Genomic DNA, 57,225 nt, shown 5'->3' with positions numbered 1-57,225 from the left:
GCCGCCCCCGCGTCGGTGATGGTCACCCACCACGTCGAGGAGGTCCCGGTGGGCACCACGCACGCGCTGCTGCTGCGCGGCGGCGGTGTGGTCGCCGCCGGCCCGCTGGAGGAGGTCCTCACCGCCGGCCGGCTGGGCGAGACGTTCGGGCTGGCGCTGCGCCTGGAGCGCCGCGACGGCCGCTTCAGCGCCCGCGCGGCCTGAGGCCCCCGCGGCCCCCGCGGCCCCCGCGGCCCGCGCGGTGCCGGGCGCTCACGGCCACAGGCGCGTCTGCCGGTGCCCGCCGTCCTCGTCCCGGTCGTAGCGCACCCGCAGGTGCTGGCCGTCGGGGGAGGCCTGCCAGAACTCCAGCCGGCTGGCGTCCACGCCCCACAGCCGCCACGTGGGCGCCACCACGTGCGGCTCCACCCGCAGCAGGTCGGTGGCGTCGCCCAGCTCGTCGGCCAGCTCCCCCTCGTGGCGCAGCGCCTCGCTCTGGCGGGCCACCAGCGCGTCGGCGCGCACCTGCGCGGGCCGGCCGAGGAAGTCCGCGGCCGTGCGCTCGGGGTCGGCCAGCCGCACCCCGCCGCGCACCCGCACCTGCCGGCCGCGCTGGGGCCAGTGGAAGACCAGCGCCGCCACCGGCACCCGGTCCAGCTGCCGGCCCTTGGGGCTGACCGCCGAGGAGGCCACCCACAGCGCGGACTCGTCGACGTCGCGCAGCACCACCACGCGCGCGTCCGGGCGCCCGGCCGGGTCCACCGTGGCCAGCGTCAGCGCGTGCGGGTCGGGCACGCCCGCGGCCACCGCGTCGCCCAGCCACGCCAGGAACAGCTCCAGCGGGTCGGCGGGGACGTCCTCGGGGTCGAACGGCGGCGGGTCCGCGCGCAGCAGCGGCAGGCCCTCCAGCCAGTCGCGCACCGAGCCTCCCGGCCCGTCCACCCCGGGCGCGGGCGGGTGCGGCTGCGGGCGCGAGGTCGTGCTGGACACGAGCCGACGGTACTGCCGCCCCGCGGCCCCCGCCGCCCGCACCGCGGGCCGCCCGCTCAGGGGCCGACGTCCCACAGGGCGCGGTAGAACGCGGTGCGCGCCGCCCGCGCGGGGTCGGCCGGGTCGACGCCGTAGGAGGTCAGCAGCAGGTCCTCCCAGCCGGGCCCGTAGTTCCACGTCGTCGCCAGGGTGGCCACGGCCAGGTCGGCCCAGCGGTCGGCCACGCCCAGCGCGCCGAGGTCCACGTGCCCGGCGACCAGGGCACCGCCCCGGCCGTCGTCGCGCAGCAGCGTGTTCGGCGAGCAGGCGTCGCCGTGGCAGACGACCAGCCGGTCCACCGGCGGCTCGGGCGGCAGGGAGCCCACGTCGCCCACCGCGGCGGCCCGCCGCCGCGCCACCGACCAGTCGAAGGGGCAGGAGGCCACCGGCAGGGCCTCGTGCAGCGCCCGCAGCCCGCGCCCCAGCGCCGCCACGGCCGCCGCCGGGCGCGCCCGCCAGCGCGGGACCACGGCGCTCTCGCCGTCCAGCGCCCGCGTCACCAGCCACGCCTCCCCGGCGGCGGTGCGGCCCGCGTCCAGCACCCGCGGCACCGGCGTCCAGCGCACCGCCCACGCCAGCCTGCGCGCCTCCGCCAGCAGGTCCAGCGGCGCCCCGGGCGGGGCGTGCTTGACGTAGCGCGCGGGCGCGCCGCCCGTCGCGGCGACGCGGAAGGTCGTCCCGCCCACCTCGTTGCGCCACACCGGCTCCACCGCGGCCCCGCCGGCCAGGCGGCGCACCACGGCCGGGACCGCCAGACCGTCCACGCGCAGGCCCGCCACGTCCACCGGACCCGCGGGAGCGGGGGTGCCGGGTGCGCGCGCGCCGTCGTCGGTCACCGGGCGAGGGTAGTCAGCCCGTGGAGCCGGCGGCCGCGCTCGTCGCGTCCAGCTCGTCGGCCAGGCGCTGCACCATGTCCACGTACCACCCGGCGCGGTTGTAGCGGTACAGCGCGCGCCGCTCGCCCTCGCGGCCCTGCCCGCCGCCGTTGGCGCACAGGTAGTTGGCGGCCGAGCGCACCGCGTCCGCCGGCGACCACACGTCCACGACGCCGTCGCCGTCGCCGTCCACGCCGTAGGCGGCGAACGTCGCGGGCATGAACTGCATGGGGCCCTGCGCCCCGGCCGAGGAGGGACCGTTGTTCCGCCCGTGCCCGCTCTCCACCTGCCCGACCGCGGTCAGCAGCGCCGTCCGCATCCCCGGGCAGGTGGCCGCGCCCGCGGCGTAGAGCGCGCCCCAGTCCGCCGGGGCGGGGCGGGCGTGCACGGCCGCGGCCCCGGCGCTGGCCCGGGCCGCCAGCTCCGCGGCCGCGGCCCGCGCCCGCTCCAGCTCCCGGGCGGCGTCCTCGGCGGCCTGCAGGCGGCCCGCCTCCTCGTCCAGCGCCGCGACCTGCTGCTGCGCGCGGGCCAGGGCGTCGGCCATCCGCACCGACTCCTCGGCGACGTCCCGCAGGCCCGCCACGGCGGCCAGCGCGTCGGCGTCGGCCTCGTCGGCGGCGGTGCCGCCGGTGACCGCGACCTGCTCGGCGGCCCGCTGCTCGCGCAGTCCGCGCCGGCCGGCGGCCTGGACCGCGAGGTCGCGCCCGCGCACGGCGGCGACGGGGTCACCGCCCTCGGCCAGCGAGCGCAGCGCCGTCCAGGCGCGCGAGCGCGTCACCGGGGCGCCGCCGGCCATGTAGAGGGAGCGGACGCGGCGGGTCGCGGCCCCGGCGGCCTCGTCGGCCTCGGCGGCGGCCCGGGAGGCGGCGACCTCGGCGCGGATCCCGGCCGAGACGGCGTCGGTGACCGCCTGCCGCTGGCGCTCCAGGGCCGCGCGCACGTCCTCCACGCGGGCGGTGGCCTCGCGCGCGGCGTCCCGGGCGCGAGCGGCCTCCGCGCGCGCCTGCGCCGCGGTGCGGGCCGAGCCCGACGAGCCCGACGAGCCCGCGGTGGGCGAGGCGTCCGCCGGAGCGCACAGCACGACGGCACCGGTCAGGACGGCGGTCACCGCGGTCAGCGCCCTCGCGGTGACGCTGCTCCGGGACGTCCGGCGACGGGTGCGGGCCACGCCGGGGCATCGACGCCCGCGCCGCCGGCCTTGAGCCCGCCGACCGTTCCGGCGCCACCCGCCCGGCGGGGCGATGTCACGCAACGTGCTCAGCTGGCTGCACAGGTGGACGTGGGCGGACTATGCTCACCGGACCGCCGGGAGGACCGGCGGCGCTCCGCACCACCCGGCAGCACGCCCGCACCACCACGACCCGCGGCGTCGCAGGCCCGTGCGCACCCGCTGCGGCGGGACCGGACCCGTCGCCCGGCACCGCAGCAGGAGGAGCCACCCGTGAGCGACCCCCGGCTCCGCCACCGGCGCGCACCCGCGGCCCGGCCGGGCCTCGCCGTCGCGGACCTCCCCGCCGACGCCGCCCGCGCCGCCGACAGCGCCGACGCGGACCTCCCCGCCGACGCCGCCCGCGCCGCCGACAGCGCCGACGCGGCGGGCTGGTCGCAGCGCCTGGACGCCCTGCGGGCCGCGCCGGAGGCGCTGCGGCTGGTGCTGCACCCCCTCGTCGACCTGGCCGCCGCGCGGGTGGCCGGGCACGAGGTGCTCTCCCGCGTCGACCTGCCCGCCCCGGTGCCGCCCGGCGCCGGGCCGCACGACGTGCCGGCCCCGGCCGGTCCCGAGCGCTGGTTCGACGCCGCGCGGGCGCTGGGCCGCGCCGCCGAGCTGGACGCGCTGGTCCTGCGCCGCGCGCTGGGCCTGCGGGCCCGCACCCCCCACGGGCAGTTCCTCACCGTCAACGCCAGCCCCACCTCGCTGCTCGACGGCCGCGTCCTGGACGTCCTGCTCGGCGCCGGGGACCTGGCCGGCGTCGTGCTGGAGGTCACCGAGCACGCCGACTGCGCCCCGGAGGCGCTGCTGGAACCGCTGCGCGCGCTGCGGGCCCGCGGGGCTGTCGTCGCGCTGGACGACGTGGGCACCGCCCACTCCGGGCTGCTGCGGATGGCGGTCCTGCGCCCGGAGGTCGTCAAGGTCGACCTGCAGCTGGTGCGCGGCCTGGGGGGCGACGTCGTGCGGCGCACCCTCGTGCAGCTGCTGGGCGAGTGCGCCGGCCGCCTGGACGCCTGGGTGGTCGCCGAGGGCGTGGAGACCCCGGCCGAGCTGGACGTGCTGCGCGGCATGGGCGTGCCGCTCGTCCAGGGGCACCTGCTGGCCCGCCCGGAGCCGCGCTTCCAGTCCCTGTCCGCGCGGGCGCTGGAGCACCTGCGCCGCGGCGCCGTCCCGGGCCGGCGCGGCGGTCCCGGGGCCCCCGGCGAGCGCCGGGCCGGGGACCTGGCGCGGCGCACCAAGACGAGCCGCTCGCTGCCCGAGGCGGCCGGGGTGGCCGGCACCGAGCGCACCACCGTGGTCGTCGTGGACGTGCGCGACGTGCCCGTGGCGCTCGTCGTGCCCGACGAGCGCGCCCCCTCGGGGGTGCGCTCGCTGCCCGTGGACGTGACCTTCGCGCCGGAGGACACTGTCCACGACGTCGCCGTGCGCGCCGTCGCCCGCGCCGCCGCGGCCCGCTTCGACCCGCTGGTGTGCACCGACGCCACCGGCCGGTTCGTCGGGGTCCTGGGCGTGGAGGACGTCGTGCTCGACCTGGCGTCGGACAGCCGCTCCAGCACCGGGGCGGTCAGCCGCAGCGCCGCCCGGTGGCAGCCGGGCGCCGCTGCCCGAGCGCGAGGAGGTGCCCGGTGAAGGCGTTCCGCTGCGGGGACGTGCTGCCCGGCTGCCACGAGGAGTTCGTCGGCGCCGACCGCGACAGCGTCGTGGCGCAGGTGGCCCGCCACGCCCGCGAGGTCCACGGCCTGGACGCCGTGCCGCCGGCGGTGCTGGCGCAGGTCGACGCCCAGCTGCGCGACGTCGGGCCCGCGCCCCGCGCCTGAGGGAGCGCGTGCGGCCCGGGCTCAGCCGGCCAGGTGCGCGGGGAAGCCGCCCGTGGCCACCGGGCCCCAGCGCTGCGGGGTGATGCGCAGCAGGCACTTGCCCTGCGCCCGCATCGCCTCGCGGTACTCGTCCCAGTCCGGGTGCTCGCCGGAGATGGACCGGAAGTACTCCACCAGCGGCTCCAGCGCCTCCGGCAGGTCCAGCACCTCCGCCGTGCCGTCCACCTGCACCCACGCGTCGCCGAAGTCGTCGGACAGCGTGAGCAGGCTCACGCGCGGGTCGCGGCGCGCGTTGACCACCTTCGCGCGCGCGGGGTAGGTGGAGACGACGACGCGGCCGGCGGCGTCGACGCCCGCGGTGACGGGCGACAGCTGCGGCGAGCCGTCGGCGCGGTGGGTGAGGAGGACGACGTGGTGGCGGGGACGCAGGAACTCCAGCAGGCCCTCGCGGTCGACGCGGGTGGTGGTGGCGATGGTCCGGGGCACGGTCGGGCACGCTACCGGTGCCCGGCGCGCGCGTGAGCGGCGCGCGGGTGAGCGGTCCCGGGGCGGGCGCCGCCGGAGCGCGGCGGGTCGGCGTGGAGGAGGAGTTCCTGCTCGTCGACCCGGCCACCGGGGCGGCCAGCCCCAGCGCCCCCGGGCTCGTGGCCGCCGCGCCCGGCGCCCTGGAGCCGGAGCTGCAGCGCGAGCAGGTGGAGACCGGCAGCGCCCCGCACCGCGACGCCGACGCGCTGCTCGCCGACCTGCGCGCCCGTCGCCGGCGCGCCGCCGCCGCGGCCGCCCGGGCGGGCGCGCAGCTGGTCGCCCTGGGCACCCACCCGCAGCGGGTGCGGCCGCGGACGACGCCGGGGGAGCGCTACGAGCGCATCGTGGAGCGCTTCGGCGCCCTGGCCGCCGAGCAGCTGACCTGCGGCTGCCACGTCCACGTCGAGATCGGCGACCGGGAGGAGGGCGTGGGCGTCCTGGACCGGATCGGCCCGTGGCTGCCGGTGCTGCTGGCGCTGAGCGCCAACTCGCCGTTCTGGCGCGGCGAGGACACCGGCTACGCCAGCTGGCGCTCGCAGGTGTGGGGCCGCTGGCCCAGCGCCGGGCCCGCCGGCCCCGTCGGCACCGCGGCCCGCCACGACGAGCTGCGCGCGCGCCTGCTGGCCACCGGCGTCCTGCTGGACGAGGGGATGGTCTACGCCGACGCGCGCCTGTCGGCCGCCCACCCGACGGTGGAGGTGCGGGTGGCCGACGTGTGCCTGCGCGCCGAGGACGCCGCGCTGCTGGCCCGCCTGGTGCGCGCCCTGGTCGAGCGCGCCGCCGCCGACGCCCGCGCCGGCCTGCCCGTGCCCGACGACCCGCCGCAGCTGCTGCGGCTGACGTCCTGGCGCGCCGCCCGCGACGGCGTGGACGGGCAGCTGGTCTCCCCGGCCACCGGGCGCCCGGCCCCGGCCGCCGCCGTGGTCGCCGAGCTCGTGGAGCACGTGCGCGGCCCGCTGGCCGGCGCCGGGGACCTGGACGCCGTCCGCGCGGGCACGGCCGCCGTCCTGGCCCGCGGCTCCGGCGCCCGCTGGCAGCGCCAGACCGCCCGCGGGGCGGGGCTGGCGGGCCTGGTGCGGGCGGCCGCGGAGGTGACCCTGGCCTGAGCCCGGGGAGGGGGTGAGCGCGCCCGGACCCGCACCGCGGGTCCGGGCGGGTCCGGGCGGGTCCACGCGGGTCCGGCGCGCGCCCGCGCACCGGCGCGCGCACCCTGGTGCCGTGAGCGCACCCGCCCGCGAGTCCGTCTGGGACTACCCCCGCCCCCCGCGCCTGGAGACGGCCGCCCGCCGCGTGCGGGTCCTCGTCGACGGCGTCCCCCTGGCCGACGCCCCCGCCGGTTCCGGTCTGGCGCTCCGGGTCCTGGAGACCTCCCACCCGCCGACGTACTACGTCGCCGCGGCGGCGCTGGACGCCCGGCTGCTGCGCCCGGCGGCGGGCAGCAGCTGGTGCGAGTGGAAGGGCCGCGCCTCCTACCTGGACGTCCTGGACGCCGACGGTGCCGTGGTCGCCGCCGGCGCCGCGTGGACGTACCCGGACCCCGTGCCCGCCTACCGCGCGCTGGCGGGGGCGGTCGCCGTGCCCGCCGGCTGCGCGCCGGGGCGGGTGGTGTGCCTGCTGGACGAGGAGGAGGTGCGCCCGCAGCCCGGCGGCTTCTACGGCGGGTGGGTCAGCGACGAGCTCGACGGCCCCTTCAAGGGCGGGCCCGGCACCGCTGGCTGGTGAGCGCCCGCCGGTGAGCGCGGGCCGGTCGTCGCGGGCCGCGGCATAGCCGCCGCGCGCGCGGTGTTGGCCCCGGCGTGAGCATGGAGAGCGTCGCGTGGTCGGCCGTGTGGCGCAGCAGCGTCCAGCAGCAGGGCCGGGCGTTCTCCCGCGACACGGTGCGCCGAGTCCTGGCGCTGGCCCGCGAGCGCTCCGGGCGCCTGGGCGTCTTCGTCGCCGGCAGCGTCCTGGCCGCCGTCCTGGCGGTGGCCACCCCGGTCCTGGCCGGGCGGGCCGTGGACGCCGTCACCGCCGGCGACGGCGACCTCGTCGTGCGCCTGGCGCTGCTCATCGCGGCGGTGGCGCTGGCCGAGGCCGCGCTCGGGCTGGGCGTGCGCTGGCTGTCCGCGACGCTGGGCGAGGACCTCATCCTCGACCTGCGCCGGCGCGTGTTCGACCACGTGCAGCGCATGCCGGTGGCCTTCTTCACCCGCACCCGCACCGGCGCCCTCGTCAGCCGCCTCAACAGCGACGTCCTGGGCGCCCAGCGCGCCTTCAGCGGCACCCTGTCCGGGATCGTCAGCAACGTCGTCGCGGTCGCCCTGACCGCCGCCGTCATGGTCGGCATCTCCTGGCAGGTCACCGCCCTGGCGCTGGTGCTGCTGCCGGTGTTCGTGCTGCCGGTGCGCCGCGTCGGCCGGCGCCTGGCCGCCCTCTCCCGCGACGCCGCGCAGCTGAACGCGGCCATGACCAACCAGAGCACCGAGCGCTTCTCCGCCCCCGGCGCCACCCTCGTGAAGCTGTTCGGGCGCCCGGAGGAGGAGTCGCGCGCCTTCGCCGCGGCGGCCCGCCGGGTGCGCGACATCGGTGTGCGCACCGCGATGCTGCAGACGGTGTTCGTCACGGCGCTGACGCTGGTCTCGGCGTTGGCGCTGGCGCTGGTCTACGGCGTGGGCGGCCTGGCCGCCGTCGCGGGGCAGCTGGACGCCGGCAGCATCGTCACCCTGGCGCTGCTGCTGACCCGCCTGTACGCGCCGCTGACAGCGCTGGCCAGCGCCCGCACCGACCTGTCCAGCGCGATGGTCAGCTTCGAGCGCGTCTTCGAGGTCCTCGACCTGGAGCCGGCCGTCAAGGAGCGCCCGGGCGCGGTGCCGGCCCCGGCCGGGCCGCTGTCGGTGGAGTTCGACGGCGTGAGCTTCGCCTACCCCTCGGCGACGGAGGTGTCCCTGGCCTCGCTGGAGGACGTCGCCGTCCTGGACCCGCGCGGCGGCGCGACCGTCCTGCACGACGTGTCCTTCCGCGTCGAGCCCGGCCAGGTGGTGGCGCTGGTCGGCTCCTCCGGCGCCGGCAAGTCGACCCTGGCCTCGCTGGTGGCCCGCCTGTACGACGTCGGCTCCGGCGCGGTGCGCCTGGGCGGGGTGGACGTGCGCGACCTGACCGCGGAGTCGGTGCGGCGCAGCGTCGGTGTCGTCACCCAGGACGGGCACCTGTTCCACGAGTCGCTGCGCGCCAACCTGCGCCTGGCCGCCCCGGACGCCACCGACGCCGAGATCCACGAGGCGCTGCGCCGCGCCCGCCTCGGCGAGCTGGTCGCCGCCCTGCCCGACGGCCTGGACACCGTCGTCGGCGAGCGCGGCTACCGCTTCTCCGGCGGCGAGCGCCAGCGGCTGACCATCGCCCGGCTGCTGCTGGCCCACCCGCGCGTCGTCGTCCTCGACGAGGCCACGGCCTCCCTGGACTCCGACTCCGAGGCGCGCGTGCAGGAGGCGCTGGACGAGGCGCTGGAGGGGCGCACCGCGATCGTCATCGCCCACCGGCTGTCCACCGTCCGCGGCGCCGACCAGATCTTCGTGGTGGAGGGCGGGCGGATCGTCGAGCGCGGCACCCACGCCGAGCTGCTGGCCCTGGGCGGGCGCTACGCCGAGCTGCACGCCACCCAGTTCGCCACCGCCTGACGCGTCCCCGTCCCCGTCCTCGCGGGCGGTCGTCGGGCGCGCGGGCGCTCCTCAGGCGGTGCGGGCGACCCGGATGATCCGGCGGCGCAGCCACACCTTGCGGGCACCGCCCAGGTACAGGCGCACGCGGGCCAGCTCCCAGCGGCCGTACTCGGCCTCCTCGGTGAGCAGGCGGCGCGCGTCGGCCCGGGAGGTCTCGCGGGGGATGGTGAGGACCCGGTACTCGTACTGCTCGTCGGCGGCGCGGTCGCGGGTGCGCGTGGTGTGAGGAGCCATCGCTGCCATTGTGCGCCTGCTCCGCTACGGTCGTGGTCATGACGACGGATCCGCGTGCCGCGCTCGCGCGACTGGTCTCCGCCCTCGAGCGGCACCTCGAGGTGGCCTCCAGCCGTCGCAGCGAGGCGGACCCGGCCGTCGCCGGCGCCTACCAGCAGCTGGCCGAGGCGTTCGAGGTCTACGACGACGCCCTGTACTCCGCCTACGACGAGGTCACGCCCTTCGTCCTCTACGACGACGTGGAGGACGAGCGCGAGGACGACGAGGACGACGAGGACGACGAGGACTCCGACGAGGACGACGACCTCGACGACGAGGACGACGACGACTCGGACGACGACTCGGACGACGACTCGGATGACGACGACGAGGACGACGACGAGCTCGAGGACGACCTCGACGAGGACGCCGACGAGCCGGCCGGCGGGACGCCCCGGCGCTGACGACGGCCGCCCGGGCGGCGCGCGCCCGAGCGGTGCGTGAACATCCGGTGATCGTGCGCCGGGGCTGGCGTGCGCTCGTCCCGTCGGCACCCGGCCGGAGGGCGCCCACCCGTTAGGGTCCCGAGCGTGCTCACCGATCGCTCCCGGCTGACGACCCTGCGCATCGACGCGGGGGGTGCCCGCGCGTGCTGACGGACACCGCCGCCGGGACCGTGACGGGCGTCATGTCCTGGTGGGAGGCCGTCGTCCTGGGCCTGGTCCAGGGGTTGACGGAGTTCATCCCGGTCTCCTCCAGCGGGCACCTGGCGGTCGTCGGCACCCTCCTCGGGGCGCAGGACCCGGGCGCGGGCTTCACCGCCATCACCCAGCTGGGCACCGAGCTGGCCGTCCTCATCTACTTCCGCAGGGACATCGGGCGCATCATCGCCCGCTGGTGCCAGGCGCTGGCCGGGCGGGTGCCGCGCGACGACCCGGACGCGCGGATGGGCTGGCTGGTCATCCTCGGCAGCGTGCCGATCGTCGTGCTCGGCCTGCTGTTCCAGGACCAGATCGAGAACACGCTGCGCGGGTTCGTCGTCATCGGCACCACGCTGTGGGTGTTCGCGCTGCTGCTGGGCCTGGCCGACCGCTTCGGCAGGCACGAGCGCACCCTGGACCGGCTGACGTGGAAGCACGGCCTGCTCTTCGGCCTGGCGCAGGCCGCCGCCCTCGTGCCGGGCGTCTCCCGCTCGGGCGGCACCATCACCATGGGCCTGCTGCTGGGGTACACCCGCGAGGCGGCCGCCCGGTACTCCTTCCTGCTGGCCGTGCCCGCCGTCGTCGGCTCCGGCTTCTTCCAGCTGTTCGACGAGCTGCGCGGCGGGGCCGTCGTCCCGTGGGGGGCCACGGCCCTGGCCACCGTCGTCGCGTTCTTCGTGGGCTACGCCGTCATCGCCTGGCTCATGCGGTTCATCACCACGCACAGCTACACGGTCTTCGTCGTCTACCGGCTCGTGGCGGCGCTGGCGGTGTACGCGCTCGTCCTGGCCGGCCTGCTGCCGGCCTTCAACGACGGCTACCCCGGCTGAGCCGCCCGGGCGCCGGTGCCGCACCGGCGCCCGGGGGCGTCAGACCCACCCGGAGCGCTTGAACGCCCGGTACAGGACCAGGCAGGTGCCGGCCATGAGCGCCAGCGCCATCGGGTAGCCGAACGTCCAGTGCAGTTCGGGCATCCGCTCGAAGTTCATCCCGTACACGCCGGCGATGAGCGTGGGCACCGCGAACATCGCCGCCCACGCGGAGATCTTGCGCGCGTCGTCGTTCTGCTGCACCGACACCCGCGCCAGGTGGGCGTTGAGGACGTCGGTGAGCAGCCGCTCGTGGCCCTCGACCTGCTCCACGGTGCGCTGCAGCACGTCCAGGACGTCGCGCAGCAGGAACTGCGCGTGGTCCGACAGGTCCGACCAGTCGCGGTCCTCGCGCTCGACCAGCGCGCGCAGCGGCAACAGCAGCGGCGCGGCCGCGCGCCGCACCTCCAACACCTCCCGCTTGAGGGAGTAGATGCGCTGCGCGTCGTCCGCGCCGCTGGAACGGGTGGGGGAGAAGACCTGCTCCTCGACCTCCTCCACGTCGCGCTCCAGCTCGTCGGCGATGCGCGCGTAGTCGTCCACCAGCTCCGACATCAGCGCGTGCAGCACCACCTTCGGCCCGCGCGCCAGGCGCTGCGGGTCCGCCTCCAGCTCCGCGCGCACCGCGGGCACCGGGCCGGGGCGGCCGCCCTCCCCGGCGCGCACCCCCTCGCGCGGCTCCTGCCCGCCGACGGTGAGGACGAACCCCTCGCCGACCACGACGAGCAGCTCGGAGGTCTCCACCGCGCTGCGGTCGTCGAAGTACGCCAGCGCCTTGAGCACCACGAACGTGGTGTCCCCGTAGCGCTCCAGCTTGGGCCGCTGGTGGCCCTCCACGGCGTCCTCGACGAGCAGGTGGTGCAGCCGCAGGCGCTCGCCGAGGTCCTGCACGTCGGCGGCCGCCGCCCCGCGCAGCGCGATCCACGAGAAGTCGCCGGGCCCGCCCCCGGCGCGCACCCGCTCCAGCGCGGCGGCCACCGGCGCCGGGGTGCCGGACGCGCCGGGCGCGTCCGGGGAGGCGTGCGCGGTCCCGTCCGGGCGGCCCGCCCGGTAGCTGACGACGTCGGCGATCACGCGGGCCATCGTGCCCGCCGCCGCGGCGGCCGTCGCGCCGGGCGGCACCCCGTGGCGGGCAGCGCCTACGCTCGCCCCCGTGCCGACAGTGCTCCTCGTCCGCCACGGCCGCAGCACGGCCAACACCTCCGGGGTCCTCGCCGGCTGGACGCCCGGCGTGAGGCTCGACGAGACCGGAGAGCGGCAGGCCGCCGACCTGGGCGCCCGGATGGCGCCGGTCGCGCTGGCCCGCCTCGTCGTCTCGCCGCTGGAGCGCTGCCGGCAGACCGCCGAGGCGCTGCGCGCCGTGGACGGGCCCACCGGCGCGCGTCCCGACCCGCTGGTCGACGAGCGCGTCGGGGAGGCCCGCTACGGCGACTGGACCGGCCGGCCGCTGAGCGCGCTGGCCAAGGAACCGGCCTGGCGCACCGTGCAGGCGCACCCGTCGGCGGCCGTCTTCCCCGGCGAGGGCGGGGAGTCGATGGCCGCGATGGCCGCCCGGGTCGTGGCGGCCGTGCGCGAGCACGACGCGCAGGTGGCCGCCGAGCACGGCGACGACGCCGTCTGGGCGGCCGTCACCCACGGCGACCTCGTCAAGGCCGTCCTGGCCGACGCGCTGGGCATGCACCTGGACCTCTTCCAGCGCCTGAGCGCCGACCCGTGCTCGGTCTCGGCGGTGCGCTACACGCCGCTGCGCCCCTTCGTGCTGCGCGTCAACGACACCGGCGGGGACCTGTCCGCCTTCGCCCCGCCCGCGCGCAAGCGCCGCCGGCGGCGCCCGGCCTCCTCCGACGCCGTCGTCGGCGGCGGGACCGGCGCGTGAGGGCGCCCGCGGCCCGCCGGGGCGGTCCGGACGGTCCGGCGGCCCGTCCGACGGCCTCGGCGTAGGGTCGGGACCATGCCGGTCTTCGACTACGACCCGCCCGAGCGCTTCGTGGCCGGGACCGTCGGTGAACCCGGGTCGCGCACGTTCTTCCTGCAGGCCCGCGGCGACGGACGGCTCACCTCGGTGGCCCTGGAGAAGACCCAGGTCGCCGCGCTGGCCGAGCGCGTGGGCGAGCTGCTCGACGAGATCGTGCGCCGCTCCGGCGGGCAGGCGCCCGTACCCGCCGCCCCCACCACCGCCAGCCGCGACACCGCCCCCCTCGACGTGCCCATCGAGGAGGAGTTCCGCGTCGGCACCATGAGCCTGGCCTGGGACGGCGAGCGCGAGGTCGTCGTCATCGAGTGCTTCGAGGTCGACGAGGCCGAGTCCGAGCAGGACCTGCCCGAGCCCGACCCCTCCCGCGGGGTGCTGCGCGTCAGCCTCGACGGCACCGCGGCGCGCGCGTTCGCCGCCCGCGCGCTGGCGCTCGTGGCCGCCGGCCGCCCGCCGTGCCCGTTCTGCGCCGGGCCGCTGGACCCCGGCGGGCACGTGTGCCCCCGCGCGAACGGCTACCGGCGCTGAGCCGGCGCGTCCCGCCGCCCGGCGTGTTCGCCGGGCTGGAGGAGCAGGAGGCGCTGGCGCGCCTGGCCGGCGGGGAGCTGGAGGTCCGCGGCCGCCTGGCCGACGCCTCCAACGCCACCCTGTACGCCGTCGTGCGCGAGGACGGGGCCGGCGCGCAGGAGGGGCGCGAGGTCGCGTGCGTGTACAAGCCGGTCGCGGGGGAGCGGCCGCTGTGGGACTTCCCCGACGACACCCTGGCCCGCCGCGAAGTCGCCTCCTACGCCGTCTCGGCCGCCACCGGCTGGGACGTCGTGCCCCCCACCGTACTGCGCGACGGGCCGCTGGGGCCGGGCAGCGTGCAGCTGTGGCTGACGGACGAGTCCTCCCGCGGGCCGGGCGGTCGCGCGCGGGGGCCCGAGGACCCGCAGGACCCCGTCGAGGAGGAGCCGGAGGACGCGGACGAGGTCGTCCTGCCCGACCCCGGCGCGGGACTGGTCGACATCACCGCGCTGCGCACCGTGCGCGAGGGCTGGTTCACGGTGCTGCGCGCCGAGGACGGCATGGGCCGGCCCGTCGCGCTCGTGCACGCCGACGACGAGCGGCTGCGCCGCGTGGCCGTGCTGGACGTCGTGCTCAACAACGCCGACCGCAAGGGCGGGCACGTGCTGCCCGGCTGGGGCGGCGCCGTCCACGGCGTCGACCACGGCCTGACCTTCCACGTCGAGCCCAAGCTGCGCACCGTGCTGTGGGGGTGGGCCGGGGACCGGCTGCGCCCTGGCGAGCGCGAGGTCCTGGCGCGCCTGGCCGCCGAGCTGGACGGCGGGCGCCTCGGCGAGCTGCTGAGCGACCTGCTCACCGTCGAGGAGGCCGTCGCCACCCTCGAGCGCGTGGCCGCCCTCCTGGAGGCCGACCGCCTGCCCCGCCCCCGGGGCTCGCGCACCATCCCCTGGCCGCCCTTCTGAGGGGCCGCGGGTAGGTTCCTCCCGTGCGTTCCTGGCCCGCCCCCGACCCCCACGACCTCCCGGGAGCCGGCCGACTGCCCGGCCGCGGCCTGCCCGTGCGCCTGCACGACACCGCCACCGGCGCCCTGGCCGCGGCCGGTCCGGCGGCCCCGGGCCGGGCCGCCCTGTACGTGTGCGGGATCACCCCCTACGACGCCACCCACCTCGGGCACGCCAACACCTACGTCGCCTTCGACCTGCTGGGCCGCGCCTGGCGCGACGCCGGCCACGACGTGACCTACGTGCAGAACGTCACCGACGTGGACGACCCGCTGCTGGAGCGCGCCACCGCCACCGGCGTGGACTGGCGCGAGCTGGCCGCCGAGCAGGTGCAGCTGTTCCGCGACGACATGACCGCCCTGTCCGTCGTGCCGCCGCAGGAGTACCTGGGCGTCGTGGAGGCCGTCGACCTCGTCGCCGCGGCCGTGCGCGACCTGCTGGACGCCGGTGCCGCCTACCGCGTGCCCGGCACCGGCGGCGGCCCCGACGGCGACGTGTACTTCCCCGTGGCCGCCGACCCCGCCTTCGGGCAGGTCTCCGGCCTGCACGCGGCCGCGATGCGCGCCCTGTCCGCCGAGCGCGGCGGCGACCCGGACCGCCCCGGCAAGCGCGACCCCCTGGACCCGCTGCTGTGGCGGGTGGCGCGGCCCGGCGAGCCGTCCTGGGACGCCGCCGGCCTGGGCGCCGGGCGCCCCGGCTGGCACGTGGAGTGCACCGCCATCGCCCTGCAGCACCTGGGGATGCCGGTGGACGTGCAGGGCGGCGGCAGCGACCTGGTCTTCCCCCACCACGAGATGGGCGCCTCCCACGCGCAGGTGCTGCGCCCGCACGCGGGCCCGTTTGCGCGCCTGTACGCGCACTCGGGGATGGTCGCCCTCGACGGGGAGAAGATGAGCAAGTCCCGCGGCAACCTCGTCCTCGTCTCGCGGTTGCGCGCCGCCGGCGAGGACCCCGCCGCGGTGCGCCTGGCGATCGTCTCGCAGCACTGGCGCGAGGACTGGGAGTGGACCGGCGCGCTGCTGGCGGACTCCCGCGAGCGGCTGGCGCGCTGGCGCGCGGCCGTCGCCCGGCCCGCCGGTCCCGACGGCGCCGCCGTCCTGGCGCGGGTGCGCGAGCGGCTGGCCGAGGACCTGGACGCCCCCGGCGCCGTGCGCGCCGTCGACGCGTGGGCCGACGCCGCCCTGGCCGGCGCCGGGCAGGACCCGGACGCCGGGGACCTGGTCCGCCGCACCGTCACCGCCCTGCTCGGCGTCGCGGTCTGAACCCCACCTCCACGACCGGCGCCGCGGGTCAGCGCCGGGCGCGGGCCCGGGCGGCCGAGGCGGCCCGGAAGCGGCGCCGGGCCGCGCGGTGCGAGCGGGTGGCGCGCGCGTACACCACCGACCCGACGAGGAAGGCGCCGCTGAGCACCAGCAGCGCCGCGCTGGGCCCGGAGACCACCGGGATGCGCGCCCCCGCCAGCCCCGCGACACCGACCCCGGCCATCACCAGCCCGAAGGCCACGGGCCAGGCGCTGCGCCAGCCGCCGCGGCCCACCTCGTCGATGCCCTGCCCGGCGCGCTCACCGGCGTAGCGCAGCGGCCGCCGCGCCCACGCGTACTGGCTGGCCAGCACGGCCAGCCCGGCGGCGATCAGCACGAACCCCGGGCCCGGCAGCACCAGCAGCGCCACCCCCGTCAGGGCCAGCGCGGCGCCCACCACCGTCACCACGACGCGCCAGGCGGCACCCGCGGTGCCGCTCACGCCCGTCGTCCTCGACCTGCTCGCCCGTCCCCGCCGCACCGCGCACCTCCGCAGCGCCGCACCCGTCCCGCGGCGCGGCGCGCGGTGCGACGCCGCACATCCTGCGCCGTCCGGGCGCGAGCGCACCCGGAGCGGCGGGTCGCTCAGCCGCTGCTCAGCCGCCGCTCAGCCGCGTCGCGGCGGGTCGTCGCGCCGGCGCAGGTAGCGCTCGAACTCCCGCGCGATGGCCTCACCGCTGGCCTCGGGCAGCTCCGCGGTGTCCTTGGCCTCCTCCAGCTGCTGCACGTACTCGGCGATCTCGGCGTCCTCGCCGGCCAGCTCGTCCACGCCGCGCTCCCAGGCGCGCGCGTCCTCGGGCAGGTCGCCCAGCGGCACGGAGATGTCCAGGACCTCCTCCACCCGGTGCAGCAGCGCCAGCGTCCCCTTCGGCGAGGGCGGCTGGCCCACGTAGTGCGGCACGGCCGCCCACAGCGACACCGACGGGATGCCCGCGCGGGCGACCGCGTCCTGCACGACCCCGACGATGCCCGTGGGCCCCTCGTAGCGGGAGGGCTCCACGCCCATGCTCTCCACCAGCTCGTCGTCGTCGCTGCTGCTGGTCACCGGTAGCGGCCGCGTGTGCGGCACGTCGGCCAGCAGCGCGCCCAGCGTCAGCACCAGGCTGGCGCCGTTGTCGCGGGCCGCGCGCACCAGCTCCTGCGAGTAGGTGCGCCAGCGCATCGACGGCTCGATGCCGCGCACCAGCAGCACGTCGCGCGAGGCGTCCGGCAGCCGCGCGTAGGACACCTTCGTCGTCGGCCACGTCAGGCGCCGGCGGCCGTCCTCGTCGTAGTCGACCATCGGCCGGTTCACCTGGAAGTCGTGGTACTCCTCCGGGTCCAGCTCCAGCAGGTCCTCGGCGCCCCAGACCTCGTGCAGGTGCGCCACCGCCTGGCTGGCGGCCTCCCCGGCGTCGTTCCAGCCCTCGAAGGCGGCCACGACGACGGGGTTGCGCAGGGGGGGACCCGGCACCGCGAACGGTGCGGGGCCGGCGGGCGTCTCAGGCACCGGGTCAGCCTAGACTCGGGCCCCGATGCCGACCGACACCACGCCCCCGCCCGTGCCCGGTCCGGACGGCGCCGCACCACCCGCCGCAGCGCCCGCCGCCGTCCTGTGGGACATGGACGGCACGCTGGTGGACACCGAGCCCAGCTGGATCGCCGCCGAGCGCGCGCTGATGGGCGCGCACGGCGCCACGTGGACCCACGAGCAGGCCCTCGGCCTGGTCGGCAAGGCCCTGCCGGACTCCGGCGCGGTGCTGGCCGCGCACCTGCGCGAGAGCGCGGGCGTCGAGCGCGACCCGGCCGGCATCGTCGACGAGCTCCTGTCGGCCGTCGTGGCCTCCGTGCGCTCCGCCGTGGTGTGGCGGCCCGGCGCGCTGGAGCTGCTGCGCGCGCTCGGCACGGCCGGGGTGCCGTGCGCGCTGGTGACGATGTCGTACCGCTCGCTGGCCGACGCGGTGGCCTCCCGGGTGCCCGGCGCCTTCGCCGTCGTCGTCGCCGGGGACGAGGTCGAGCGCGGCAAGCCGGCCCCCGACCCGTACCTGCGCGCCGCCGAGCGCCTGGGGGTCGACCCGGCCGCCTGCGTGGCGCTGGAGGACTCCCCGCCGGGGGTGGCCTCGGCCGAGGCGGCCGGCTGCCGCACCGTGGCCTGCCCGCACATGGTGCCCATCCCGCCCGCCCCGGGGCGCTCGCGGGTCGCCTCCCTCACCGAGGTCGACCTGCCCCTGCTGGCCCGCCTGGCCGGCGGGGAGGTCGTCGACACCCTCGCGAGCGACGACCCCGCGAGCCCCGCCGGTCCCGCGGGCGGCGCGCTCGCCGCGCGCCCGGGTGCGGCCGGCTAGCCCACCCGCTCGGGCGCACCCGGCCCGCTCGGCGCCGCGGCGGTCACCGGCGGGACGGGCGGCACGGGCAGGAGCGGCAGCGGCGGCGGGGTGCCCCCGAACGCCGGGCAGCGGGCCTTGTGGTCGCACCAGCGGCAGGCCCGGCCGGGGTTCGGGCGCCAGTCGCCGTCGCGGCGGGCCTGCTCGATGGCCTCCCACAGCGCCCGCACCTTGCGCTCGGTGGCCCGCAGATCGTCCTCGTCGGGGCTGACCCGCAGCACCTCGCCCGAGCCCAGGTACACCAGCTGCAGCACCCGCGGCACCACCCCGCGCGAGCGCCACAGCGCCAGCGCGTAGAAGCGCAGCTGGAACAGGGCCGCGGACTCGAACGCCTCCGAGGGCGCCCGGCCGGTCTTGTAGTCGACCACCCGCAGGTCCCCGCCCGCGGTCTCGTCGACGCGGTCGACGATCCCGCGCAGCACCGGCCCGTCCTCCAGCGGCGCCTCCACCCACAGCTCGCGCCCGCTCGGCTCCAGCCGGGTGGGGTCCTCCAGGTCGAACCAGCGCTCCAGCAGCCGCCCGGCGCTCGCCAGCCACCGCTGCAGCCCCGCCTCGTCCGCCGCCTCGTCCGCCGCCTCGTCCGCCGCCTCGTCCGAGGCCGCGTCCGCCCGCTCCGGGCCGTCGTCGGTGTCGGCTGCCGGGAACAGCGCGGCCACCCGCGGCTCGCGCTCGCGCAGCGCCCGCCACTCCGGTGCCACCAGCGCCCGCGCCGCCTCGACCGTGCGCTGCGGCGCGGGCAGGTCGAACAGCCGGTCCAGCACGGCGTGCACGAGGGTGCCGCGCACCGCCGCCTCGGTGGGGGCCTCGGGCAGGCGGTCCAGCACCCGGAAGCGGTACAGCAGCGGGCAGCGGGCGAAGTCCGCCGCCCGCGACGGCGACAGGCCCCGCGCCCGGCGCGCGGCGCGCTCCTCGTCCGTCTCCGGCGCCTGCGCACCCGCAGCACCGGCGGGCCCCGCGGCGGGCGGGCCCTCCGGGGGTGCGGCGGGTTCGAGGTGCAGCGGGACCGACATGCGCGCGACTGTAGGAGCCGCCCCCGACACGGCCCCGCCGCGGCGGCCGCGCGGCGCCGGGACCCCCGGGCCCCCGCGGGGGGGACGCGGGCCGGGCGCCGCGCCGCGGCGGCTCCTACGATCGGCACGTGCCCGCCGCCCAGCAGACCGACCCCGACCGCGACGCCGTCCCCCGGCCCGGGGGCATCCGCCTGGGCCGGCCCTTCGGGGTGCCGCTGTCGCTGAGCCCGACGTGGTTCCTCTTCGCCGCCGTCATCACCCTCGTCTTCGCCCCCACCGTCGCCTTCCGCGTGCCCGGGCCCTCCGCCTACCTCGTGGCCTTCTCCTACGCGGTGCTGCTGCTGCTGTCGGTGCTGGTGCACGAGCTGGCCCACGCCCTCGTCGCCCGCGCCTGCGGCATGACGGTCACCGGGATCGTGCTCAACGTGTGGGGCGGGCACACCTCCTTCCGGGAGGAGGCCGGCGGCCCGGGCCGCAGCCTGCTGGTGGCCGTGGTGGGGCCCGTCGCCAACGGGGCGATCGCGCTGGTCGCCTGGCAGGCCACGCAGGCGGTGGCCGACGGGCCCGGCGGCGGGGGCGTGGCCGCGCTGCTGCTGTGGGCGCTGACGATCTCCAACGTCCTGCTGGCCGCCTTCAACCTGCTGCCGGGCCTGCCGCTGGACGGCGGGCACGCGCTGGAGGCCGTCGTGTGGCGGGTGCGCGGGGACCGGCTGGCCGGCACGGTGGCCGCCGCGTGGACCGGTCGCGTCCTGGCCGTCGGCGTCCTCGTGGCCGCGCTGCTCGTCCCGCGCCTGCTGGGCTGGCGCACCTCGGTCGTCGACGTGGTGTGGGGGGCGCTGGTGGGGGCGCTGCTGTGGCAGGGCGCCTCGCAGGCCCTCACCTGGGCCACCCAGCGCCGCCGCCTGCCCACCCTCAGCGCCCGCGCCCTGCAGCGCCCGGCGATCGGCGTGCCCGCGCGCGCCACCGTCGAGGAGGTCGTGCGCTCGGCGCGCGCGGCCATCGACTCCGGCGCCACCCGCGGCACCGACGCGGACCTGGAGGTCGTCCTCCTCACCGACGACGGGGTGCCCGTGGCGGTCGTCGACACCGGTGCCCTGCGCTCGGTGCCCGCCGAGCGGCGCACGTCCCTGGGCGCCGGGGCCACGGCCCGCGCGCTGCCCCCGCGCGCCTGGGTGCCGCAGGACCTGGCCGGCGAGCAGCTCCTGCGCGCCGTCACCGCCCGCCCCGGCGAGCACGTCGTCCTGGACGCCGCCGGCCGGGTGGCGGGGCTGCTGCACACCGGCGACGTGGTCGCCGTCCTGACCCGCCGCTGACCCGCCGCTGACCCGCCGCCGGCCCGCCGCGCCGCGCGGGCACCGGCGCGCGGCCCGGTAGCCTCACCCGGTCCCGCCGCGCGCGGGCCCCGCACGACCCGCGCCCGCCCCACCGCGAGCCCGAGCCCGAGCCCGAGCCCCGAGCACCAGCAGGAGACACCACGTGACGACCGACGGGGCCCACCCCGCCGCGCCCACCGGCGCCGCCACCCGCCGCGGGCCCCTGCGCGCGGGTGAGCGCGTGCAGCTGACCGACCCCCGCGGCCGCCGGCACACCATCACCCTGACGCCGGGCAAGGAGTTCCACACCCACCGCGGGCGCTTCGCCCACGACGAGCTGATCGGCCGGCCCGACGGCACCACGGTGACCAACAGCGCCGGCGTGCAGTACCTCGTGCTGCGCCCCCTGCTGGCCGACTTCGTGCTGTCCATGCCGCGCGGCGCGGCCGTGGTCTACCCCAAGGACGCCGGGCAGGTCGTGCAGATGGCCGACGTGTTCCCCGGCGCCGTCGTCGTCGAGGCCGGCGTCGGCTCCGGCGCCCTGACGATGTCCCTGCTGCGCGCCGTCGGCGACGGCGGCGCCGTGCACTCCTTCGAGCGGCGCGAGGACTTCGCCGACGTCGCCCGCGGCAACGTGGAGACGTTCTTCGGCGGCCCGCACCCGGCGTGGCGGCTGACGGTCGGCGACCTCGTCGAGGCGCTGCCGGCCGCGGGCCTGTCCGCCGCCGACGGCACCGGCGCCGACCGCGCGGTGCTCGACATGCTCGCCCCGTGGGAGTGCCTGGACGTCGTGGCCGACGCCCTGGCACCCGGCGGCGTCCTCATCTGCTACGTCGCCACCGCCACCCAGCTGTCGCGGGTGGCCGAGGCCGCCCGCGCCTCCGGTCGCTGGACCGAGCCGGAGGCCTGGGAGTCGATGGTGCGCGGCTGGCACCTGGAGGGCCTGGCGGTGCGCCCGGAGCACCGCATGGTCGGCCACACCGGCTTCCTCGTCACCACCCGCCGCCTGGCCGACGGGGTGCGCCCGCCGGTGCGCAAGCGCCGGCCGGCTCCCGGCGCCTACGCCGGCGACGTGCCCGGTGCCGCGCCCGCCGACGCCCCCGGGGCGGTCGAGGACGTCGAGGGCACCGACGCGGTCGACGAGGCCGCCGCGGCGGAGGCCGGCACCGAGTACGGGGACCGGCCGGTCTCGGACCGCAAGGTGCGCAAGGCCGCCCGCGAGGCCGCGGCCGGTGCGGCCGCCTCCCGCGGGGCCGCCGGCGCCGCCGCGGACGCTCCCGCGGACGTCCCCGCGGACCGGGAGCAGCCGGGCAGCGCGTGAGCACCTGGTCCCGCGTGCCGGTCCTGCGCCGCCTGGACCCCTTCCTGCTCGCCGTCCTGGCCGCGGTGGGCGCGGCGCTGCTGCTGCCCGCCGCCGGCGCGGTGGCCGACGGCTTCGCGGTGGGCACCAGCGCGGGCGTGGGCCTGCTGTTCCTGCTGTACGGGACGCGCCTGCGGCCCGCCGAGGCGCTCGCGGGTCTGCGCGACTGGCGCCTGCAGGGCTCGGTGGCGCTGTCCACCTACGCGCTGCTGCCGCTGCTGGGCCTGGGGCTGGCCGCGGCCGCCGGGCCGCTGCTGGAGGACGGCCTGGTGGCCGGCCTGCTGTTCCTGGCGGTCCTGCCGTGCACGGTGCAGTCGTGCGTGGTGTTCGTCTCCGTGGCCCGCGGGGACGTGCCCGCCGCGGTCGTGGCCGCCACCGCCTCCAACCTGGCCGGGATCGCCCTGACCCCGCTGCTGGCGGCGCTGCTGCTGGGCGCCACCGCCGCCGGTGCCGCGCCCGACGCCTCCGCCGTCGGCCGGATCGTGCTGCAGCTGCTCGTGCCGTTCCTGGTGGGCCTGCTGCTGGGGCGCTGGACCGGCGCGTGGGTGCGCCGGCACCGGCGGCCCCTGTCCGTGCTGGACCGCGCCGTGGTCGTCGCCGTCGTCTACGCCGCCTTCAGCCGCGGGGTGGCCGGCGGCGCGTTCGCCGAGGTCGGCAGCGGCGAGCTGGCCGTCGTGCTCGGCTGCTGCGCGCTGCTGCTGGGTGCGGCGCTCGCGCTGACGTGGTGGCTGCCGCGGCTGTGGGGCGCCGGGCGCGCGCAGCGCACGACGCTGCTGTTCTGCGGGTCGAACAAGTCCCTGGCCACGGGCCTGCCGATGGCCACGGTGCTGTTCGACCCGCACGTGGTCGGCCTGCTGGTGCTGCCGGTGATCGTCTACCACCCCCTGCAGATCGCCGTGTGCTCCGTGCTGGCGCCCCGCCTGGCGCGCCGGGCCGGCCGAGTGGACGAGGTGGACCAGGGGGACGGCGAGGACGGCGCGCGGGCGGCCGCGCCGCCCGTGCCCGGGGCGGTGCCGGGCCCGTGATGGCGCACGCGCACGCCTGCACCGGGCTCCTGGCCGGGGCGGCGACGCTGCCGCTGGCGCCCGTCACCGGCGCGGCCGGGGCGGTGGCCTGGGTGGCGGCCTGGGGCGGGGCGGCGCTGCTGCCCGACTTCGACCAGGGCGCGGTGTCCTGGCGGCGCGGCTTCCCGCGCCCGACGGGGTCCACCGCGGCGACCATGTGGGGACCGCTGTCCCTGGTGCCCGCCCGCCTGGTGGGCCGGCTGGCCGGCGGTCACCGCTGGGGCACCCACGACCCCGTCGTCGGCCCGGCCGCGTTCGCGCTGACCGCCCTGGCCGCCACCCTGCACCCGTGGGCGGCCCTGGCCGTTCTCGCGGTCACGGTCGGCGCCGCGCTGCGCGCCTGCCACGCCGTCGTCCCGGGCAGCCTGGAGACCACCGTCGTCGGCAACCTGGTGGCCTCGTGGGCGGGCGCCTGGTGGCTGACCCAGCGCGGTGACGTGGACCTGCGCTGGCTGCCGTGGGCGCTGGCCGGCGGCGCCCTGGTGCACATCGCCGGGGACTGGCTGACCCGCGGCGGCGTCCCGCGCCCGCTGGCGGTCCTGCTGCCGGGCCGCCGCCGGCGCACGTCACTGGGGCTGTTCGCGACGGGTCACCGGGTCGAGCACGCCGTCGCCGCCGTCAGCGGGGCGCTGGCCGCCGGCCTGCTGGCCGTCCACGTCGCGCAGGACCTCGTCGGGGACCTGCCCGGCGGCCTGCTCGGCGGGCTGCTCGGCGGCGGCTGACGCGCCGGGCCCGCCGTCACCCCCGCCGTCACCCCGGCCGTCACCCGCGCCGTCGCTCCCGCCCCCGCGCTCGAAGGTGACGTGCACCCGTTCGAAGCCCTTGTGCCGCTGCGCCTGCGCGTGCCCGGTGTAGGTGCGCTCGTCGGCCTCCGTCAGCTCCACCGCGTCGGTGACGGGGGTCAGCAGCGCCCGCGGGTACAGCCGGCGCACGCGCACCACGTCGGCCTCCACGCACAGCACCAGCGCGACCGCGGCCACGTACAGGAACACCAGCAGGCCCAGCACGATGGTGAAGACCGTGTTGGTGGCGCTGGAGCGGTTCCCGACCTGGGCGACCAGCCCGGCGCCGTTGTACTGCAGGACCTGCCAGACCACGCCCATGAGCAGCCCGCCCGGCAGCACCGCCCGCAGCGGGGGGCGGTGCGCGGCGGCCAGCCGGAACGCCAGCGCGAACGCGCACCCGGCCAGCACCGCCGAGGCCGCCCGCGTCCCCAGCCCCACCGCGGCGCCCAGCGCGCCGCCGGCGCCCAGCCAGCGCCCGGCGTCGGCCGACAGCGCGCCCAGCACCGTGGTCGCCACCACGAACGCGCCCGCGGTGACCATCAGCTGCACGCTGCGCACCCGCGCCCGCAGCGGGTCCGGCCGCTCGTTGCGCGGCACCGCCCACGCCACGTTCACGGCGTTCTGCAGGGCCAGGCCCACGCCCATCGCGCCCACCAGCGCACCGACGGTGCCGACCACCAGCCCGACGGTGCCGCCGCCGATGCGCCCGGGCGACTGCAGGTCCTCGCGCAGCACCGGGAACTGCCCGGCCGCGGAGTCCAGCACCTGCCGCTGCAGCTGCGGGTCCCCGGCCAGCACGTACCCCACCACGGTGGACAGCAGCAGCAGCAGCGGGAACAGCGACAGCAGCGCGTAGAAGGTGATGAGCGCGGCCAGGTACACGCCCTGGTCCTCGAAGAACTTGTAGACCACCGCCAGCGGGTAGCCCACGACCCGGTGCCGCCGCTGGAACGCGTCGACGCGCCCGAGCGCCACCGGCCCACCCCCTCCCACGCGCCGGGCACCCGCCCGGCGCGCGCCAGGGTAGGGGCCGCGGTCGCGGTGCGCGCGCCGTCCGGCCCGCCGCCCGCCGCCCCGCGGCGGGGTGCGTCGCCGGCGCGTCACCGGCGTGTTGCGGGCGTGTTGCGGGCACGGGTCCCGCTGCGGCGCAACCGGGCGCACCGGCGCGCATCCCCCGCGCGCCGGGCCGCGCCGGGTTAGTGTCGAACGCGTCCACCGGCCCGGGTGACACCGGGCGGAAGAGGGGAGATGCGCCATGACGGAGCCTCAGCGCCGCTTCGGCGGCAGCGCGGACCGCGACGCCCGCCACCTCGCCCAGCTGGAGGAGCAGCTCGGCGCGACCCGCTCGCGCCTGGCCCAGGTCAGCGCCCAGAACGACCGGCTGGCCGCCACGCTGCGCGAGGCGCGCGACCAGATCGTCGCCCTCAAGGGGGAGGTGGACCGCCTCGGGCAGCCGCCCGCGCAGTTCGCCACCTTCCTGGAGATGGTCGACGAGCGCACCGCCGACGTCGTCAGCGCCGGCCGGCGCGTGCGGGTCGCGGTCAGCCCGGCCGTCGAGACGGCCGCCCTGCGCCCGGGCCAGGACGTCATGGTCAACGAGGCGATGAACGTCGTGGCCGCCTGCGAGTACGAGCGGGTGGGGGAGCTGGCCACCGTCAAGGAGGTCCTCGGCGACGGGCGCGCCCTCGTCCTGGCCCGCGCCGACGAGGAGCGCGTGGTGCGCCTGGCCGGCCCGCTGATGGACGGGCCGCTGCGGGTGGGCGACTCCCTGACCGTGGACACCCGCTCCGGGTTCGCCTTCGAGCGCATCCCCAAGGCCGAGGTCGAGGAGCTCGTCCTGGAGGAGGTCCCCGACATCGACTACGCCGACATCGGCGGCCTGGGCCCGCAGATCGAGGCGATCCGCGACGCGGTCGAGCTGCCGTTCCTGCACGCGGAGCTGTTCCGCGAGCACGGCCTGCGCCCGCCCAAGGGCATCCTGCTGTACGGCCCGCCCGGCTGCGGCAAGACCCTCATCGCCAAGGCGGTGGCCAACTCCCTGGCCAAGAAGGCCGCCGAGCTGCGCGGGGAGACGCAGGCCAAGAGCTACTTCCTCAACATCAAGGGCCCGGAGCTGCTCAACAAGTACGTCGGCGAGACCGAGCGGCACATCCGCCTCATCTTCGCCCGCGCCCGCGAGAAGGCCGGCCAGGGCACCCCCGTCGTCGTGTTCTTCGACGAGATGGAGTCGCTGTTCCGCACCCGCGGCTCGGGGGTCTCCTCCGACGTGGAGACCACGATCGTCCCGCAGCTGCTCTCGGAGCTGGACGGCGTGGAGCGCCTGGAGAACGTCATCGTCATCGGCGCCTCCAACCGCGAGGACATGATCGACCCGGCGATCCTGCGCCCGGGCCGCCTCGACGTGAAGATCAAGATCGAGCGTCCCGACGCCGAGAGCGCCGGGGAGATCTTCGCCAAGTACCTGACGGCCGACCTGCCCCTGCACGCCGACGACGTGGCCGCCAACGGCGGCAGCCCGCGCGCCGCCGTCGACGCGATGATCCGCGCCACGGTGGAGCGCATGTACACCGAGAGCGAGGAGAACGAGTTCCTCGAGGTCACCTACGCCGGCGGCGACAAGGAGGTCCTGTACTACAAGGACTTCAACTCCGGCGCGATGATCCAGAACATCGTCGACCGCGCGAAGAAGACGGCCATCAAGGACCTGCTGACCTCCGGTCAGCGCGGCCTGCGGGTGGAGCACCTGATGAGCGCGTGCGTGGACGAGTTCAAGGAGAACGAGGACCTGCCCAACACCACCAACCCCGACGACTGGGCCCGCATCTCCGGCAAGAAGGGCGAGCGGATCGTGTTCATCCGCACCCTGACGCAGGGCAAGAAGGGCACCGAGGCGGGCCGCTCCATCGACACCGTCGCCAACACCGGCCAGTACCTGTGAGGCGCGCGGCCGGCTGAGCCCCGCTCAGCCGGTCGCGCCGTCCGGCTCGTCGTCGCGCCACCACCGCGGCCACGCGGCCAGCAGCGCGCGCGAGTCCGGCACGAACGGCCACGCGGGGTCGGCCAGCAGCTCGCGCAGCCGCGCGGGCTCCTCCCACCAGGCCGCCTCGACCTCCTCCGGCTGCAGCACCAGCGCGTCCTCGGCGCCGGCCGGCACCCGCGCGGTGAACACGTGCGCGAGGAAGTGCGTGCGCTCGTCGCGGTACCAGCGGCGCAGCACCGGGCGCAGCGGGACCCCGCGCACGCCCAGCTCCTCGGCCAGCTCCCGCTCGGCGGCCAGCGCCGGGTCCTCCCCGGCGCCCACCACCCCGCCGGCCAGGCAGTCGTGCCGGCCGGGGTACACGTCCTTGACGGTGGTGCGCCGGTGCACCAGCACCCGCCCGCGCGCGTCGCGCAGCAGCACCCCCGTCGCCGCGTGCGGCAGGTTCTCCCGGCGCACCCGCGACCGCGGTGCGCTGCCCACCACCCGCCCCGCCGCGTCGTGCGGGTCGTACAGGGCGACCGGCTCGTCGCCGGGCGCGGCGGGCCCGGGCGGGACCGGCGAGGACCGGGGTGCGCTCACCGGTCCACCCTGCCGCGCCGCCGGCACCGCGCGCCACGGGGACGCCGGGGACCCCTGGTGCCGGTGGGGCCCCTGGTGCCCGTGGGGTCCGCCGGAGGTCGCACCCCGGCGCCGTCCGGTCGCGACCGACGACGTACGGCCGACGTCGTAGTCAGCGCCTAGGGTGACCGACGTGCCCACCCCCCGCCCGTCGCGGTCCGCTGCGACGTCCTCGCGCGCCCGCACCCGCGCGGCGCTGACCGCGGCCGCCGCCGCCCTGGCGCTCACCCTGGGCGCCTGCAGCTCCGAGGACGAGCCCGTCGTGCGCACCGCCGCGGTCGAGCGCGGCGACGTGCAGGAGACCGTCCAGACCTCCGGGACGGTGCAGCCGCGCACCTCGGCCACCGTCAGCGCGCCCGCCTCGGGCACCGTGACCACCCTGGCCGTCACCGACGGCCAGCAGGTCGCCGCCGGTGACGTGCTGCTCGTGCTGGACTCCCCGCAGGCGCGCGACGCGCTGGCGCAGGCCGAGGCCGCCGACCGCCAGGCCGCCGCGGCCGTGCCCTCCGGCGGCGGGTCCGGGCGCGGCGACGTGGCCGGCGCCCAGCGCCGCGCCCGCGCGCAGGCCGAGGCCGCCTTCGAGCGCGCCCGCGCCCAGGCCGAGGCGTTGCCCGACCCCGCCGCCCGCGACGCCGCCCTGGCCGCCGTGGACGCCTCCCGCGCCCAGTACGACCTGCAGGCCGCCCAGACCCAGGCCCTCGTGGACCAGGTGCAGGCGGGGCTGGGCAGCGTCGACGAGGCCCTCGGCGCCCTCGGGCAGGCCCAGCGCGTGCAGACCCGCGCGGCCGTGGCGGCCGCCCGCGCCACCGTCGACGCCCTCACCGTGCGCGCCCCCGTGGCCGGGCGGGTGTCCCTGGCCGCGGCCGGCTCCGGCGGCGGCGGGGCCGGCCTGCCCGCCGGTGCCGAGCAGCTGCTGCAGCAGCAGGGCCTGTCCCTGCCCGGCGGCGCGCTGGGCGGGGTGGACGCCGGCGGCGGCACCGGCCCCGTGATCGCCGAGGGCGCCGCCGTCTCCGCCGGCTCGCCGCTGCTGTCCGTCGTGGACGCCTCCGTCCTGTCCTGGACCGCCGACGTCGACGAGACCGACGTCCTGCAGGTGCGGCCGGGCCTGCGCGCGCGCATCAGCGTCGACGCCGTCCAGGACGCCGAGTACGCCGGCACCGTCACCAGCGTCGACCCCACCGCCACCACCGGCTCCGGCGGCGGTGTCACCTACACCGTGCGCCTGAGCTACGACGGCGGCACCCGCGCCGACGGCTCCCCGGCACCCGAGCCGCTGCCCGGCATGTCGGCCGTCGTCTCCCTCGTCGTGGCCGACGCGCCCGGCGTGGTGCGGGTGCCCTCCTCGGCGCTGGTGCGCGCCGGCGACGGCGGCGGCGACGCCGTCCTCGTGGTCGAGGACGGGCGCGCGCGGCTGCGCGAGGTCGCCGTCGGCGCCCGCGGCGAGCGCGACGTGGAGGTCGCCTCGGGTCTGCGCGCCGGCGAGCGCGTCGTGGTGGAGGGCGTGGAGTCCGTCACCGACGGCGAGCAGGTCCCGTGAGCGGGCCGCGGGCCGCGGGCGCGCCGGACGTCGCGGTGCCGGCCATCGAGGCCGTCGACGTCACCCGCAGCTACTCCGCCGGCGACACCGCCGTGCACGCCCTGCGCGGGGTCAGCTTCACCGTCGCCGCGGGCGAGTACGCGGCGATCGTCGGGCCCAGCGGCTCGGGCAAGTCCACCCTCATGCACCTGCTCGGCTGCCTGGACCGGCCCACCACGGGCGTCCTGCGGGTCGGCGGGCGCGACGTGCTGGAGCTGTCCGACACCGAGCTGGCGCAGCTGCGCAACCGCGAGATCGGGTTCGTCTTCCAGGCCTTCCAGCTGCTGCCGCGCTCCAGCGCCCTGGACAACGTCGCCCTGCCGCTGCTGTACCGGGGGGTCCGCGCGAGCGAGCGCCGCGAGCGCGCCGAGGCCTCGCTGCGCGCCGTCGGGCTGGGGCACCGCCTGGGCCACCGGCCCACCCAGATGTCCGGCGGGGAGCAGCAGCGCGTGGCCATCGCCCGCGCCCTGGTCGGCGAGCCGCGGATCCTGCTGGCCGACGAGCCCACCGGCAACCTCGACAGCCGCAACGGCGCGGAGGTCATGCGCATCCTGGAGGAGCTGAACGGCACCCGCGGGGTGGCCGTCGTGCTGGTCACCCACGACGACGAGGTCGCCGGCCGCGCCCACCGCCAGGTGCGGGTGCGCGACGGCCTCGTGGAGCTGGACACCGCCCGGCCGTCGGCCGCCCCCGCGACAGCTCCCGCGCACCGCGCGGAGGGGGCCGCGTGAAGGGCTGGGAGGCCTTCCGCGTCGCCGTGGACGCCCTGCGCGGCAACCGGCTGCGCAGCCTGCTGACGATGCTCGGCGTCATCATCGGCATCGCCGCCGTCGTCGTGGTCGTCTCCATCGGCTCCGGCGCCCGCCAGCAGATCGAGGCGCAGGTGGAGGGCCTCGGCTCCAACCTCATCCTCGTCGTGCCGGGCCAGTTCGACACCGCCAACCCCACCCAGGGCGCCCCGGCCGTCTCGACGCTGCAGTTCTCCGACGGGCGGCTGCTCGCCGACGTCGTCGGCGACGAGTCGCTGGTCACCGCCCGCGTCACCTCCGGGGCCGTCGTGCGCGCCGGCGCCGTCGAGACGTTCGTCACGGTGCAGGGCTCGGACCAGAACCTGCCGGAGGTGTTCACCCGCCCCGTCGCGCAGGGCTCCTTCTTCACCGCCACCGACGTCGACACCCGCCGGCGGGTGGCCGTCCTGGGCTCGGGCACCGCGCAGACCCTCTTCGGGGCCGCCGACCCCGTCGGGCGGCAGGTCACCGTCGCGGGCACCCGGTTCCGCGTGGTGGGCGTGCTCGCCGAGCAGGGGGAGAGCTTCGGCGTCAGCCAGGACAACGAGGTCCACGTGCCGATCACGGCCGCCCAGCGGCTGTTCGGCGTGGACCGCGTGGACGCCTTCGCGGTCAAGAGCCCCACCTCCGCGCAGGTGCCCGAGCTGGCCGGGCAGCTGTGGCGGGCCCTGAAGGACGCCTACCCCGACCAGGAGTTCAGCGCCGTCACCCAGACGCAGATCCTCGGCGTCATCGGCGACATCCTGGGCCTGCTGACCGCCGTGCTGGCCTCCATCGCCGGCATCTCCCTGCTCGTGGGCGGGGTGGGCGTGTCCAACATCATGCTCGTCTCCGTGCGCGAGCGGACCCGCGAGATCGGCCTGCGCAAGGCGCTGGGGGCGCGCCAGCGCGACGTGCTCGTGCAGTTCCTCGTCGAGGCCGTCCTGCTGACCAGCGTCGGCGGCGTCATCGGCATCGTCGTGGGGGTGGGCGGCTCGCTGCTCATCGGGCGGCTGTCGCCGCTGCCGGCGGCCGTGGAGTGGTGGAGCCCCGTCGTGGCGTTCGTCGTCTCGGCCGCGGTGGGCATCTTCTTCGGGGTCGTGCCCGCCCGCCGCGCCGGCAAGCTGGACCCCGTGGTGGCGCTGCGCACCGACTGAGGGGCTCGGGACGCCCGGCGCCCGCGGGCGCCGGCGCGCACCGGGCCCGTAGGGTCGCCCGGGTGAGCGTGCGACGGGTGACCGGCATCGAGACGGAGTACGGGATCTCCGTCCCGGGCGACCCGGGGGCCAACCCCATGCTGCTGTCGGCGCAGGTGGTCAACGCCTACGCCGCCCCGGCCACCGGCAGCCTGTCCTCCTCCCTGGGCGCGACGGCCCGCCCGGGCGGTTCGCGCACCCGCTGGGACTACGAGGACGAAGCCCCGCTGCGCGACGCGCGCGGCTTCGAGGTCGCCCGCCGCGCCGCCGACCCCTCGCAGCTGACCGACGCGCCCCTGCGCGGGGACGGGCGGGGGAAGGGCGCCGGCGCGGACGGGGAGCCGGGGGAGCGGGGCCGCTGGACGGTGCCCGCGGCCTCCGACGTCGTCTCGGCCGAGACGGAGGACCCCAGCACCGCCAACGTCGTGCTGACCAACGGCGCGCGCCTGTACGTCGACCACGCCCACCCGGAGTACTCCTCCCCGGAGGTCCTGACCCCGCGCGACGCCGTGCGCTGGGACCGGGCGGGCGAGCGCATCGTCCTGGAGTCGCTGCGCCGCATCGCCGCCACCCCCGGCCTGGCGCCGGTGACGCTGTACAAGAACAACACCGACGGCAAGGGCGCCTCCTACGGCACCCACGAGAACTACCTCATGGCCCGCGCCACGCCCTTCGGCGACGTCGTGCGCCACCTCGTGCCGTTCTTCGTCTCCCGCCAGGTCGTCGCCGGCGCCGGCCGCGTCGGCATCGGGCAGGACTCGGCCACCGCCGGCTACCAGCTCAGCCAGCGCGCGGACTTCTTCGAGACCGAGGTGGGCCTGGAGACGACGATGAAGCGGCCCATCGTCAACACCCGCGACGAGCCGCACGCCACCGCCGAGAAGTACCGGCGCCTGCACGTCATCGTCGGCGACGCGACGTTCTGCGAGGTGGCGACCCTGCTGAAGGTGGGCACCACCTCCCTGGTCCTGTCGATGGTCGAGGCCGGCGCCCTGGCCGGCGGCCCGGCCGGGGACCTGCAGCTGTCGGACCCCGTGCGCGCGCTGCACGAGGTCAGCCACGACCCCTCGCTGCGCCAGCTCGTGCGCCTGCGCGACGGGCGCCGCCTGAGCGCGCTGGACCTGCAGTGGGCCTACTTCGAGGCCGCCCGCGCGTTCGTCGACGAGCGCACCGGCGCCGACACCGACGCCGACACGGTGGAGGTGCTGCAGCGCTGGGAGTCGGTCCTGACCCGGCTGGGCACCGACGTGTCCTCGTGCGCGCGCGAGCTGGACTGGGTGGCCAAGCTGCAGCTGCTGGAGGCCTACCGCTCGCGCGACGGCCTGGCCTGGGACAGCGCCCGGCTGAAGGCGGTCGACCTGCAGTGGTCTGACGTGCGCCCGGAGAAGGGCCTGTACCTGCGCCTGGAGCAGCGCGGGCGGGTGGAGCGCCTCGTGGCCGAGGAGGACGTGCGCCGCGCCGTGGAGCACCCGCCGGAGGACACCCGCGCGTACTTCCGCGGCGAGTGCCTGGCCCGCTACGGCCCGCGGGTGGCCGCCGCCAGCTGGGACTCGGTGATCTTCGACGTGGCCGGGCGCGGCGCCCTGCAGCGCGTGCCCACCCTGGAGCCGCTGCGCGGCACCCGCGAGCACGTGGGCGCGCTGCTGGACCGCTGCCCCACCGCCGAGGACCTCGTCGCGGCCCTCACAGGCGGCTGAGCGCGGCCCACCCGGGGCCGACCGGTGGCGCCCGTCCGGGTGGGACACCGGTCACGGAGAGGTCGCGGCACCACGCGCGGGGCCGGTGCGCGGGTTAGTGTCGGAGGACGTCGGGTGCCCGCCACCGGACGCCGGGCCACCGGCCCGCAGCTGACCGCAGCTGACCGCGAGACGTCAGGGGGACCAGCCGTGCCTGGACAGGAGCAGCAGCGCCCGAGCCGCCGCGAGGACGAGCCCGAGGAGACCCCCGTCGTGCCCGCCCAGGCGCGCGCGGAGGAGCGGACGGCCGAGGACGACGTCGACGCCCTGCTGGACGAGATCGACGAGGTCCTGGAGACCAACTCCGAGGAGTTCGTGCGCGGGTTCGTGCAGAAGGGCGGCCAGTAGCCGCCGGCACCACCCGCGGCCCGGGTCCCGCGTCCCGCTCCCGACCGGGCGGGCGCGGGCCCGGCGGGTAGGGTCGAAACGTGGACCATCGATCGGGTGCAGACCCCAGCGGGCGCCTCCCGGCGGCCTTCCTGGTGCCGGGTTCGTCCTCCTTCACCGACTTCGTGCGCGAGCACGCCCCCGAGGTGCTGCCCGGCGCGCGCCGGCTGCCGGGCGCCGTCCCGCTCGCCGGCCCGGGCGCGGTGCCGGGCGGGGGACCGGGGGCCGGCCAGCCCCCGCACGCGACGACGATCGTCGCCCTCGTCACCGCCGACGGGGTGGTGGTGGCCGGGGACCGGCGCGCCACCGCGGGCAACGTCATCGCCCAGCGCGACATCGAGAAGGTCTTCCCCGCCGACGACCACTCCGCGGTCGGCATCGCCGGCACCGCCGGGCTGGCGCTGGAGATGGTGCGCCTGTTCCAGGTGGAGCTGGAGCACTACGAGAAGCTCGAGGGCGCCCTGATGTCCTTCGAGGGCAAGGCCAACCGCCTGTCGGCGATGATCCGCGGCAACCTGGGCCTGGCGATGCAGGGGCTGGCCGTCGTGCCGCTGTTCGCCGGCTACGACCTGGACGCCCGCCGCGGGCGCATCGTCAGCTACGACGTCACCGGCGGCCGCTACGAGGAGGTCGACCACCACGCGGTCGGCTCCGGCTCGGTGTTCGCCCGCGGCGCGCTGAAGAAGCTGTTCCGCCCGGGGCTGTCGTCGGCCGAGGCGGTGCGGGTGGCCGTGGAGGCCCTCTGGGACGCGGCCGACGACGACTCGGCCACGGGCGGGCCGGACCTGGTGCGCCGCACCTGGCCGGTGGTCGCCGTGGTCAGCGCCGAGGGGTACCGGCGCCTGGAGCAGGAGGAGCTGTCCGCCGTGGTCGAGGGCGTGGTCGCCGGGCGCACCGGCAACCCGGGCGGGGCGCCGGCGCTCGCCGGCGGCACCGGTGGCACCGGCGGCACCGGCACCGGCGCGGGTACCGGGACCGAGGGGCAGGGGGTGCAGCGATGAGCGTGCCGTTCTACGTCTCGCCCGAGCAGCTGATGAAGGACAAGGCGGACTACGCGCGCAAGGGCATCGCGCGCGGGCGGGCCGTCGTCGTCCTGGCCTACGAGGGCGGCATCGTCTTCGCCTCCGAGAACGCCTCCCGGGCGCTGCACAAGATCTCCGAGATCTACGACCGCGTCGCGTTCGCCGCGGTCGGCAAGTACAACGAGTTCGAGAACCTGCGGGTGGCCGGGGTGCGGTACGCGGACCTGCGCGGCTACTCCTACGACCGCGGCGACGTCACCGCCCGCGGCCTGGCCAACGCCTACGCGCAGACGCTGGGCACCGTGTTCACCACCGGCCCCAAGCCGTACGAGGTGGAGCTGGTCGTGGCCGAGGTGGGCCGCACCCCCGAGCAGGACCAGGTGTACCGGCTGACCTACGACGGGTCGGTGGCCGACGAGCACGGGTACGTGGCGATGGGCGGCTCGGCCGAGCAGATCTCCGCGCGCCTGGGCGAGCGCTGGCGGGCGGGGATGAGCCTGGAGGAGGCGCTGCGCACGGCCGTGGACGCGCTGGGCAGCGACGCGCAGGCCGAGGCCGCCGGGCGCGGCCCGCGCCGCATCGCGCCCGACCAGCTGGAGGTCGCCGTCCTGGACCGCGCCCGCGCCCGCCGCACCTTCCGCCGCCTGGGCGGCCCGGTGCTGGCGCGGCTGCTGGGCGAGGCGGGCGCCGGCGCGCCGGACGCGCCGGCGGGGCCGGGCGCACCGGCCGGGCCGGACACGCCCGCGCAGCCCGCCGGCTGACACCGGCCGGTCACCGGTGGCCCGCCCCACGGCGACCCACCGGTGACCCGATCGGGCCGGTGCGCGCGTTCAGCAGCGCCGCGCGCCCCGGATGTGCCTATGGTGGGCAGATGGACCGCCGGATCTTCGGGCTCGAGACCGAGTTCGGCGTCACCTGCGCCTTCGAGGGCCAGCGCAAGCTGTCCCCGGACGAGGTGGCCCGCTACCTGTTCCGCAAGGTCGTCTCCTGGGGACGCTCCAGCAACGTCTTCCTCAAGAACGGCGCCCGCCTGTACCTGGACGTCGGCTCCCACCCCGAGTACGCCACCCCCGAGTGCGACGACGTGCGCCAGCTCGTCGTCCACGACCGCGCGGGCGAGCGCACGCTGGAGGGCCTGCTCACCGACGCCGAGCGGCGCCTGGAGGAGGAGGGGGTGGCCGGGGAGGTCTTCCTCTTCAAGAACAACACCGACTCCGCGGGCAACTCCTACGGCTGCCACGAGAACTACCTGGTCTCCCGGCACGGGGAGTTCGGCAAGCTGTCCGACGTCCTCATCCCGTTCCTGGTCAGCCGGCAGCTGATCTGCGGGGCCGGCAAGGTCGTGCAGACCCCGCGCGGGGCCGTGTACTCGCTCTCGCAGCGCGCCGACCACATCTGGGAGGGCGTCTCCAGCGCCACCACCCGCAGCCGTCCCATCATCAACACCCGCGACGAGCCGCACGCCGACGCCGAGCGCTACCGGCGCCTGCACGTCATCGTCGGTGACTCGAACATGTCCGAGACGACCACCATGCTCAAGGTCGGCGCGACCGACCTGGTGCTGCGGATGGTCGAGGAGGGTGTGGCGCTGCGCGAGATGACGATGGAGAACCCCATCCGGGCCATCCGCGAGATCTCCCACGACCCCACCGGCCGGCGCCCGGTGCGCCTGGCCAACGGCCGCGAGGCCAGCGCCCTGCAGATCCAGGAGGAGTACCTGGACAAGGCCAAGGAGTTCGTGGAGTCCCGCGGCCTGCAGACCCCGACCGTCAAGCGGGTGCTGGACCTGTGGGAGCGGGCGCTGCGCGCGGTGGCCACCGGCGACCTGGGCCTGGTGGACCGCGAGGTCGACTGGGTCATCAAGAAGAAGCTGCTGGACCGCTACATGGCCAAGCACGGCATGCCCCTGACGTCCCCGCGCATCGCCCGCCTGGACCTGGCCTACCACGACATCCACCGCGGCCGGGGCCTGCACTACCTGCTGGCCGCGCGCGGCATGGCCGAGCGGGTGTGCGCCGACATCGAGGTGTTCGAGGCGCTGAGCGTGCCGCCGCAGACCACCCGCGCCAAGCTGCGCGGGGACTTCGTGCGCGCCGCGCAGGACAAGCGCCGCGACTTCACCGTCGACTGGGTGCACCTGAAGCTCAACGACCAGGCCCAGCGCACCGTGCTGTGCAAGGACCCCTTCAAGGCCGTGGACGACCGGGTGGAGCGTCTCATCGACAGCATGTGACGGCTCCCAGCGTCGTCCCAGGTGCCGGCGGTTAGGGTGCTGCGGCAAGCCCGGCTCGACCCCCGACCCGTGCCCCGACCCGTGAGGACCCCCGTGCGTCGCCGTACCGCCGCCCTGCCCGCCGCCGCGATCGCGGCCCTCGCGCTGACCCTGAGCGCGTGCGCCTCGGAGCCGGACACCCCCGACCCCGCCGAGCAGAGCGCCTCCGCGACCGCCGAGGCGGCGGTCATCGAGCCGGCCGCCGTGGACGACGCCCTGCCCGTCACCGTCACCGGTGAGCCCGGCGCCAAGCCGGAGGTGCAGGTGACCACCCCGCTGGAGGTGGAGGAGACGACCCGCAAGGTCGTCACCGCCGGCGACGGCGCCGAGGTCGAGGCCGACGACACCGTGCAGTTCGCCTACACCCTGTACGCCGGGTCCACCGGCCGGGAGCTGGACACCAGCTTCGGCGCCACCGACGCCCGCTTCCCGCTGCCGCAGGTCACCCGCGGCATCGCCCGCGGCCTGGTCGGCGCCCACGTCGGCGACCGCCTGGCCATCGCCATCGCCCCCGCGGACGGCTTCGGGGAGGCCGCCACCCAGTTCGGCGAGGGCGTGGACGCCGACACCACGATGGTGCTGGTCGCCGACGTCGTGCGGGTCATCGCCGAGACCGCGCAGGGCGAGGCGGTCACCCCGCCGGCGGGCCTGCCCACCGTCACCTACGACGAGCAGGACCGTCCCACCGGGGTCGAGGTGCCCGAGGGCTACCAGGCGCCCGAGCAGACCCTGGCGCAGCCGCTGATCCAGGGCGCCGGGCCGGCCGTGGAGTCCGGGCAGAACGTCACCATGCAGTACGTGGGCGCGCGCCTGGAGGACGGGCAGGTCTTCGAGAGCTCTTGGGAGCGCCAGCCCTTCCAGACCCAGATCGGCGTCGGCGGCCTCATCGAGGGCTGGGACGTCGGGCTGGTCGGGCAGGACGTCGGCAGCCGCGTCCTGCTCGTCATCCCCGCCGCGCAGGCCTACGGCGACGAGCCCACCGGCGGCCAGCCGGCCGGGCCCCTCGTCTTCGTCGTGGACATCCTCGACGCCTACTGACCGGCGGGACCGGCCGACCGGTCCCGCGACGACCCTCCGGCGACCACCGGAGCCACCCCCGACCCAGGGAGCGACGTGACCGACCGCACCAAGCCCGAGATCGACTTCCCCGGCGGCGAGCCGCCCACCGAGCTGGAGATCACCGACGAGGTCGTCGGCGACGGCGAGGAGGCCGTGCCCGGCCGCACGGTCAGCGCCCACTACGTCGGCGTCGCCTTCAGCACCGGCGAGGAGTTCGACGCCTCCTGGAACCGCGGCCAGCCCCTGGACTTCCCGCTGGGCGCCGGCATGGTCATCAAGGGCTGGGACCAGGGCATCGTCGGCATGCGCGTCGGCGGCCGCCGCAAGATCGTCATCCCGCCGCACCTGGGCTACGGCGACCGCGGCGCCGGCGCGGCCATCAAGGGCGGCGAGACCCTGATCTTCGTCGTCGACCTCGTCGGCGTCAGCTGACACCCGGCTGACACCCGGCTGGGATCCCCTGGGACCCCGGTGCCCCGCGCGGGCGCCGGGGTCTCAGCGTCCCAGCAGGTCCGCGGCGTGCCGCCCGGCCGCCGCGGCGGCCACGAACGAGGCCCGGTCCTGCTGCGGCCCGCGCCCCATCGTCGACAGCGGCACCGGGCACGCGGCCAGCGCCGCGTCCAGCCCCGCCGCGTCCACCTCCACCAGCCGGTGCCGGTCCCCGCACAGCGCCCGCGCCCGCTCCCGCACCCCCTCGGCGAACGCTCCCTCCTCGGCCGCCACGACCACGTCGGCCGGCAGCAGCGCCACCCGCCCCACCGCCGTCACCGAGTGGTGCGAGACGCCGCGGTGCCGCTCGCGCGGGTCGGCCTGCGACACGCGCAGCGCCGCCACCGCCCGCCCGCGCAGCAGCGCCGCCGCGTTCAGCGCCTCCCCGGCCGCCACCCCCGAGAACCCCCAGCGCGAGCCGGTGCCCAGGTTCCCCGGCCCCTGCGCCACCACCACGACGTCGGCGCCCACCACCAGGTGCGCGGCCAGCAACCCGGTGTGCACGGTCGCCGCCTCCAGGTCCCCGCCGAAGGCCTGACCCGTCGTCACGCACGCCGCCAGCCAGCCGGCCTCGCGCAGCCCCGCCACGGTGCGGCTGAACGCCACCGGCAGCGCGCCCCCGTCGGTCATCACGTACGCCACCCGCGCGCCCGGCGCCCGCTCGCGCACCCCGGCCACCACCGCCGGCAGCGCCGAGTGCAGATCGGCCACCACCACGGGCGTGCCGTGCAGGTCGTCGGCCTCGGCCAGCAGCGCGTGGTGCGGCGACTCCTGCTCGTCCACGCCCAGCACCATCGCCTGCAGCGGCGTGTAGCGGGCCTTGACCAGGTGCCCGGGGCCCGGCGGCGGGTCCGCGGGCAGCGCGTCGGGCAGCGCGACCACCAGCGCGTACCCGCCCGTGCCCAGCCCCCGCGCCAGCGCGGAGGTGTTCAGCAGCACCCGCTGCCCCGGCTCGGGAACGCCGACCAGGTCAGCGAAGGCCAGCGCGCGCGCCGTCGTCCCGTCCGCCAGGAGCACCCGGCACTCCAGCGCCCCCCGGCCCGGGCCCACCGCCCACGACCGGTCCGTCGCGACGACCGTCCCCTCCCGCCAGCGCAGCACCCGGCGAGCCTAGGCCCGCCGCCGCGGCACCCGCGGGACCCTGCGCCGGGCCGCTCGCCGGCCGTCGCGGCGGCGGGTGCGGGGAGTCGTACAGCACCCCCAGCCCGGCCCGGCGCGCCAGCCGGTGCACCAGCAGCGCCGTCGTCAGCGCCACCGCCGCCCACAGCGGCGGCCACGCCGGGTGCCGGCCCGCGCCGGCGGCGAGGGCCAGCGCGGTGAGCAGCCCCACCACCAGCTCGTGCACCAGGAACACCGGCAGGGTGCGCCGGCCCAGCCAGCCCAGCCCGGCCGCCACGGGGCGCGCCGGCGCCGCCCGGCTCAGCAGCAGCGCCGCGGCCAGCCCCCCGCCGATGGCCGCCAGGCTGACCGCCAGCCGCAGCCAGGGGGAGCGCCCGTCGGTGCTCCCGTGCACCACCAGACCGGCCACCGCGGTCGCCACCAGCGCCCACGCCGCCGGCCCCGGCAGGCGCCCGAACCGCTCGAGCAGCACCCGGCGCAGGCACCAGCCCAGCAGGAAGAACACGAAGCAGCGCGACATCTGCGTCCACGCGTAGTTCGGCGCGATCCACCCGGGCACCGTGGCCGCCAACGACACCGCCGCGGCCGGCACCAGCAGCAGCGGCGCGGCCCGCCCCGCCGCGCGCGCCAGCACCGTGAACAGCGCCAGGGCGTACAGGTACCACAGGCCCGTCACCGGCAGCAGCGGCGACAGCAGCAGCGGGCGCAGCGTGGCCGTCTCGGCCGCGTTCAGCGTCTGCGGCACCACGCTGAACCACGCGAAGCGCAGCAGCGACCACGTGACGAACAGCCACACCAGCAGCACCAGCCGGTGCCGGGCCAGCCAGCGCCACGAGCGCCGCGCCGCCGAGGCGGCCAGCGCCCCCGAGACCGCGAAGAACAGCGGCATGCGCAGCACGACCAGCTCGTCATTGACCACCCGCCAGCGCACGTCCAGCAGGGCCCCGGCGTCCAGGAAGATCACCGAGTGGTGCAGGACCACCAGCGCGATCGCCAGCCCCCGGGCGACGTCCAGGAAGGGGGCGCGGGCGGCGGACGGCACGGCGGGACGCCTCCGGTCGTCGGATCGGGCTGGCCGCGCTGGGCCGCGCGGCGGGCTGACCGCACGACGTTACCCGCCGGACCGGCCCGCCGCGCAGCGGCGCGACGCCCGCGACCGCGCCGCACCCGGGTGCGACGACCGCGCGACGCAGCGTGCCGCGACGACCCGCGCGCGGGCCGCGGCTGGGGTAGCGTCCCGGGACCGTGGCGCGCGCGAGCAGCAGGGACCCCGGCGGCAGGGCCGCGGGCGGGACGGGGAGCCCCGCCGCCCAGCTGGAGAGCGCCCGCGGCGCGCGGCGCACCGAGCGCCTGCTCAACCTCGTCATCGCCCTGTCGGCCACCCGCCGCTGGCTGACCAAGGAGCAGATCCGCCAGGCCGTCCCGCAGTACGCCGACTGCGCCACGACGCTGGCCTTCGAGCGGATGTTCGAGCGGGACAAGGAGGACCTGCGCGAGCTGGGGGTGCCGCTGGAGACCGGCGGGGAGGACCCGCTGTTCGGCGACGAGGCCGGCTACCGCATCGACCGCGACGCCTTCGCCCTGCCGGACATCGTCTTCACCCCCGGTGAGCTGGCGGTCCTGTCGCTGGCCAGCCGCGTGTGGCAGCAGGCCAGCCTGGCCGGCCCGGCCACCCGGGCGCTGGTCAAGCTGCGCAGCCTGGGCGTGGAGCCGGACGACAGCTCCCTGGTGGGGGTGGAGCCGCGCGTGCGCACCAGCGAGCCGGCCTTCGACGCCCTGTACGCGGCCACCCGCGACCGCGCGCCGGTCAGCTTCACCTACCGCCGGGCCGGCGCCGAGCCGGCCCAGCGGCACGTCGAGCCGTGGGCCATCGTCAGCTGGCACGGGCGCTGGTACCTCGTCGGGCACGACCGCGACCGCGAGGACGTGCGCGTCTTCCGCCTGTCCCGGGTGGCCTCGGCGCCCCGGCGCATCGGCCGGCCCGGCTCCTACCGGGTGCCCGAGGACCTGGACCCGCGCGCGGTCGTGGCCGGCCGGGTCGGTGAGCGCACCACCCGCCCCGCGCGCCTGCTGGTGCGCCCCGGCGCCGGGCTGGCGCTGCGCCGGCGCGCCGCGCGCACCGAGGAGGCGGGGCGCGGCGCGGACGGGCGCCCGGACGGGATGGACGTGGTGGTCGTGGACGTGGCCGACGTGGAGGTGGCCGCCGACGAGGTCGCCGCCTACGGCGCCGACGTGGTCGTCCTGGACCCGCCGGAGCTGCGCGCGGCGGTCCTGCGGCGCCTGCGCGGGGCCGCGGGCCTGCGCGAGGACGGGGACACCGGCACCGGCGGGGACAGCGGCGCCGCCGAGGGCACCCGCACCGGCGAGGACACCGGGAGTGGCGAGCGGGCCGCCGGCGGCGGTGGCGAGCGCTCCGGCGCGGTCGGGCGGGCCTCGTGACCGGGCGCGCCTCCACCGAGCGGCTCTCGCGGCTGCTGGCGATGGTCCCCTACCTGCTGCGCCACCAGGGCATCCCCCTGGAGGAGGCGGCCGGGCACTTCGGCATCAGCACCGAGCAGCTCGTGCACGACCTGGAGCTGCTGTTCGTGTGCGGCACCCCCGGGCACCTGCCCGACGACCTCATCGACGCCCGCTGGGAGTCCGGGCGGGTGTACCTGTCCAACGCCGACCCGCTGGCGCGGCCCTCGCGGCTGGCCGTCGACGAGGCCGTCGCCCTGCTGGTGGGCCTGCGCACCCTGGCGCAGGTGCCGGGCCTGCACGACCGGGAGGCGCTGGACGGGGCCCTGGCCAAGCTCAGCCGCGCCGCGGGGGAGGCGGCCGGCGCCGCGGCCGCGGCCGCCTCGGCGGTGGCCGTGGACGTGCGCGTGGACGACCGCGACCCGCGCGGGCAGGAGGTCGCCGCGCGGGTCCTGGCCGCCGCCCAGACGGCGCTGCGGGAGAACCGGCGCCTGCACCTGCGCTACCTGGTGCCCAGCCGCGACGAGCGCACCGAGCGCGACGTGGACCCCATGCGCCTGGTCAGCGTCGAGGGCCGCTGGTACCTGGAGGGCTGGTGCCACCGCGCCGAGGGGGTGCGCCTGTTCCGGGTGGACCGGATCGAGGAGGCCGTGGTGCTGGACGCCGACGGCACCCCGCCCCCGCGGGCCGCCTCGCGCGACGTGGACGCCGACCTGTTCCGCCCCAGCCCCGACGACGTCGTGGTCACCCTCGACCTGGCCCCCCGCGCGGCGTGGGTGGCCGACTACTACCCGGTGGAGTCGGTCACCGAGCCCGGTGAGGACGCCTGGTCCGAGGCCGCCTCCCGGGTGCGGCTGCGCACCGCCGACACCCGCTGGGTGCGCCGGCTGCTGCTGCGGCTGGGCGCCGGCGCCCGCGTGGTGGACCCGCCGGAGCTGGCCGTGGACGTGCGCGAGGCCGCGGTGCGCGCGCTGGACGCCTACGCCCGCCACCAGCCCGGCGAGCAGCCCGGCGAGCGGCCCGGCTGAAGGCTCGGGGCACGTCCGGACCGGCGTTGTCAACCCCTCGCCGGAGCACCGTTCAAGGGATCGGCCGTCGGTGCCGAAGGAGTGTCATCGCCGCGCGGCAGGACGGCCGCCCGGCACGACGAGAGGTGCGCGACATGACCACGATCAAGGCTTCCTGCCCCTGCTGCGGCGACGTCGAGCTGACGCCCAAGCAGGTGCGTCTCGTGGTCTGCAGCGCCAAGGACCGCTCGTTCTACGCCTTCGACTGCCCCAAGTGCCGCGACGAGGTGCGCAAGCCCGCCGGCGAGGACGTCGTCGCGCTGCTGGTCTCCGGCGGCGTGGCCGTCGAGCGCTGGGTCATCCCCGCCGAGGCGCTGGAGGAGCACCGCGGCGGCGCCATCGCCTGGGACGACGTCCTCGACTTCGCCCTCGTGCTGGACTCCTGCGACGACCTGGCCGGCCTGGCCTCCCGCGGCGCCGGCGCCGCCCGCTGACCCGCGGGGCGGCGCTCGCCGCCGCCCCGGCCCACCGGTCCGCGCCACCGGTCCGGCCCACCGGTCCGCGCCACCGGTCCGGCCCACCGGTCCGCGCCACCGGTCCGCCCGCTCCCACCCCGTCCAGGCGGGGGCGGGCCGGCCGGTGCCCCGCGCCCGCCCGCCGGGCGCGTGGCGCGACGCACAGGCGCTGTTCACCTCCGGCTGCCCCGCGGCGGGACGGCGGGGACGTACCATGGCGGTGCACCGTCCCCCCTCGAGAGGTTGAGCACCATGGGCGCACTGAAGCCCTGGCACATCCTTGTGCTTGTCGTCGTCATGCTCCTGCTGTTCGGCGCCAAGCGCCTGCCCGACGCCGCCCGCGGCCTCGGTCGCTCGCTGCGCATCTTCAAGAGCGAGGTCAAGGAGATGCAGCGCGAGGACGAGGAGGAGGCCACCGCCAAGGAGACGAAGACGATCCGCGGCACCTCCATCGACGACGTCCGCGACGAGCCCCGCTCCGGCGTGCGCACCGACGCGTCCCGGGTCAACGGCTCGTCCCACGACGAGACGTCGACCGTCCGCGACCGCTGATCCGTCCCGCGAGGTCCTGACGTGGCTGTCACGACGTTCCGCCGTGGGCGCGCGCCCAAGGACCCCGAGGGGCGCATGCCCCTGCGCGAGCACCTGGAGGAGCTGCGCAAGCGGCTCTTCCGGGCCGCGCTGTTCATCGTCGTCGGCGCGGCCGCCGGCTGGTGGCTGTGGCCCAACGTGGTGCTCCCCACCCTGGAGAGCCCCTTCGACTCCATCGGCGACGGCGGCGGGCTGAACTTCGCCGGCGCGGTCAGCCCCCTGGACATCCAGGTCAAGGGCGCCCTGTGGGTGGGCCTGATCGTGTCCAGCCCCGTCTGGATCTACCAGCTGTGGGCCTTCGTCACCCCCGGCCTGACGCGGCGCGAGCGCACGTGGGCGATCGGCTTCGTCAGCGCCGGGGTTCCGCTGTTCCTGGCCGGGATGGCGCTGGCCTGGTACATCCTGCCCACGACGATGGGGCTGATCACCCAGTTCACGCCCGACGACGCGTACAACTTCATCGACGCGCCGAGCTACCTGTCGTTCGTGATGCGCCTGCTGCTGGCGTTCGGCATCGCGTTCCTCGTGCCGGTCGTGCTGGTGGCGCTGAACTTCGCCGGTCTGCTGTCCGGCGGGGCGGTGCTGAAGCAGTGGCGCATCACCGTCTTCCTCTGCTTCCTCTTCTCGGCGGTCTTCACGCCGACCCCGGACGCCCTGACGATGATCGTCATGGCGATGCCGATGATCTTCCTGTTCGCGGTGGCCACGACCATTTGCGTCCTGAACGACAAGCGGCGCCGTCGCCGCGACGGCGCGCCGGAGCTGGAGCGCCTGTCCGACGACGAGGCCAGCCCCCTCTGAGCCCCGTGGACCCGCACCGGCCGGACGGCGGGCAGCCCCTGCGCGCAGGACCGGTGGGGCTGCTGGTCAACCCGACCGCCGGGCGCGGCGCCGGCCGCGAGGCCGGCCGCCGCGCGCTGGCGGCCCTGCGGCGCCTGGGCCACGACGTGGAGGACCTGTCCGGCCGCGACGTCGCCGAGGCCCGCGAGCGGCTGGCCCGGCGCGCGCCGGACCTGGCCGCCGTCGTGGTCGTCGGCGGGGACGGGCTCGTGCACGCCGCGGTGCAGGCCGTCGCCGGCACCCGGACCGCCCTGGGCGTGGTGCCCGCCGGCACGGGCAACGACCTGGCCCGCGGCCTGGGCGTGCCCCTGCGCCAGCCGGTGCGGGCCGTGGAGCGCCTCTCGGAGGCCCTGGCGGGCGGGCGTGCCCGCGCCGTGGACGCCGTGCACGTCTCCCCTGGCGAGCCCGCTGACCCCGCCGGTGCCCCCGGCGGTCCCCGGTCCGGTCGCTGGTTCGCCAGCATCCTGGGCGCCGGCGTGGACGCGCGCGTCAACGCCCGCGCCAACCGCTGGCGCTGGCCGACCGGGCCCTCGCGCTACACGCTGGCCGCGCTGCGCGAGCTGGCCGTGGTGCGGCCGGTGGGGCTGCGGATCGTCCTCGAGGGCGTGCCCGGTGAGCCCGGGGACGGGGTGCGGGTGCTGGAGCGGCCGACGCTGCTGGTGGCCGTGGCCAACACCCGCTGCTACGGCGGGGGGCTGCTGATGGCCCCGCACGCCGACCCCGCCGACGGGCTGCTGGACGTCGTGGTGATCGACGCGCTGAGCCCGCTCGCGGCCCTGACGGTCTTCCCGCTGCTGCGCTCGGGCCGGCACCTGCGCCACCCGGCCGTGCACGTGCACCGCGCCCGCCGCGTGCACCTGGCGCCGCTGCCGGGCGCGAGCGTCCCGCACCCGCACGCCGACGGGGAGGCGGCGCTGCCGCTGCCGCTGACGTGCACCGCGCACCCGGGGGCGCTGCGCGTGCTGGGCTGAGGACCACGGCGGACGTCCGTGGCGCGGGCGTCGCCTGCGCGGGGGTGGGTGCTCTGACGTACTGTCACGGCATGGCGAGCCCTGCCGAACGCTACGCGGCGGCGCGCCGCCGCACCGAGGAGTCCCGCACCGAGCTGGCGGCCTTCACGGCCACCGTCGGCTTCGACCTGGACCCCTTCCAGGTGCAGGCCTGCCGGGCGCTGGAGGCCGGGCGCGGGGTGCTGGTGGCCGCCCCGACGGGCGCGGGCAAGACCGTGGTGGGCGAGTTCGCCGTCCACCTGGCGCTGCGCACGGGCCGCAAGGCGTTCTACACCACCCCCATCAAGGCGCTGAGCAACCAGAAGTACGCCGAGCTGGTCGAGCGGCACGGTCCCGGCGCGGTGGGCCTGCTGACCGGGGACAACTCCGTCAACGGCGAGGCCCCCGTGGTCGTCATGACCACCGAGGTGCTGCGCAACATGCTCTACGCCGGCTCCCCGCTGCTGGACGGCCTGGGCTACGTCGTCATGGACGAGGTGCACTACCTCGCCGACCGCTTCCGCGGCGCCGTGTGGGAGGAGGTGATCATCCACCTGCCCCGCGAGGTGCTGCTGGCCTCGCTGTCGGCGACCGTCAGCAACGCCGAGGAGTTCGGCGCGTGGCTGGGCACCGTGCGCGGGGACACCGAGGTCGTCGTCTCCGAGCACCGCCCGGTGCCGCTGTGGCAGCACCTGATGGTCGGCACCCGCCTGTACGACCTGTTCACCGACCCGGCCGGCGACCCGCTGGAGGGCGATGAGGGCTCCCTGGTGCCCGGGGCGGTGGTCAACCCCGAGCTGGTGGCGATGTCCCGCCAGCAGCTGCGGGTGGACCGGCTGGCCGGTGCGCCCGGCCGCGGGCGCCGCCGCGGCGCGCCGGCGCCCCGCAGCACCTCGCGCACCGCCTCGCGCCAGGGCGCGCGCCCGGGCGGGCTGGCCGGCCCCTCGGGGCGGGCGGTGCCGCGCCCGGCCAGCCGCGCGCAGGTGCTGGAGGTCCTGGACGCCGGCGGCCTGCTGCCGGCCATCACCTTCATCTTCAGCCGCGCCGGCTGCGACGCGGCCGTGGCCCAGTGCGTGGCGTGGGGGCTGCGCCTGACCACCCCGGAGGAGGGGCGGCGGGTGCGGGCGCTGGCCGAGGAGCGCTGCGCGGACATCCCCTCCTCCGACCTGGCCGTGCTGGGCTACTGGGAGTGGCTGGACGGCCTGGAGCGCGGTCTGGCCGCCCACCACGCCGGGATGCTGCCGGTGTTCAAGGAGACGGTGGAGCACCTGTTCGCCGCCGGGCTGGTCAAGGCGGTCTTCGCCACCGAGACCCTGGCGCTGGGGGTGAACATGCCGGCCCGCTCGGTGGTCCTGGAGCGGCTGGTGAAGTGGAACGGGCAGACCCACGTCGACGTCACGCCGGGGGAGTACACCCAGCTGACCGGGCGCGCCGGCCGGCGCGGCATCGACGTGGAGGGCCACGCCGTCGTGCTGTGGGGGCAGGGCACCGACCCCGAGCAGGTCGCCGGGCTGGCCTCGCGGCGCACCTTCCCGCTGCGCTCGAGCTTCCGGCCCACCTACAACATGGCCGTCAACCTCGTCGAGCAGGTCGGCCGGGGGCAGGCCCGCGACATCCTGGAGACCTCCTTCGCGCAGTTCCAGGCCGACCGCGCCGTCGTCGGGCAGGCCCAGCGCATCCGCGTGCAGCAGGAGGCGCTGGAGGGCTACCGGCGCTCGATGACGTGCCACCTGGGCGACTTCGGCGAGTACTTCGCCCTGCGCCAGCAGCTGGGGCAGCGGGAGAAGGAGCTGTCGCGGGTGGGCGCCGCCCAGCGGCGCGCCGAGGCCGCGCGCTCGATCGAGAAGCTGCGCACCGGGGACGTGGTGCGCCTGCCCAGCCCCCGCCGGGCCGCGTTCGGCGTCGTCCTGGACCTGGTGGAGGGCAAGGGCTTCGACCCGCCCTCGCCGCGGCTGCTGACCCAGGACCGGCAGGTGCGCACCGTCTCCGCGCACGACTTCCCCGGCGCGGTCGAGCCGATCGCCACGGTGCGGGTGCCCCGCGACTTCAACCACCGCAGCCCCCAGGCGCGCCGCGACCTGGCCTCCACGCTGCGCAACAAGCTGGCCGAGACCGGCGGCGGGGACGTGCCGCGCCGGCGCACCGGCGGCCCGGCCGAGGAGGACCCGCAGCTGGTCCAGCTGCGCGAGCGGCTGCGCGCGCACCCGTGCCACGGGTGCGCCGAGCGCGAGGAGCACGCCCGCTGGGCGGTGCGCGAGGAGAAGCTGCGCCGCGACACCGAGGCCCTGGCCCGCTCGGTGGAGGGGCGCACCGGCACCATCGCCCGCACCTTCGACCGGGTGTGCGACCTGCTGGCCGAGCTGGGCTACCTGGACGCCGACGGCACGCGCGTCAGCGACGCCGGGCGGGTCCTGCGCGGCATCAACGCCGAGACGGACCTGCTGGTGGCCCAGTGCCTGCGGCACGGGGCGTGGGCGGGGCTGGGGCCGGCGGACCTGGCCGCGGCCGTGTCCACCCTCGTGCACGAGTCGCGCCGCGAGGAAGCCGGGCGCGCCGAGCGGGTGCCGCACCGCGCCGAGGCGGCCGTGGCGGCCACCGTGCGGCTGTGGAGCGACCTGACCGACCGCGAGGACGCCCACCGCGTGCCGCAGACCCGCGAACCGGACGCCGGGATCGCCTGGGCGGTGCACCGCTGGGCCTCCGGCGACCGCCTGGACGCGGTGCTGCGCGACGCCGACCTGGCCGCCGGGGACTTCGTGCGCCGCTGCAAGCAGCTGACGGACCTGCTGGACCAGGTGCGCGCCGCGGCGGACGACCCGCAGGTGCGCCGCGCCGCCCGCGAGGCCGTGGAGGCGGTGCACCGCGGCGTCGTGGCGCACACCTCGCTGACCTGAGCCGGGCGGTGCCTCAGGGGGTGCCTCAGGGGGCGCCTCAGGGGGTGCGGGCGCGCTCCAGCGCGGCCAGCACCCGCTGCACGCTGCCGCCCAGGCCCCAGCGCTCCGTCAGCTCCGCCAGGGCGCCGGGGTCGGCCGGCGCCGCGGGCAGGGCCCCGTCCACCTCGGGCACGGGCGCCCCGCGCACCGTGCGCACCACCACGGGTGCGGCGTCCAGGTACGCGGCGGCCTCCAGCAGCCGGCGCCGCTGCCCGGCCGGCAGGTCGCTGGACGGGTCGGCGGCGGCCGCGCGCACCCCGGCCAGGTCCCCGAACCGCGCCAGCAGCGCCGCGGCGGTCTTCTGCCCGATTCCCGCCACGCCCGGCAGCCCGTCGGAGGGGTCCCCGCGCAGCGCGGCCAGGTCGGCGTACCCGCGCCCGTCCACCCCGTAGCGCTCCCGCAGCCACGCCTCGTCGACCCGCTCGGCGCGGCGCACCCCCTTGCCGACGTACAGGACGCCGACCCCGGCGCGGTCGTCGACGAGCTGGAACAGGTCCCGGTCGCCGGTGACCACCAGCACCGGCCCGCGCCCGCCGGCGGCCACGGCGCGCGCGGCCAGGGTCGCGGCCACGTCGTCGGCCTCGTGCCCGGCGGCCCCGGCGCGCGCCAGCCCGAGCGCGGCCAGCACCCGCACGATGACGTCGACCTGCGGCACGAGCTGCGGCGGGGTGTCCTCGGCGCCGTCGGCGCCCACCCGGTGCGCCTTGTAGGAGGGCAGGGCCGCCACCCGGAACGCCGGGCGCCAGTCCTCGTCCCAGCAGGCCACCAGCCGCGCCGGCCGGTGGACGTCCACGAGCAGGGCGACGGCGTCCAGGAAGCCGCGCACGGCGTTGACGGGGGTCCCGTCCGGGGCGGTCAGGGAGCTCGGGACGCCGTGGAAGGCGCGGTAGTACAGCGAGGCCGCGTCCAGCAGCAGCACGGGCGCGCCTCCGGGCGGGCCGGGCGCCGCGCTCACCGCGGCACCCGCCCGGGGGAGGGCGGGCACGACGTGCGACTGCGCACCGGACACGACACAGGACCGATCTTCGCACCACCTCCCCACCGTTCGGGGGACCTCACCGCGCGGGGGGTGGCGCAGGCTGTGAGGGTGGACGTCAGGGACCACGCCCGCTGACGGCACACCGACGGAGGGGACCAGCAGTGCAGACCCAGGGACCGACCACGAGCACCAGCCGCCGCCCGCGCCGCCGGCTGGCGACCTTCACGATCGCCGGGGTGGCCGCGCTGTCCCTCGGCCTGGGCGCCTGCTCGGCGCAGGACGGCGGGGGCACCAGCGCCCCGTCGGCGACCTCCAGCGCCGCCACCGAGCGCACCGCGTTCGAGGTGGTGCGGGCGAGCGCGCAGCAGGGCCAGGAGGCCGGCAGCGCCCGCTTCGCGCTGAGCACGACGACGACCGCCACGGGCGAGGCCACCGGCGGGCAGGAGCAGACCTTCGACGTCTCCGGCGAGGGGTCCTTCGACGCCGAGGACGGCGCCGTGCAGATGTCGCTGACGCTGCCGGCGATGACCGGCGCGGCCGGCAGCACCGTCGAGCTGCGCCTCGTGGACGAGGTCGCCTACCTCAGCGGCGCGCCGCTGACCGGTGAGGGCCAGTGGGTGCGCCTGCCGCTGGACGCCCTGGGCGGCGCCGGCCTGGACACCGGCGCGGTCGACCCCTCCGCGCAGCTGCAGCAGCTGCGCGCCGTGGCCGACGACGTCACCGAGGTGCCGGGCGTGGAGGTGCGCGGGGTCCAGACCCGCGGCTACAGCGGCACGATCGACCCGCAGGCGGCGTTCGAGGCGCTGCCGCCGGAGCAGCAGACCGAGGAGGCGCGCCAGGCGCTGACCGAGTCGGGCCTGACCGCGATCCCGTTCACCCTGTACGTGGACGAGCAGGACCGCCCGGCGCGCATCGTGCAGGAGGTCGACGTCCAGGGCGTCAGCTCCAGCGTGACGATGGACTTCTGGGACTGGGGCAGCGACGTGGAGGTCGAGGCGCCGGAGGCGGGCAGCGTCGTGGACGCCCCCGGCTTCCCGGGCGCGGGTGCCGAGGCGCCGGCCGGGGCCCCCGCGGGCGCCTGACCGCGGCAGCACCACCAGCACCTCCAGCAGCAGCACCAGCAGCACCACGAGCGGGCGGGGACGGGGTGCGGGGCGGGCGGCCGTGCGGCGACGGGTGCCCGGGTGCCCGGGTGCGCGCCGGTGCCCGCCGCCTAGGGTGCGCTCGTGCCCGACGCGCCCGCGCCCGCCCGCCGCCTGTACCGCGGCGGCGCGGTCTACAGCCCCGCCGACCCCTTCGCCACGGCGATGCTCGTGGAGGGTTCGACGATCGCCTGGGTCGGTCCGGACGAGGCCGCGCCCGCCTGGACCCGCGGGGGCGACGAGGTCGTCGACCTGGACGGGGCCCTGGTCGTCCCGGCGTTCGTCGACGCCCACGTGCACACCACCGAGACGGGCCTGCAGCGCACCGGCCTGGACCTGAGCGGCACCAGCGGTCCCGCCGCGCTGCTGGACGCGGTGGCCGCCCACGCGCGCCGCCAGCGCGCCCGCTACGGGGCCGGCGCGCTGGTCACCGGCTTCGGCTGGGACGACTCGGCCTGGGACACCGGGCCTCAGGGGGAGCGGGGGGAGCGGGGGGAGCGGGGGGAGCGGGGGGAGCAGGCGCGGCTGCCGACGCGCGCGCAGCTGGAGCGGGCCGCCGACGGCGCCCCGGTGCAGCTCTCGCGCGTGGACGGGCACTCCGGGCTGGTCTCCCCGGCGCTGGCGGCCGCCGCGGGCCTGCCCGCCCGCGAGGAGGCGCTGGTGCGCCTGGGTGAGCACGCCGCGGCCCTGCGGGCCCGCTGGGCGGCGCTGCCGGCCGCGGCGGCCGCCGACGCGCGCCGGGCCGCCCTGCGCGCCGCGGCCGCCGCCGGCACCGGCACCGTGCACGAGATGTCCGGGCCCGAGTTCGCCCCCGCGGGCGACCTGGCCGCCCTGGCGGCGCTCGCCGGGCCGGGCACCGCCGACGAGCGCGCCGCCGGCCGCGAGGCCCTGCCGCGCGTGGTGGGCTGGTCGGCGCAGCTGGTGGCCGACCCGGACGCCGCGGCCGCCGCGGTTGCCGCCCTGCGCGCCGAGGGCGTGGACGTCGGCGGCCTCGGCGGGGACCTGAGCGTGGACGGGGCCATCGGCTCGCGCACGGCCGCCTTCCGCGCCGACTACGCCGACGCCCCCGGGGTGCGCGGGACTCTGCGCCTGAGCGCGGCGCAGGTGCGCGACCACCTGCACGCCTGCACCCGCGCCCGGGTGAGCGCGGCGTTCCACGCCATCGGCGACGCCGCCCTGGACGTGCTGTGCGCGGCGCTGGAGGAGGTGGCCGCCGACCTGGGCGCGCCGGCGGTGGCCTCGTGCGGGCACCGGGTGGAGCACGCGGTGGCCGCCGACACCGGCCACACCGCGGTGCTGGCCCGCCTGGGCGTGGGCGCCAGCGTCCAGCCGGCCTTCGACGCCGTCTGGGGCGGGCCGCAGGGCACCTACGCGCGCCGGCTGGGCCCGGCCCGCGCCGCCGGGCTGCACCCCTTCGCCGCCCTGGCCGCCGCGGGGGTGCCGCTGGCGCTGGGCTCGGACAGCCCGGTCACCCCCCTGGACGGCTGGGCCGGGGTGCGCGCCGCGGCCCTGCACCGCACCGGCGGGCACGGAATCTCGGTGCGCGCGGCGTTCCTGGCCGCCACCCGCGGCGGGCACCGCCTGGCCGGCCTGGCGCGCGCCGGCGGCGGGGCGGGCGAGGGCGGGGTGCTGCGCCCCGGCGCCCCGGCCACCTACGCGGTGTGGCGGACCGGTGACCTCGTCGTGCAGGCCCCCGACCGGCGCGTGTCCACCTGGAGCACCGACCCCCGCTCGGGCACCCCGGGCCTGCCCGACCTGGCGCCCGGGGCGCCGCTGCCGGTGTGCCTGCGCACCGCCGTGGACGGGGTGCTCGTGCACGACGCGCTGGGCGCCGACGGCTCCCCCGCGGCCCCGCACGGGTGAGTTCTCTCACCTGCGGGTGACCGCCCGGTGACCGGCTGTCGACCCTCTTCTAGAGCCCGACACGCCGCGCGACACGCCGGGAACGGTGTCCGCGGGGCACGGATGCACCCGTCCCCGACCCCCCGCTGACCAGCGACGACGCGCGAAAGCGCAGGTCAGGGGCCGGTTGACAGCGCCGGGGGGCGGAGTAGTTTCGCAGCCGGTCCACGAACGACGAGACCGGCCGAGCCCTCCGGTCCCGCCAGCGGCGTCGCAGCCGCACCACCTGCGACGCCGGGCGGGGTCACCGGCCGGGTGTGGGCGAGGTCGGGTCCGCACGTCCTTTAGACAACGACGTGCACCTCGGAGCCACCGGGGTGTGCGACGGACCGAGGGGCGTGTCGGACCCGACCTGCAACCCGCACCGCGCGCTGCCGCGCTCGTCCCTGCGCTCCCGCGGTCGAACCCCGAGCCGCCCTCCCGCCCACCCGCGCCCGGGCCACGGGCCCGCACGGCGGCACGTACGCTGCGCTGGTGCGTCCCGTCCCGCCCGCCCCGCTGCCGCTGCCCGCCGCCGGGCCGCTCGCCGTCGCGGGGGGCCTGGCCGTCTGGAGCGCCTTCCCCGGCGCGCTGCCCTCTCTGGCCGGCGGCGCCGGGCTGTGGTGGGCCGCCCCGCTGGGGGTGGCGGCCCTGACCGTGGCCACCCACGGCGCCCGCGCCCGCCGCGGCGCCCTGCTGGGCCTGCTGTTCGGGTGGGCCTTCCTCGTGCCGCACCTGGCCTGGAGCGGCACCTACGTCGGCGTCCTGCCGTGGGCGGCCCTGGCGACCGCCTGCGCCGCCTTCTACGCCGCCCTGGGCGCCCTCCTGCCCCGCCTGCAGCGCGCCCGCCTGCACCTGGGCCCCCTGGCCGTCACCGCCGCCTGGGTGGCCGTGGAGGCCGCCCGCGCCCGCGTGCCGTGGGGCGGCTTCCCCTGGGGGCGCCTGGCGTTCTCCCAGACCGACGCGCCCACCCTGGGCCTGGCCGCCCTGGGCGGCAGCCCCCTGGTCACCGCCGCCGTCGCCGCCGCCGGCGCCCTGCTGGCCGCCGCCGTCCTGGCCCTGCTGCGCCACCCCGCCCCCGCCGGCAGCCCCCGCCCCGTGCCCCGCGCCCGCCCGGCGGCCCTCGCGCTGGTCCTGGCGCTCGCCGTGACCGCCGCCGGGGCGCTGGTGCCGCGGCCCACCGCCGCCGAGGAGGGCACCCGCCGGGTCGCCGCGGTGCAGGGCAACGTGCCGCAGGCCGGGCTGGAGTTCAACGCCGAGCGGCGCGCGGTGCTGGACAACCACGCCGGCGCCACCCGCGCCCTGGCCCGCGCCGTGGACGAGGGCGCCGCCCAGCGGCCGGACATGGTGCTGTGGCCGGAGAACTCCAGCGACATCGACCCCTACGCCAACGACGACGCCCGCCGCGTCATCGAGCAGGCCGCCGACGCCGTCGGCGCCCCCGTCCTCGTCGGCGCCGTCCTGCGCGGGCCGGGGGAGCAGACCTCCAACACCGGCCTGGTCGTCGTGCCCGGCGAGGGCCTGGACGCGGCCACCGACGAGGCCGGGCGCCGCTACGTCAAGCAGCGCCCCGCGCCGTTCGCCGAGTGGATGCCGCACCGCTCCTTCTTCCGCCTCTTCAGCGACAAGGTCGACCTCGCGGGCAACTTCGTCCACGGGCAGGGCGTCGGCCTGGTCGACGTCGGCGGCGTCCCCGTCGGCGACGTCATCTGCTTCGAGGTCGCCTTCGACGACCTCGTGCGCGACTCCGTGCGCGCCGGCGCCCAGCTGCTGGTGGTGCAGACCAACAACGCCACCTTCGGCTTCTCCGACGAAGCCGTGCAGCAGCTGGCCATGTCCCGGCTGCGGGCCGTGGAGAGCGGGCGCGCCGTCGTGCACGTGTCCACCGTCGGCGTCAGCGCGCTCATCACGCCCGACGGCGCCGTCCACCAGCGCACCGAGCTGTTCACCGCCGCCGTCCTGCAGGACGACGTGGTGCTGCGCTCCAGCACCACGCTCGCCACCCGCCTCGGCGCCGCCCCCGAGCTCGCCCTCAGCGGCCTGGGCGTGCTGCTGTGGCTGACCGCCCGCCCCGGTGCCCGCGGGCGCTCGCGCCGCGGGGGTGCCACCCCGCCGGCGCGCGCGGCCGCCGACAGCCCCGTGCCCGCCTGAGCGCTCCCGCCCCGCCCGCCGGCTTCGGCTCCGGGCGCTCGCGGGCGCTCGCGGGCGCTCGCGGGCGCCCGGCGGGATCCCCGCGCGCCGCTCGCGCGTTGGAGGAGGCAGCCGGTGCCGGCGAGCGGCCCGGCGGTGAGACGAGGAGTTGACCGGGAGTGATCGAGCAGTGAGCACCGCCTCCCACCCGCGGCCCGGGACCGGGACCGGGCCCCGCCTCGGGCGCGGCCCGCGCTGGCCGCGGGTGCTGCCCGTGGCGGTGCTGGCGCTGCTGGTGCTGGAGGTGTGGCTGCTGGTCCAGCTGGCCCGCGTCCTGGACGGCCTGGGCGTGCTGGTGGTCCTGCTGGGCGGGCTGCTGGCCGGGCTCCTGGTGCTGCGCCGCGCCGGTGGGCGGGCCGTGCGGGCGGTGCGCGCGGCGGCCGCGGCCGGGCGCGCGGCCCCCGCCGCGCAGGCCGAGCGCGGGGTGGGCGACGCGGTGCTGCTGGGGCTGGCGGGCGCGCTGCTGGTGCTGCCCGGCCCGCTGAGCACCGTGGCCGGTCTGCTCCTGCTCCTGCCGCCGGTGCGGGCGCTGGTGCGCCGCTCCAGCAGCGCGTGGGTGCAGCGGCGGGTCGAGCGCGCCGTGCGCGAGGGTTCCGCGGTCGTCGTCGTCGACGGGCAGGTCGTGCGCGGGGGTCCTGGTGGACCCGGGGGATCCGGTGGGCCTGGGGCGGCGGGTGCGCCCGCCGGTGCGCTGCGCGGGCGGGTGCTGGAGGGCGAGGTGCTGGAGGGCGAGGTGCTGGAGGGCGAGGTCGTCGACCCGCCCCGGCGCGAGCGCTGAGCCCGAAGCCCCGGCGTCCGGGGACGCGCGCCCGTGCGAGGCGCCCGCACGACGAGGGGGCCGGCCCACCGGGTGGTGGACCGGCCCCCTCGGGCGCTCCGGGTGTCCCGGGCGGCCCGGGTCAGGCGCTGCGCTTGATCAGCTCGCGGTTGCGCAGCAGCTCCAGGCGCTCGTCCAGGAGCACCTCCAGCTCGGCGATGGTGCGCCGCTCCAGGAGCATGTCCCAGTGGGTGCGCGCCGGCTTGCCGGCCTTCTTCTCCGGTGCCTCGGTGTCGGTGCGCAGGGCCTCGGCCCCGCACCGGCACTCCCACAGCGGCGGGACCTCGGCCTCGACCGACATGGGCACGACCACGGTGTGGCCGTTGGGGCACTGGTAGGTGACGCGTTGACGCTCGGCCAGCTCGACGCCGGACTCGCTCTCCAGGCTCGCCGCGCCGAGGCGGGACCCCCGCAGGTTGCGTTCGCTCATGGTGACCTCCCCACGTTCCCCCCGGTTGACGCTCCCGGGAGACCGGGACGAGGGGGACTGCTCTTGACAACGGTGCGCAGCAGGCCCCTGTTCCGCCAGCGGAGGCCGCGGAGTGTGGAGGTCGTGTGCGCAGGGGTGCCACCGGGTGACCGACGGTCACCCACGGCGTCACGCGGAGTGCTGGACCGCGCTGCCCGTGCCGTCGGGGTCGGAGGGCCCGTCGGCCGCGGCCCGCGCGTCGCGCGTCCCGGCGGCCACGTCGACCCGCCGCAGCAGCAGGGCCCCCACCACGAAGAAGGCCAGCAGCGCCACCAGCGCGGGCCGGTAGGAGCCGCTCAGCTGCGCCACCAGCCCGAACAGCAGCGTGCCCACCCAGCTCGTGCCCCGCTCCCCGGCCTGGTAGAGGCTGAAGTACTCCGCCTGCGCGCCCACCGGCACCAGCTGCGAGTACAGCGAGCGCGCCAGCGCCTGCGTGCCGCCCAGCACCAGCCCGATGAGCACCGCCAGCGCCAGCCACGTGCCGAACGCCCCGCGCGGCACCCCGAAGGCCAGCAGCACCACCACGCTCCACAGCACCAGACCGCCCAGCACCGCCCGCTGCGCGCCCGTGCGCGCGGCCACCGCCCCGAAGACCAGCGCCCCCGCGAACGCCACCCCCTGCACCAGCAGCACCGTGGTGATCAGCTGCGCGGAGGAGAAGCCCAGCTCCTCCTGCCCGTACACGCTGGCCGCGGCGATGACCGTCTGGATGCCGTCGTTGAACACCAGGTACGCCAGCAGGAAGCGCCACACCTGCGGGTAGCGGCGCAGCCCCCGCAACGTGCTCACCAGCTGCCGCACGGGCGCGACCACCACCGCCACCACCGCGGGCGCCGCACCCGCCCGCGCGTCCAGGGCGGTGCCGGCCACCACCGCGTCCGGTGCCCGCGCCCGCACCATCCGGCGCAGGCCCAGCACCGGCACCAGCGTGAACAGCGCCCACCACAGGCCCGCCGACAGCAGCGACAGGCGCACCGCGCCCTCCTCGCCCACCCGGAGCAGCTGCGGGTTCGACACCAGCGCCAGGTTCAGCGCCAGCAGCAGGAACCCGCCCAGGTAGCCCAGCGCCCACCCGCGCGAGGACGTCGCGTCCCGCCGCTCGGGCGGGGACACCTCGCACAGCAGCGCGTCGTAGACCACCAGCGAGCACACCAGGCTGACGGTGGCCACCAGCACCAGCAGGATCCCCAGCCACCAGCGGTCCCCGCCCAGCGCCACCATCGCGCTCGCGGCCGCCGCCCCCGTCCACGCGAAGGCGCCCAGCAGCCGCGCCGGGCGGCGCACCCGGTCGGCCAGCGCCCCCACCAGCGGCAGCACCAGCGCCGACAGCAGCGTCGCCACCGTGATCGCGTACAGGGCCAGCGAGCCGGGCGCCACCGGCAGCCCCAGCACCGACAGCGTCTGCCGGCACACCTGCCCGTCCGGCAACGACGGGCACGCCGCCCGGCGCGCCACCACCGTCAGGTACGGGGCGAACAGCACCGTCTGCGTGGTCGTCACGTAGCCGGAGTTGGCCCAGTCGTACACGTACCAGGCGCGCCGCTCGCGCCGCAGCGGGTCGTCCCCGCGCCCGCCCCGCCCGCCCCGCCCGCCCCGCCCGCCCCG

At 77.8% G+C, this 57,225-nt stretch carries 53 protein-coding genes and 1 pseudogene (1 of these 54 only partly in view); 38 read left to right on the top strand and 16 right to left on the bottom strand.

The window, feature by feature from the left end; translation table 11 throughout:
* Positions 1 to 204, top strand: partial view of an ABC transporter ATP-binding protein gene (locus tag AB8M62_RS06360; RefSeq protein WP_369068988.1) — the end only. The gene continues 579 nt to the left of window position 1, outside the view; the window shows 204 of its 783 coding nt (coding positions 580-783); the start codon falls outside the window, past its left edge; its stop codon occupies positions 202 to 204.
* A 48-nt stretch (positions 205 to 252) separates the two neighbouring features.
* Here the strand turns inward: AB8M62_RS06360 and AB8M62_RS06355 are convergent, their stop codons facing one another.
* The 3 genes from AB8M62_RS06355 to AB8M62_RS06345 are packed head-to-tail and all read right to left on the bottom strand — an operon-like array spanning position 253 to position 2,991.
* Positions 253 to 969, bottom strand: a complete 717-nt coding sequence (locus AB8M62_RS06355) for a pyridoxine/pyridoxamine 5'-phosphate oxidase (protein WP_369052149.1) — start codon at positions 967 to 969, stop codon at positions 253 to 255.
* Between the two features lie 56 nt (positions 970 to 1,025).
* On the bottom strand, positions 1,026 to 1,844 hold the full coding sequence (locus tag AB8M62_RS06350) for a phosphotransferase (RefSeq protein WP_373694865.1): 819 nt from the start codon (positions 1,842 to 1,844) through the stop codon (positions 1,026 to 1,028).
* A 13-nt stretch (positions 1,845 to 1,857) separates the two neighbouring features.
* Positions 1,858 to 2,991: a lytic transglycosylase domain-containing protein gene (locus AB8M62_RS06345; RefSeq protein WP_369068987.1), complete on the bottom strand. Its 1,134-nt coding sequence runs from the start codon at positions 2,989 to 2,991 to the stop codon at positions 1,858 to 1,860.
* A 333-nt stretch (positions 2,992 to 3,324) separates the two neighbouring features.
* On the opposite strand from AB8M62_RS06345, the gene AB8M62_RS06340 reads away from it, so the two are divergent.
* Positions 3,325 to 4,722 (top strand): EAL domain-containing protein, encoded by a 1,398-nt coding sequence (locus AB8M62_RS06340; RefSeq protein ID WP_369068986.1) that lies wholly within the window; start codon positions 3,325 to 3,327, stop codon positions 4,720 to 4,722.
* On the top strand, positions 4,719 to 4,910 hold the full coding sequence (locus AB8M62_RS06335; protein ID WP_369068985.1) for a DUF1059 domain-containing protein: 192 nt from the start codon (positions 4,719 to 4,721) through the stop codon (positions 4,908 to 4,910). Before AB8M62_RS06340 ends, AB8M62_RS06335 begins: the two co-directional genes overlap by 4 nt.
* Positions 4,911 to 4,931: 21 nt before the next feature.
* Here the strand turns inward: AB8M62_RS06335 and AB8M62_RS06330 are convergent, their stop codons facing one another.
* Complete coding sequence (locus AB8M62_RS06330; RefSeq protein WP_369052145.1) at positions 4,932 to 5,396, bottom strand: PPOX class F420-dependent oxidoreductase; 465 nt, start codon at positions 5,394 to 5,396, stop codon at positions 4,932 to 4,934.
* Between the two features lie 47 nt (positions 5,397 to 5,443).
* Here AB8M62_RS06330 and AB8M62_RS06325 point away from each other — a divergent pair, with 47 nt between their 5' ends.
* The 3 genes from AB8M62_RS06325 (at position 5,444) to AB8M62_RS06315 (ending at position 9,088) form a co-directional block, all read left to right on the top strand.
* Complete coding sequence (locus AB8M62_RS06325) at positions 5,444 to 6,541, top strand: carboxylate-amine ligase (protein WP_369052144.1); 1,098 nt, start codon at positions 5,444 to 5,446, stop codon at positions 6,539 to 6,541.
* Between the two features lie 112 nt (positions 6,542 to 6,653).
* A complete protein-coding gene (locus AB8M62_RS06320) occupies positions 6,654 to 7,157 on the top strand; it encodes a DUF427 domain-containing protein (RefSeq protein WP_369068984.1) in 504 nt (167 codons plus the stop codon).
* A 74-nt stretch (positions 7,158 to 7,231) separates the two neighbouring features.
* Positions 7,232 to 9,088, top strand: coding sequence for an ABC transporter ATP-binding protein (locus tag AB8M62_RS06315; protein ID WP_369068983.1), 1,857 nt, complete (start codon positions 7,232 to 7,234; stop codon positions 9,086 to 9,088).
* Between the two features lie 51 nt (positions 9,089 to 9,139).
* On the opposite strand, the gene AB8M62_RS06310 is transcribed toward AB8M62_RS06315, so the two are convergent.
* The gene (locus tag AB8M62_RS06310; RefSeq protein WP_373694864.1) at positions 9,140 to 9,373 is read right to left on the bottom strand and encodes a DUF5703 family protein; all 234 of its coding nucleotides are present in this window, start codon (positions 9,371 to 9,373) and stop codon (positions 9,140 to 9,142) included.
* A 29-nt stretch (positions 9,374 to 9,402) separates the two neighbouring features.
* Here AB8M62_RS06310 and AB8M62_RS06305 point away from each other — a divergent pair, with 29 nt between their 5' ends.
* Complete coding sequence (locus tag AB8M62_RS06305; protein WP_369068982.1) at positions 9,403 to 9,807, top strand: primosomal protein; 405 nt, start codon at positions 9,403 to 9,405, stop codon at positions 9,805 to 9,807.
* A gap of 224 nt (positions 9,808 to 10,031) precedes the next feature.
* Positions 10,032 to 10,874: an undecaprenyl-diphosphate phosphatase gene (locus AB8M62_RS06300; RefSeq protein ID WP_369069017.1), complete on the top strand. Its 843-nt coding sequence runs from the start codon at positions 10,032 to 10,034 to the stop codon at positions 10,872 to 10,874.
* A 39-nt stretch (positions 10,875 to 10,913) separates the two neighbouring features.
* Here the strand turns inward: AB8M62_RS06300 and AB8M62_RS06295 are convergent, their stop codons facing one another.
* Positions 10,914 to 11,996: a magnesium and cobalt transport protein CorA gene (locus AB8M62_RS06295; protein WP_369052364.1), complete on the bottom strand. Its 1,083-nt coding sequence runs from the start codon at positions 11,994 to 11,996 to the stop codon at positions 10,914 to 10,916.
* 70 nt (positions 11,997 to 12,066) lie between these two features.
* Between AB8M62_RS06295 and AB8M62_RS06290 the strand changes: the two genes are divergently transcribed.
* The 4 genes from AB8M62_RS06290 (at position 12,067) to mshC (ending at position 15,655) form a co-directional block, all read left to right on the top strand.
* Positions 12,067 to 12,789: an MSMEG_4193 family putative phosphomutase gene (locus tag AB8M62_RS06290; protein WP_369052139.1), complete on the top strand. Its 723-nt coding sequence runs from the start codon at positions 12,067 to 12,069 to the stop codon at positions 12,787 to 12,789.
* Positions 12,790 to 12,864: 75 nt separating this feature from the next.
* Positions 12,865 to 13,413: a DUF3090 domain-containing protein gene (locus AB8M62_RS06285; protein ID WP_369052138.1), complete on the top strand. Its 549-nt coding sequence runs from the start codon at positions 12,865 to 12,867 to the stop codon at positions 13,411 to 13,413.
* A gap of 23 nt (positions 13,414 to 13,436) precedes the next feature.
* Entirely contained in the window at positions 13,437 to 14,354 is a 918-nt protein-coding gene (locus AB8M62_RS06280; protein ID WP_369052137.1) for an SCO1664 family protein, read from the top strand.
* A gap of 23 nt (positions 14,355 to 14,377) precedes the next feature.
* Positions 14,378 to 15,655 (top strand): cysteine--1-D-myo-inosityl 2-amino-2-deoxy-alpha-D-glucopyranoside ligase, encoded by a 1,278-nt coding sequence (gene mshC / locus AB8M62_RS06275; protein WP_369068981.1) that lies wholly within the window; start codon positions 14,378 to 14,380, stop codon positions 15,653 to 15,655.
* Between the two features lie 28 nt (positions 15,656 to 15,683).
* Here mshC and AB8M62_RS06270 read toward each other — a convergent pair whose 3' ends face one another.
* Together AB8M62_RS06270 and AB8M62_RS06265 are read right to left on the bottom strand one after the other, a co-directional pair.
* Entirely contained in the window at positions 15,684 to 16,136 is a 453-nt protein-coding gene (locus AB8M62_RS06270; protein WP_369052135.1) for a PGPGW domain-containing protein, read from the bottom strand.
* 165 nt (positions 16,137 to 16,301) lie between these two features.
* Positions 16,302 to 17,183, bottom strand: coding sequence for a PAC2 family protein (locus tag AB8M62_RS06265; RefSeq protein WP_369068980.1), 882 nt, complete (start codon positions 17,181 to 17,183; stop codon positions 16,302 to 16,304).
* A gap of 25 nt (positions 17,184 to 17,208) precedes the next feature.
* Here AB8M62_RS06265 and AB8M62_RS06260 point away from each other — a divergent pair, with 25 nt between their 5' ends.
* Positions 17,209 to 18,018 carry an HAD family hydrolase gene (locus AB8M62_RS06260; RefSeq protein WP_369068979.1) on the top strand — a complete coding sequence of 270 codons (810 nt, stop codon included), beginning with the start codon at positions 17,209 to 17,211 and terminating at the stop codon, positions 18,016 to 18,018.
* Here AB8M62_RS06260 and AB8M62_RS06255 read toward each other — a convergent pair.
* A complete protein-coding gene (locus AB8M62_RS06255; protein ID WP_369068978.1) occupies positions 18,015 to 19,067 on the bottom strand; it encodes a RecB family exonuclease in 1,053 nt (350 codons plus the stop codon). The two genes, AB8M62_RS06260 and AB8M62_RS06255, sit on opposite strands and share 4 nt — an antisense overlap.
* A 128-nt stretch (positions 19,068 to 19,195) precedes the next feature.
* Here AB8M62_RS06255 and AB8M62_RS06250 point away from each other — a divergent pair, with 128 nt between their 5' ends.
* The 3 genes from AB8M62_RS06250 to AB8M62_RS06240 all read left to right on the top strand — a co-directional run bounded on the left by AB8M62_RS06250 (position 19,196) and on the right by AB8M62_RS06240 (position 22,765).
* Entirely contained in the window at positions 19,196 to 20,380 is a 1,185-nt protein-coding gene (locus AB8M62_RS06250; protein ID WP_369068977.1) for a site-2 protease family protein, read from the top strand.
* A 163-nt stretch (positions 20,381 to 20,543) separates the two neighbouring features.
* Positions 20,544 to 21,701 carry a tRNA (adenine-N1)-methyltransferase gene (locus AB8M62_RS06245; protein WP_369068976.1) on the top strand — a complete coding sequence of 386 codons (1,158 nt, stop codon included), beginning with the start codon at positions 20,544 to 20,546 and terminating at the stop codon, positions 21,699 to 21,701.
* A complete protein-coding gene (locus AB8M62_RS06240; protein ID WP_369068975.1) occupies positions 21,698 to 22,765 on the top strand; it encodes a bile acid:sodium symporter in 1,068 nt (355 codons plus the stop codon). Before AB8M62_RS06245 ends, AB8M62_RS06240 begins: the two co-directional genes overlap by 4 nt.
* A gap of 605 nt (positions 22,766 to 23,370) precedes the next feature.
* Here AB8M62_RS06240 and AB8M62_RS06235 read toward each other — a convergent pair.
* Positions 23,371 to 24,564, bottom strand: coding sequence for a YihY/virulence factor BrkB family protein (locus AB8M62_RS06235; protein ID WP_369068974.1), 1,194 nt, complete (start codon positions 24,562 to 24,564; stop codon positions 23,371 to 23,373).
* A gap of 328 nt (positions 24,565 to 24,892) precedes the next feature.
* Here AB8M62_RS06235 and arc point away from each other — a divergent pair.
* Positions 24,893 to 26,527: pseudogene (arc, locus tag AB8M62_RS06230) on the top strand (proteasome ATPase); the annotation flags it as partial.
* A 24-nt stretch (positions 26,528 to 26,551) separates the two neighbouring features.
* On the opposite strand, the gene AB8M62_RS06225 reads toward arc, so the two are convergent.
* Entirely contained in the window at positions 26,552 to 27,148 is a 597-nt protein-coding gene (locus AB8M62_RS06225; protein WP_369068973.1) for an NUDIX domain-containing protein, read from the bottom strand.
* A gap of 172 nt (positions 27,149 to 27,320) precedes the next feature.
* On the opposite strand from AB8M62_RS06225, the gene AB8M62_RS06220 reads away from it, so the two are divergent.
* The 10 genes from AB8M62_RS06220 to AB8M62_RS06175 all read left to right on the top strand — a co-directional run bounded on the left by AB8M62_RS06220 (position 27,321) and on the right by AB8M62_RS06175 (position 37,634).
* Positions 27,321 to 28,724, top strand: a complete 1,404-nt coding sequence (locus tag AB8M62_RS06220; RefSeq protein WP_369068972.1) for an efflux RND transporter periplasmic adaptor subunit — start codon at positions 27,321 to 27,323, stop codon at positions 28,722 to 28,724.
* Positions 28,721 to 29,494 carry an ABC transporter ATP-binding protein gene (locus AB8M62_RS06215; protein ID WP_369052125.1) on the top strand — a complete coding sequence of 258 codons (774 nt, stop codon included), beginning with the start codon at positions 28,721 to 28,723 and terminating at the stop codon, positions 29,492 to 29,494. Before AB8M62_RS06220 ends, AB8M62_RS06215 begins: the two co-directional genes overlap by 4 nt.
* A complete protein-coding gene (locus AB8M62_RS06210) occupies positions 29,491 to 30,687 on the top strand; it encodes an ABC transporter permease (RefSeq protein ID WP_369052124.1) in 1,197 nt (398 codons plus the stop codon). The genes AB8M62_RS06215 and AB8M62_RS06210 overlap by 4 nt, the downstream gene beginning before the upstream one ends.
* Positions 30,688 to 30,749: 62 nt before the next feature.
* A complete protein-coding gene (dop, locus tag AB8M62_RS06205) occupies positions 30,750 to 32,423 on the top strand; it encodes a depupylase/deamidase Dop (RefSeq protein WP_369052123.1) in 1,674 nt (557 codons plus the stop codon).
* Between the two features lie 189 nt (positions 32,424 to 32,612).
* Entirely contained in the window at positions 32,613 to 32,810 is a 198-nt protein-coding gene (locus AB8M62_RS06200; protein ID WP_369052122.1) for a ubiquitin-like protein Pup, read from the top strand.
* A gap of 80 nt (positions 32,811 to 32,890) precedes the next feature.
* Positions 32,891 to 33,850: a proteasome subunit beta gene (prcB, locus tag AB8M62_RS06195; RefSeq protein WP_369052121.1), complete on the top strand. Its 960-nt coding sequence runs from the start codon at positions 32,891 to 32,893 to the stop codon at positions 33,848 to 33,850.
* Positions 33,847 to 34,632, top strand: coding sequence for a proteasome subunit alpha (prcA, locus tag AB8M62_RS06190; RefSeq protein WP_369052120.1), 786 nt, complete (start codon positions 33,847 to 33,849; stop codon positions 34,630 to 34,632). Before prcB ends, prcA begins: the two co-directional genes overlap by 4 nt.
* A 110-nt stretch (positions 34,633 to 34,742) precedes the next feature.
* The gene (gene pafA, locus AB8M62_RS06185; RefSeq protein WP_369052119.1) at positions 34,743 to 36,104 is read left to right on the top strand and encodes a Pup--protein ligase; all 1,362 of its coding nucleotides are present in this window, start codon (positions 34,743 to 34,745) and stop codon (positions 36,102 to 36,104) included.
* A 93-nt stretch (positions 36,105 to 36,197) separates the two neighbouring features.
* Complete coding sequence (locus tag AB8M62_RS06180) at positions 36,198 to 37,181, top strand: FKBP-type peptidyl-prolyl cis-trans isomerase (protein ID WP_369052118.1); 984 nt, start codon at positions 36,198 to 36,200, stop codon at positions 37,179 to 37,181.
* A gap of 75 nt (positions 37,182 to 37,256) precedes the next feature.
* On the top strand, positions 37,257 to 37,634 hold the full coding sequence (locus AB8M62_RS06175; RefSeq protein WP_369052117.1) for an FKBP-type peptidyl-prolyl cis-trans isomerase: 378 nt from the start codon (positions 37,257 to 37,259) through the stop codon (positions 37,632 to 37,634).
* Positions 37,635 to 37,697: 63 nt separating this feature from the next.
* On the opposite strand, the gene AB8M62_RS06170 is transcribed toward AB8M62_RS06175, so the two are convergent.
* Entirely contained in the window at positions 37,698 to 38,741 is a 1,044-nt protein-coding gene (locus AB8M62_RS06170) for a DUF3866 family protein (protein WP_373694870.1), read from the bottom strand.
* Complete coding sequence (locus tag AB8M62_RS06165; RefSeq protein WP_369052115.1) at positions 38,662 to 39,852, bottom strand: acyltransferase family protein; 1,191 nt, start codon at positions 39,850 to 39,852, stop codon at positions 38,662 to 38,664. Before AB8M62_RS06165 ends, AB8M62_RS06170 begins: the two co-directional genes overlap by 80 nt.
* A gap of 203 nt (positions 39,853 to 40,055) precedes the next feature.
* Between AB8M62_RS06165 and AB8M62_RS06160 the strand changes: the two genes are divergently transcribed.
* From AB8M62_RS06160 to AB8M62_RS06130, 7 genes are all read left to right on the top strand, one after another.
* Positions 40,056 to 41,249 carry a helix-turn-helix transcriptional regulator gene (locus AB8M62_RS06160; RefSeq protein WP_369068971.1) on the top strand — a complete coding sequence of 398 codons (1,194 nt, stop codon included), beginning with the start codon at positions 40,056 to 40,058 and terminating at the stop codon, positions 41,247 to 41,249.
* Positions 41,246 to 42,295, top strand: coding sequence for a helix-turn-helix transcriptional regulator (locus tag AB8M62_RS06155; protein ID WP_369068970.1), 1,050 nt, complete (start codon positions 41,246 to 41,248; stop codon positions 42,293 to 42,295). The genes AB8M62_RS06160 and AB8M62_RS06155 overlap by 4 nt, the downstream gene beginning before the upstream one ends.
* Before the next feature lie 134 nt (positions 42,296 to 42,429).
* Entirely contained in the window at positions 42,430 to 42,768 is a 339-nt protein-coding gene (locus AB8M62_RS06150) for a hypothetical protein (protein ID WP_369052112.1), read from the top strand.
* A gap of 273 nt (positions 42,769 to 43,041) precedes the next feature.
* Positions 43,042 to 43,341, top strand: coding sequence for a Sec-independent protein translocase subunit TatA (tatA, locus tag AB8M62_RS06145; protein WP_369052111.1), 300 nt, complete (start codon positions 43,042 to 43,044; stop codon positions 43,339 to 43,341).
* A gap of 21 nt (positions 43,342 to 43,362) precedes the next feature.
* On the top strand, positions 43,363 to 44,181 hold the full coding sequence (gene tatC / locus AB8M62_RS06140; protein WP_369068969.1) for a twin-arginine translocase subunit TatC: 819 nt from the start codon (positions 43,363 to 43,365) through the stop codon (positions 44,179 to 44,181).
* A 5-nt stretch (positions 44,182 to 44,186) separates the two neighbouring features.
* On the top strand, positions 44,187 to 45,191 hold the full coding sequence (locus AB8M62_RS06135) for a diacylglycerol/lipid kinase family protein (protein ID WP_369068968.1): 1,005 nt from the start codon (positions 44,187 to 44,189) through the stop codon (positions 45,189 to 45,191).
* Positions 45,192 to 45,262: 71 nt separating this feature from the next.
* Entirely contained in the window at positions 45,263 to 48,103 is a 2,841-nt protein-coding gene (locus tag AB8M62_RS06130; RefSeq protein ID WP_369052108.1) for a DEAD/DEAH box helicase, read from the top strand.
* Positions 48,104 to 48,140: 37 nt separating this feature from the next.
* On the opposite strand, the gene AB8M62_RS06125 is transcribed toward AB8M62_RS06130, so the two are convergent.
* Positions 48,141 to 49,097 carry a 5'-3' exonuclease gene (locus tag AB8M62_RS06125; protein WP_369068967.1) on the bottom strand — a complete coding sequence of 319 codons (957 nt, stop codon included), beginning with the start codon at positions 49,095 to 49,097 and terminating at the stop codon, positions 48,141 to 48,143.
* Positions 49,098 to 49,282: 185 nt separating this feature from the next.
* On the opposite strand from AB8M62_RS06125, the gene AB8M62_RS06120 reads away from it, so the two are divergent.
* From AB8M62_RS06120 to AB8M62_RS06105, 4 genes are all read left to right on the top strand, one after another.
* Entirely contained in the window at positions 49,283 to 50,203 is a 921-nt protein-coding gene (locus tag AB8M62_RS06120; RefSeq protein WP_369068966.1) for an SCO4651 family lipoprotein, read from the top strand.
* Positions 50,204 to 50,347: 144 nt separating this feature from the next.
* Entirely contained in the window at positions 50,348 to 52,126 is a 1,779-nt protein-coding gene (locus AB8M62_RS06115) for an amidohydrolase (RefSeq protein ID WP_369068965.1), read from the top strand.
* A gap of 513 nt (positions 52,127 to 52,639) precedes the next feature.
* Entirely contained in the window at positions 52,640 to 54,295 is a 1,656-nt protein-coding gene (lnt, locus tag AB8M62_RS06110) for an apolipoprotein N-acyltransferase (RefSeq protein ID WP_369068964.1), read from the top strand.
* A gap of 169 nt (positions 54,296 to 54,464) precedes the next feature.
* Positions 54,465 to 55,112 carry an FxsA family protein gene (locus AB8M62_RS06105; RefSeq protein WP_369068963.1) on the top strand — a complete coding sequence of 216 codons (648 nt, stop codon included), beginning with the start codon at positions 54,465 to 54,467 and terminating at the stop codon, positions 55,110 to 55,112.
* A 121-nt stretch (positions 55,113 to 55,233) separates the two neighbouring features.
* On the opposite strand, the gene AB8M62_RS06100 is transcribed toward AB8M62_RS06105, so the two are convergent.
* The gene (locus AB8M62_RS06100) at positions 55,234 to 55,581 is read right to left on the bottom strand and encodes an RNA polymerase-binding protein RbpA (RefSeq protein WP_369052102.1); all 348 of its coding nucleotides are present in this window, start codon (positions 55,579 to 55,581) and stop codon (positions 55,234 to 55,236) included.
* Positions 55,582 to 55,749: 168 nt separating this feature from the next.
* Positions 55,750 to 57,174 (bottom strand): MFS transporter, encoded by a 1,425-nt coding sequence (locus AB8M62_RS06095; RefSeq protein ID WP_369069016.1) that lies wholly within the window; start codon positions 57,172 to 57,174, stop codon positions 55,750 to 55,752.
* Between the last annotated feature and the right edge of the window lie 51 nt (positions 57,175 to 57,225).

This window comes from Kineococcus terrestris (assembly GCF_041020755.1).
In the GTDB taxonomy this organism is placed as follows: Bacteria; Actinomycetota; Actinomycetes; order Actinomycetales; family Kineococcaceae; genus Kineococcus; species Kineococcus terrestris.
This window is presented reverse-complemented; position numbering and strand designations above follow the sequence as displayed.

Excerpts from the sequence above, each read along its gene's own strand:
- AB8M62_RS06310 (WP_373694864.1), bottom strand. The coding sequence starts at position 9,373 with ATGGCAGCGATGGCTCCTCACACCACGCGCACCCGCGACCGCGCCGCC.
- AB8M62_RS06305 (WP_369068982.1), top strand. The coding sequence starts at position 9,403 with ATGACGACGGATCCGCGTGCCGCGCTCGCGCGACTGGTCTCCGCCCTC.
- AB8M62_RS06300 (WP_369069017.1), top strand. The coding sequence starts at position 10,032 with ATGTCCTGGTGGGAGGCCGTCGTCCTGGGCCTGGTCCAGGGGTTGACG.
- AB8M62_RS06295 (WP_369052364.1), bottom strand. The coding sequence starts at position 11,996 with ATGGCCCGCGTGATCGCCGACGTCGTCAGCTACCGGGCGGGCCGCCCG.
- AB8M62_RS06285 (WP_369052138.1), top strand. The coding sequence starts at position 12,865 with ATGCCGGTCTTCGACTACGACCCGCCCGAGCGCTTCGTGGCCGGGACC.
- AB8M62_RS06260 (WP_369068979.1), top strand. The coding sequence starts at position 17,209 with ATGCCGACCGACACCACGCCCCCGCCCGTGCCCGGTCCGGACGGCGCC.
- AB8M62_RS06255 (WP_369068978.1), bottom strand. The coding sequence starts at position 19,067 with ATGTCGGTCCCGCTGCACCTCGAACCCGCCGCACCCCCGGAGGGCCCG.
- prcA (WP_369052120.1), top strand. The coding sequence starts at position 33,847 with ATGAGCGTGCCGTTCTACGTCTCGCCCGAGCAGCTGATGAAGGACAAG.
- pafA (WP_369052119.1), top strand. The coding sequence starts at position 34,743 with ATGGACCGCCGGATCTTCGGGCTCGAGACCGAGTTCGGCGTCACCTGC.
- AB8M62_RS06150 (WP_369052112.1), top strand. The coding sequence starts at position 42,430 with ATGACCACGATCAAGGCTTCCTGCCCCTGCTGCGGCGACGTCGAGCTG.
- tatA (WP_369052111.1), top strand. The coding sequence starts at position 43,042 with ATGGGCGCACTGAAGCCCTGGCACATCCTTGTGCTTGTCGTCGTCATG.
- AB8M62_RS06130 (WP_369052108.1), top strand. The coding sequence starts at position 45,263 with ATGGCGAGCCCTGCCGAACGCTACGCGGCGGCGCGCCGCCGCACCGAG.
- AB8M62_RS06100 (WP_369052102.1), bottom strand. The coding sequence starts at position 55,581 with ATGAGCGAACGCAACCTGCGGGGGTCCCGCCTCGGCGCGGCGAGCCTG.